56 protein-coding genes and 1 tRNA gene (2 of these 57 cut by a window edge) are annotated in these 56,181 nt (G+C 69.6%); 16 read left to right on the forward strand and 41 right to left on the reverse strand.

The genetic code is table 11. The annotated features are described in order from the left end of the window. Positions 1-841, reverse strand: the 5' portion of a protein-coding gene (locus HHX35_RS35200) for an asparaginase (protein WP_182902953.1). Its footprint begins 101 nt before the window's first position; the window shows 841 of its 942 coding nt (coding positions 1-841); it begins with the start codon at positions 839-841; its stop codon lies beyond the left edge, outside the window. Between the two features lie 45 nt (positions 842-886). Between HHX35_RS35200 and dtd the strand changes: the two genes are divergently transcribed. After that, positions 887-1,312: a D-aminoacyl-tRNA deacylase gene (gene dtd, locus HHX35_RS35205; protein ID WP_079316195.1), complete on the forward strand. Its 426-nt coding sequence runs from the start codon at positions 887-889 to the stop codon at positions 1,310-1,312. A 36-nt stretch (positions 1,313-1,348) separates the two neighbouring features. Beyond that, the gene (locus tag HHX35_RS35210; RefSeq protein ID WP_182902954.1) at positions 1,349-1,867 is read left to right on the forward strand and encodes a VanZ family protein; all 519 of its coding nucleotides are present in this window, start codon (positions 1,349-1,351) and stop codon (positions 1,865-1,867) included. Here HHX35_RS35210 and HHX35_RS35215 read toward each other — a convergent pair. The 9 genes from HHX35_RS35215 to HHX35_RS35255 all read right to left on the reverse strand — a co-directional run bounded on the left by HHX35_RS35215 (position 1,864) and on the right by HHX35_RS35255 (position 10,244). Next, positions 1,864-2,931, reverse strand: a complete 1,068-nt coding sequence (locus HHX35_RS35215; RefSeq protein ID WP_182902955.1) for a folate-binding protein YgfZ — start codon at positions 2,929-2,931, stop codon at positions 1,864-1,866. The genes HHX35_RS35210 and HHX35_RS35215 overlap by 4 nt on opposite strands. Before the next feature lie 84 nt (positions 2,932-3,015). Then, the gene (locus HHX35_RS35220; RefSeq protein WP_182902956.1) at positions 3,016-4,590 is read right to left on the reverse strand and encodes a fused response regulator/phosphatase; all 1,575 of its coding nucleotides are present in this window, start codon (positions 4,588-4,590) and stop codon (positions 3,016-3,018) included. Beyond that, complete coding sequence (locus tag HHX35_RS35225) at positions 4,583-6,301, reverse strand: ATP-binding protein (protein WP_182902957.1); 1,719 nt, start codon at positions 6,299-6,301, stop codon at positions 4,583-4,585. Before HHX35_RS35225 ends, HHX35_RS35220 begins: the two co-directional genes overlap by 8 nt. Beyond that, positions 6,301-7,302 carry an ATP-binding protein gene (locus HHX35_RS35230; protein ID WP_220506245.1) on the reverse strand — a complete coding sequence of 334 codons (1,002 nt, stop codon included), beginning with the start codon at positions 7,300-7,302 and terminating at the stop codon, positions 6,301-6,303. Before HHX35_RS35230 ends, HHX35_RS35225 begins: the two co-directional genes overlap by 1 nt. A 1-nt stretch (position 7,303) precedes the next feature. Continuing rightward, the gene (locus tag HHX35_RS35235; protein ID WP_182902958.1) at positions 7,304-7,705 is read right to left on the reverse strand and encodes an anti-sigma regulatory factor; all 402 of its coding nucleotides are present in this window, start codon (positions 7,703-7,705) and stop codon (positions 7,304-7,306) included. Then, complete coding sequence (locus tag HHX35_RS35240) at positions 7,702-8,067, reverse strand: STAS domain-containing protein (RefSeq protein WP_179155589.1); 366 nt, start codon at positions 8,065-8,067, stop codon at positions 7,702-7,704. The genes HHX35_RS35235 and HHX35_RS35240 overlap by 4 nt, the downstream gene beginning before the upstream one ends. Continuing rightward, positions 8,067-8,903 carry an STAS domain-containing protein gene (locus HHX35_RS35245; RefSeq protein WP_310739517.1) on the reverse strand — a complete coding sequence of 279 codons (837 nt, stop codon included), beginning with the start codon at positions 8,901-8,903 and terminating at the stop codon, positions 8,067-8,069. Before HHX35_RS35245 ends, HHX35_RS35240 begins: the two co-directional genes overlap by 1 nt. A gap of 84 nt (positions 8,904-8,987) precedes the next feature. After that, positions 8,988-9,401: a Fur family transcriptional regulator gene (locus HHX35_RS35250; protein WP_139580696.1), complete on the reverse strand. Its 414-nt coding sequence runs from the start codon at positions 9,399-9,401 to the stop codon at positions 8,988-8,990. Positions 9,402-9,752: 351 nt separating this feature from the next. After that, on the reverse strand, positions 9,753-10,244 hold the full coding sequence (locus tag HHX35_RS35255; protein ID WP_182902960.1) for an FABP family protein: 492 nt from the start codon (positions 10,242-10,244) through the stop codon (positions 9,753-9,755). Positions 10,245-10,362: 118 nt separating this feature from the next. Here HHX35_RS35255 and HHX35_RS35260 point away from each other — a divergent pair, with 118 nt between their 5' ends. Continuing rightward, positions 10,363-10,725, forward strand: coding sequence for a DsrE family protein (locus HHX35_RS35260; protein WP_182902961.1), 363 nt, complete (start codon positions 10,363-10,365; stop codon positions 10,723-10,725). Between the two features lie 40 nt (positions 10,726-10,765). On the opposite strand, the gene HHX35_RS35265 is transcribed toward HHX35_RS35260, so the two are convergent. The 4 genes from HHX35_RS35265 to HHX35_RS35280 all read right to left on the reverse strand — a co-directional run bounded on the left by HHX35_RS35265 (position 10,766) and on the right by HHX35_RS35280 (position 17,910). After that, positions 10,766-11,473, reverse strand: coding sequence for a type 1 glutamine amidotransferase (locus HHX35_RS35265; protein ID WP_139580699.1), 708 nt, complete (start codon positions 11,471-11,473; stop codon positions 10,766-10,768). Next, positions 11,463-12,737: a MurT ligase domain-containing protein gene (locus HHX35_RS35270; protein ID WP_182902962.1), complete on the reverse strand. Its 1,275-nt coding sequence runs from the start codon at positions 12,735-12,737 to the stop codon at positions 11,463-11,465. The genes HHX35_RS35265 and HHX35_RS35270 overlap by 11 nt, the downstream gene beginning before the upstream one ends. A 28-nt stretch (positions 12,738-12,765) precedes the next feature. Beyond that, a complete protein-coding gene (locus HHX35_RS35275) occupies positions 12,766-15,762 on the reverse strand; it encodes an ATP-binding protein (protein WP_310739518.1) in 2,997 nt (998 codons plus the stop codon). Between the two features lie 219 nt (positions 15,763-15,981). Then, positions 15,982-17,910, reverse strand: coding sequence for a hypothetical protein (locus HHX35_RS35280; RefSeq protein ID WP_182902964.1), 1,929 nt, complete (start codon positions 17,908-17,910; stop codon positions 15,982-15,984). A 145-nt stretch (positions 17,911-18,055) separates the two neighbouring features. Here HHX35_RS35280 and HHX35_RS35285 point away from each other — a divergent pair, with 145 nt between their 5' ends. The 3 genes from HHX35_RS35285 to HHX35_RS35295 all read left to right on the forward strand — a co-directional run bounded on the left by HHX35_RS35285 (position 18,056) and on the right by HHX35_RS35295 (position 20,300). Continuing rightward, positions 18,056-18,715 (forward strand): hypothetical protein, encoded by a 660-nt coding sequence (locus tag HHX35_RS35285; RefSeq protein ID WP_182902965.1) that lies wholly within the window; start codon positions 18,056-18,058, stop codon positions 18,713-18,715. Next, the gene (locus HHX35_RS35290) at positions 18,715-19,395 is read left to right on the forward strand and encodes a DUF4352 domain-containing protein (protein ID WP_182902966.1); all 681 of its coding nucleotides are present in this window, start codon (positions 18,715-18,717) and stop codon (positions 19,393-19,395) included. Before HHX35_RS35285 ends, HHX35_RS35290 begins: the two co-directional genes overlap by 1 nt. A gap of 386 nt (positions 19,396-19,781) precedes the next feature. After that, positions 19,782-20,300, forward strand: coding sequence for a hypothetical protein (locus tag HHX35_RS35295; protein ID WP_182902967.1), 519 nt, complete (start codon positions 19,782-19,784; stop codon positions 20,298-20,300). On the opposite strand, the gene HHX35_RS35300 is transcribed toward HHX35_RS35295, so the two are convergent. From HHX35_RS35300 to HHX35_RS35340, 9 genes are all read right to left on the reverse strand, one after another. Then, positions 20,254-21,594: a hypothetical protein gene (locus HHX35_RS35300; protein ID WP_182902968.1), complete on the reverse strand. Its 1,341-nt coding sequence runs from the start codon at positions 21,592-21,594 to the stop codon at positions 20,254-20,256. The two genes, HHX35_RS35295 and HHX35_RS35300, sit on opposite strands and share 47 nt — an antisense overlap. Before the next feature lie 880 nt (positions 21,595-22,474). Further along, the gene (locus tag HHX35_RS35305; RefSeq protein ID WP_139580708.1) at positions 22,475-22,777 is read right to left on the reverse strand and encodes a DUF1416 domain-containing protein; all 303 of its coding nucleotides are present in this window, start codon (positions 22,775-22,777) and stop codon (positions 22,475-22,477) included. After that, a complete protein-coding gene (locus tag HHX35_RS35310) occupies positions 22,777-23,616 on the reverse strand; it encodes a sulfurtransferase (protein ID WP_182902969.1) in 840 nt (279 codons plus the stop codon). Before HHX35_RS35310 ends, HHX35_RS35305 begins: the two co-directional genes overlap by 1 nt. Beyond that, complete coding sequence (locus HHX35_RS35315) at positions 23,613-24,023, reverse strand: DUF4395 domain-containing protein (protein ID WP_139580710.1); 411 nt, start codon at positions 24,021-24,023, stop codon at positions 23,613-23,615. Before HHX35_RS35315 ends, HHX35_RS35310 begins: the two co-directional genes overlap by 4 nt. 173 nt (positions 24,024-24,196) lie before the next feature. Then, on the reverse strand, positions 24,197-24,562 hold the full coding sequence (locus HHX35_RS35320; protein ID WP_205826427.1) for a thioredoxin family protein: 366 nt from the start codon (positions 24,560-24,562) through the stop codon (positions 24,197-24,199). A gap of 138 nt (positions 24,563-24,700) precedes the next feature. Continuing rightward, on the reverse strand, positions 24,701-25,669 hold the full coding sequence (locus tag HHX35_RS35325; RefSeq protein ID WP_182902970.1) for an anti-sigma factor: 969 nt from the start codon (positions 25,667-25,669) through the stop codon (positions 24,701-24,703). After that, a complete protein-coding gene (locus tag HHX35_RS35330; RefSeq protein WP_285785412.1) occupies positions 25,666-26,178 on the reverse strand; it encodes a sigma-70 family RNA polymerase sigma factor in 513 nt (170 codons plus the stop codon). The genes HHX35_RS35325 and HHX35_RS35330 overlap by 4 nt, the downstream gene beginning before the upstream one ends. A 61-nt stretch (positions 26,179-26,239) precedes the next feature. Beyond that, complete coding sequence (locus HHX35_RS35335) at positions 26,240-26,920, reverse strand: DUF2993 domain-containing protein (RefSeq protein WP_182902972.1); 681 nt, start codon at positions 26,918-26,920, stop codon at positions 26,240-26,242. A 202-nt stretch (positions 26,921-27,122) separates the two neighbouring features. Next, the gene (locus HHX35_RS35340; protein ID WP_182902973.1) at positions 27,123-27,371 is read right to left on the reverse strand and encodes a MoaD/ThiS family protein; all 249 of its coding nucleotides are present in this window, start codon (positions 27,369-27,371) and stop codon (positions 27,123-27,125) included. Between the two features lie 247 nt (positions 27,372-27,618). Between HHX35_RS35340 and HHX35_RS35345 the strand changes: the two genes are divergently transcribed. Beyond that, the gene (locus tag HHX35_RS35345) at positions 27,619-28,326 is read left to right on the forward strand and encodes a response regulator transcription factor (protein ID WP_142564892.1); all 708 of its coding nucleotides are present in this window, start codon (positions 27,619-27,621) and stop codon (positions 28,324-28,326) included. A gap of 41 nt (positions 28,327-28,367) precedes the next feature. Here the strand turns inward: HHX35_RS35345 and HHX35_RS35350 are convergent, their stop codons facing one another. Then, positions 28,368-30,155 carry a bifunctional UDP-sugar hydrolase/5'-nucleotidase gene (locus HHX35_RS35350; protein WP_182902974.1) on the reverse strand — a complete coding sequence of 596 codons (1,788 nt, stop codon included), beginning with the start codon at positions 30,153-30,155 and terminating at the stop codon, positions 28,368-28,370. A gap of 130 nt (positions 30,156-30,285) precedes the next feature. On the opposite strand from HHX35_RS35350, the gene mshD reads away from it, so the two are divergent. Continuing rightward, positions 30,286-31,176 carry a mycothiol synthase gene (mshD, locus tag HHX35_RS35355; protein WP_182902975.1) on the forward strand — a complete coding sequence of 297 codons (891 nt, stop codon included), beginning with the start codon at positions 30,286-30,288 and terminating at the stop codon, positions 31,174-31,176. Between the two features lie 55 nt (positions 31,177-31,231). On the opposite strand, the gene HHX35_RS35360 is transcribed toward mshD, so the two are convergent. The 3 genes from HHX35_RS35360 to dcd all read right to left on the reverse strand — a co-directional run bounded on the left by HHX35_RS35360 (position 31,232) and on the right by dcd (position 33,580). Beyond that, positions 31,232-32,230, reverse strand: a complete 999-nt coding sequence (locus HHX35_RS35360) for an inorganic phosphate transporter (protein ID WP_139580717.1) — start codon at positions 32,228-32,230, stop codon at positions 31,232-31,234. Next, a complete protein-coding gene (locus HHX35_RS35365) occupies positions 32,231-32,848 on the reverse strand; it encodes a DUF47 domain-containing protein (RefSeq protein WP_030510423.1) in 618 nt (205 codons plus the stop codon). A 156-nt stretch (positions 32,849-33,004) separates the two neighbouring features. After that, on the reverse strand, positions 33,005-33,580 hold the full coding sequence (dcd, locus tag HHX35_RS35370; RefSeq protein WP_139580718.1) for a dCTP deaminase: 576 nt from the start codon (positions 33,578-33,580) through the stop codon (positions 33,005-33,007). A gap of 118 nt (positions 33,581-33,698) precedes the next feature. Between dcd and HHX35_RS35375 the strand changes: the two genes are divergently transcribed. After that, a tRNA-Gly gene (locus tag HHX35_RS35375) sits at positions 33,699-33,772 on the forward strand. Positions 33,773-33,776: 4 nt separating this feature from the next. On the opposite strand, the gene HHX35_RS35380 is transcribed toward HHX35_RS35375, so the two are convergent. The 3 genes from HHX35_RS35380 to HHX35_RS35390 all read right to left on the reverse strand — a co-directional run bounded on the left by HHX35_RS35380 (position 33,777) and on the right by HHX35_RS35390 (position 35,356). After that, positions 33,777-34,202 (reverse strand): type II toxin-antitoxin system VapC family toxin, encoded by a 426-nt coding sequence (locus HHX35_RS35380; protein WP_182902976.1) that lies wholly within the window; start codon positions 34,200-34,202, stop codon positions 33,777-33,779. Further along, positions 34,199-34,444, reverse strand: coding sequence for a hypothetical protein (locus HHX35_RS35385; RefSeq protein WP_142620856.1), 246 nt, complete (start codon positions 34,442-34,444; stop codon positions 34,199-34,201). Before HHX35_RS35385 ends, HHX35_RS35380 begins: the two co-directional genes overlap by 4 nt. A gap of 273 nt (positions 34,445-34,717) precedes the next feature. After that, the gene (locus tag HHX35_RS35390) at positions 34,718-35,356 is read right to left on the reverse strand and encodes a hypothetical protein (protein ID WP_182902977.1); all 639 of its coding nucleotides are present in this window, start codon (positions 35,354-35,356) and stop codon (positions 34,718-34,720) included. 476 nt (positions 35,357-35,832) lie between these two features. Here HHX35_RS35390 and HHX35_RS35395 point away from each other — a divergent pair, with 476 nt between their 5' ends. Together HHX35_RS35395 and HHX35_RS35400 are read left to right on the forward strand one after the other, a co-directional pair. Next, positions 35,833-36,744, forward strand: coding sequence for a hypothetical protein (locus tag HHX35_RS35395; RefSeq protein ID WP_182902978.1), 912 nt, complete (start codon positions 35,833-35,835; stop codon positions 36,742-36,744). A 419-nt stretch (positions 36,745-37,163) separates the two neighbouring features. After that, positions 37,164-37,781: a GNAT family N-acetyltransferase gene (locus HHX35_RS35400; RefSeq protein ID WP_310739519.1), complete on the forward strand. Its 618-nt coding sequence runs from the start codon at positions 37,164-37,166 to the stop codon at positions 37,779-37,781. Between the two features lie 482 nt (positions 37,782-38,263). Here the strand turns inward: HHX35_RS35400 and HHX35_RS35405 are convergent, their stop codons facing one another. Beyond that, a complete protein-coding gene (locus HHX35_RS35405; RefSeq protein ID WP_182902980.1) occupies positions 38,264-38,644 on the reverse strand; it encodes a YccF domain-containing protein in 381 nt (126 codons plus the stop codon). Positions 38,645-38,836: 192 nt separating this feature from the next. Continuing rightward, a complete protein-coding gene (locus HHX35_RS35410) occupies positions 38,837-39,058 on the reverse strand; it encodes a hypothetical protein (RefSeq protein WP_182902981.1) in 222 nt (73 codons plus the stop codon). 156 nt (positions 39,059-39,214) lie between these two features. Here HHX35_RS35410 and HHX35_RS35415 point away from each other — a divergent pair, with 156 nt between their 5' ends. Then, positions 39,215-39,625, forward strand: a complete 411-nt coding sequence (locus HHX35_RS35415; RefSeq protein WP_182902982.1) for a VOC family protein — start codon at positions 39,215-39,217, stop codon at positions 39,623-39,625. Between the two features lie 700 nt (positions 39,626-40,325). Here HHX35_RS35415 and HHX35_RS35420 read toward each other — a convergent pair. From HHX35_RS35420 to HHX35_RS35430, 3 genes are all read right to left on the reverse strand, one after another. Then, on the reverse strand, positions 40,326-40,799 hold the full coding sequence (locus HHX35_RS35420; protein WP_182902983.1) for an N-acetyltransferase: 474 nt from the start codon (positions 40,797-40,799) through the stop codon (positions 40,326-40,328). A gap of 78 nt (positions 40,800-40,877) precedes the next feature. After that, a complete protein-coding gene (locus tag HHX35_RS35425; protein WP_182902984.1) occupies positions 40,878-41,081 on the reverse strand; it encodes a hypothetical protein in 204 nt (67 codons plus the stop codon). Between the two features lie 376 nt (positions 41,082-41,457). Next, complete coding sequence (locus tag HHX35_RS35430) at positions 41,458-42,108, reverse strand: response regulator transcription factor (protein ID WP_182902985.1); 651 nt, start codon at positions 42,106-42,108, stop codon at positions 41,458-41,460. Between the two features lie 160 nt (positions 42,109-42,268). Here HHX35_RS35430 and HHX35_RS35435 point away from each other — a divergent pair, with 160 nt between their 5' ends. Continuing rightward, positions 42,269-44,101 carry a C39 family peptidase gene (locus HHX35_RS35435; protein ID WP_182902986.1) on the forward strand — a complete coding sequence of 611 codons (1,833 nt, stop codon included), beginning with the start codon at positions 42,269-42,271 and terminating at the stop codon, positions 44,099-44,101. 107 nt (positions 44,102-44,208) lie between these two features. Here the strand turns inward: HHX35_RS35435 and HHX35_RS35440 are convergent, their stop codons facing one another. Continuing rightward, a complete protein-coding gene (locus HHX35_RS35440; RefSeq protein WP_182902987.1) occupies positions 44,209-45,411 on the reverse strand; it encodes a sensor histidine kinase in 1,203 nt (400 codons plus the stop codon). Positions 45,412-45,484: 73 nt separating this feature from the next. On the opposite strand from HHX35_RS35440, the gene HHX35_RS35445 reads away from it, so the two are divergent. Both HHX35_RS35445 and HHX35_RS35450 read left to right on the forward strand, forming a co-directional pair. Further along, positions 45,485-46,105, forward strand: a complete 621-nt coding sequence (locus HHX35_RS35445) for a hypothetical protein (RefSeq protein WP_182902988.1) — start codon at positions 45,485-45,487, stop codon at positions 46,103-46,105. Positions 46,106-46,335: 230 nt separating this feature from the next. Further along, positions 46,336-49,446: a BTAD domain-containing putative transcriptional regulator gene (locus HHX35_RS35450; RefSeq protein ID WP_182902989.1), complete on the forward strand. Its 3,111-nt coding sequence runs from the start codon at positions 46,336-46,338 to the stop codon at positions 49,444-49,446. A gap of 6 nt (positions 49,447-49,452) precedes the next feature. Here the strand turns inward: HHX35_RS35450 and HHX35_RS35455 are convergent, their stop codons facing one another. The 3 genes from HHX35_RS35455 to HHX35_RS35465 all read right to left on the reverse strand — a co-directional run bounded on the left by HHX35_RS35455 (position 49,453) and on the right by HHX35_RS35465 (position 51,996). Further along, positions 49,453-50,301 carry an ABC transporter permease gene (locus HHX35_RS35455; RefSeq protein WP_182902990.1) on the reverse strand — a complete coding sequence of 283 codons (849 nt, stop codon included), beginning with the start codon at positions 50,299-50,301 and terminating at the stop codon, positions 49,453-49,455. After that, positions 50,298-51,281, reverse strand: a complete 984-nt coding sequence (locus tag HHX35_RS35460; RefSeq protein ID WP_182902991.1) for an ATP-binding cassette domain-containing protein — start codon at positions 51,279-51,281, stop codon at positions 50,298-50,300. Before HHX35_RS35460 ends, HHX35_RS35455 begins: the two co-directional genes overlap by 4 nt. 124 nt (positions 51,282-51,405) lie before the next feature. Then, the gene (locus HHX35_RS35465) at positions 51,406-51,996 is read right to left on the reverse strand and encodes a DUF4291 domain-containing protein (protein ID WP_182902992.1); all 591 of its coding nucleotides are present in this window, start codon (positions 51,994-51,996) and stop codon (positions 51,406-51,408) included. A 123-nt stretch (positions 51,997-52,119) separates the two neighbouring features. Between HHX35_RS35465 and rph the strand changes: the two genes are divergently transcribed. Beyond that, positions 52,120-54,765: a rifamycin-inactivating phosphotransferase gene (gene rph, locus HHX35_RS35470; RefSeq protein ID WP_259405681.1), complete on the forward strand. Its 2,646-nt coding sequence runs from the start codon at positions 52,120-52,122 to the stop codon at positions 54,763-54,765. 210 nt (positions 54,766-54,975) lie between these two features. Here rph and HHX35_RS35475 read toward each other — a convergent pair whose 3' ends face one another. Beyond that, on the reverse strand, positions 54,976-55,395 hold the full coding sequence (locus tag HHX35_RS35475) for an NAD-dependent epimerase/dehydratase family protein (protein WP_182902993.1): 420 nt from the start codon (positions 55,393-55,395) through the stop codon (positions 54,976-54,978). Continuing rightward, on the reverse strand, positions 55,392-56,181 hold the 3' portion of the coding sequence (locus HHX35_RS35480) for an MFS transporter (RefSeq protein WP_182902994.1). Its footprint extends 491 nt past the window's final position; only the last 790 of its 1,281 coding nucleotides appear in the window; its start codon lies off the right edge, out of view; it ends in the stop codon at positions 55,392-55,394. Before HHX35_RS35480 ends, HHX35_RS35475 begins: the two co-directional genes overlap by 4 nt.

Raw genomic sequence — 56,181 nt, forward strand, 5'->3', positions numbered from 1 at the left:
GCAGGGCGGCGACGGTGACCGGCACGCGGGCGCGGCCGCCGCCGTCCACGATCTTCACCGCGCCGGCCCGGCCCTCGGCGTCGGCGAAGGCGTCGAACGCCTCCGCGCCCGACTTCACCAGCAGCCCGGGAACGGCCCGCATCAGCAGGTTCTCGGCTCGGGTCGTGCCGCTCGTCCACTCGGGGTAGGCGCGCATCGCGTCGGCGACGCGCCGCTCCGGCGTGCCGGCCGGGGCGGGTGTGAGGGCGCGGAAGGCGCGCGCCACCCCCGCCATCGAGACGAAGAACAGCGGCGCGCCGCAGCCGTCCACGCCGGTCGCCGCGACCCGCTCGCCGGTGAGCTCCTCCACCGTCGCGCGGATGGCCCGCTGCAGCGGGTGGCCGGGATGGCGGTAGTCGTCGACCGGCCAGCCGTTGACCGCGCAGGTCGCGAGCATCGCCGCGTGCTTGCCCGAGCAGTTCATCAGGATCCGGCGGGCGTCGCCGTGCTCCCGCAGAACCCGGCGGCGCGCCTCCTCGTCGAGGGGCAGGTCCTCCGGGCAGCGCAGGTCGGTCTCGTCCAGCCCCGCGCCCGCGAGGATCTTCCGTACGCCGTCGATGTGGAAGGGCTCACCGCTGTGGCTCGCGGCGGCGAGCGCGAGCAGTTCGTTCTCGAGCGGCAGGCCCGCACGCACCATCGCGAGCGCCTGCAGGGGCTTCATGGCCGAACGCGGCGACGCCAGGCTCGAGGTGTCCCCGCAGACCATGACGGGGGCGCCGTCCGCCCCGATCACATGCACGCGTGCGCGGTGCACCGACTCGACGAACCCCGACCGGACGACCTCGACGACCATCTCCGACATAACGGGCAGTCTATGAAGACCCCGGACGTGGCAGAATTCGGGGCCATGCGTGCGGTCGTTCAGCGGGTCAGCTCCGCGTCCGTTGTGGTGGAGGGTCAGGTCGTCGGCGCCATCGACGAACCCGGCCTGCTCGTGCTCGTGGGCGTCACCCACACCGACGGCCGGGCCGAGGCGGCCAGGCTCGCCGCCAAGCTGTGGGGACTGCGCATCCTGCACGGCGAGAAATCCTGCTCCGACATCGGCGCGCCGCTGCTGGTGATCAGCCAGTTCACGCTGTACGGCGACGCGCGCAGGGGCCGCAGGCCCACCTGGCAGGCCGCCGCGCCCGGCCCGGTGGCCGAGCCCCTCGTTGAGGCCGTGGTGGCCGAGCTCCGGGCGCTCGGCGCCCGGGTGGAGACCGGCGTCTTCGGCGCCGACATGAAGGTCACCCTCACCAACGACGGCCCGATCACCCTCGTCCTGGACGTCTGACGGACACGGTCTCCCCCGGCCTGCCATCATGATCGGATGCGGGAGGCGTGGAGCGCGTGGGGACACGTCGTCATCGCGACCGTCTGCGCCGTTCCCGTGGCCGCTCTCGCCGTCCTGCTCCTCACCCGCCGCCGCGCCCGCCGGGGACATCCCGCTCCCCTCCGTACCGCCGTCGCCGACGTCGTCATGGTGGCCGGGACCGCACCCTGGATCTGGATGATCCTCACGCCGGGAACGGAGGAGGGCCTGCACGTCGTCCCCCTGGTGGACCTGGCGGGGCAGGTCGCGCGGTCGTCACCGGGAGCGGCGGTCGTGCAGATCGGCGGCAACCTCCTGGTCTTCGCCGCGCTCGGCGCGATGCTCCCGGTCCGCTCCGCGCGCTTCGCCTCGCTTGCGGCGGTGGCCGCCGTCGCGGCCACCGCCTCGCTCGGCGTGGAACTCCTCCAGTACGGCCTGCGGCTCGGGCGGGTGAGCTCCGTGGACGACGTGCTCCTCAACGCGGCGGGCGCCGTGCTCGCGGCCCTCTGCACCCGCAGGTGGTGGGCCCGCTCCTAGCGGACGCGCCGGCGAAGGGCGGGATCGATCTTCACGTTGCGCCCGGCGTCCGGCGGCACCACGATCTCCTGGCTCGCCGCCACACCGCCGGCCAGCAGGTCGATGTCCACCGGCACCGTACGCTTCACGACCGCGAGGGCGATCGGGCCCAGCTCGTGATGACGGGCCGACGAGCCCACGAAGCCGATCTGCCCGGGCTCGGCGGAGCCCTCCACAGCGGCCTCCGGCTCGGCCTCGACCGGCGTGCCCACGCCGAGGGTCACCGGGGCGCCGTGCGGGGGCAGCTCGTCCACGCTGCCGTCGAGGTGCAGGAAGACCAGGCGGCGGGGTGGATGGCCGAGGTTGTGCACCCGGGCGACCGTCTCCTGCCCCCGGTAGCACCCCTTGCTCAGGTGCACGGCCACGCCGATCCAGCCGATCTCGTGGGGGATCGTCTTGTGGTCGGTCTCGAACCCGAGCCTGGGCACGTGCGCGGCGATACGCAGCGCCTCGTAGGCCCACAGACCGGCGGGACGCAGGCCCAGCGCGTCCGGGAGGCCGCCCAGCCGCTCGCGCGGCACGAGCAGGTCGCCGCCGATCGCGACGGCTCCTTCCACGGTCACGCCGGGCGCGCCGGCGCTCTCGTCCGGAGAGGGCGGGGTGAGGGAGACCACCGCGTAGTCCGAGGTGACGTCGGCGACCTCGACACGCAGCATGAACCGCATCTTCTCCAGGAAGGCGACCAGCTCGGCCGAGGTGCCCGGCTCCACGTGGGCCCACACGGCCTCGCCGTCGTCCACGAGCGTGAGGTGGTGCTCGACGCGGCCCTGCGGGTCGAGCAGCAGGGTTTGGGTGGGCGTGCCCGGCTGGAGCGTGTCGAGCTTCTGCGAGCTGAGGCTGTTGAGCCAGCTCAGCCGATCGGGCCCGGTGATCCGCACGACCTCGCGGTTGCTCCGGTCGACCAGCGCCCGCCCGCCCGCCAGCGCGCGCTGCTCAGCGTAGGGATCGCCGTAGTGGGCCGCGACCGTCTCGTCCGGCGCCTGCGCGGCCACCGCGCCGGGTGTGTCAAGCAAAGGGCTCCGCATGCGTTCAAGGCTATTCGGTCCCGCACGGCCGGCGTCGCGGCGGCAGGCTCACCTGTGGACAACGCTCGGCCTGTGGATGACGCCTCAGAACGGCACGCGACGGACGGCGACCAGCGCCACGTCGTCCTCGCGGGCGCCGAAGGTGGCGATCAGCCGGTCGCAGAAACCCTCCAGGTCGTCGCTCACGTCCTCGACCTGCTGCCGGGCGATCTCCAGGCTCTCGTCGAGCAGTTTGTCGCGGTCCTCGATCAACCCGTCGGTGAACATCAGAACGGTGGAGTCCTCGGGCAGCCGGACCCGGTCCACCCGATAATCCTCGTGGGCCACGCCGAGCAGCAGGTTGCCGAACCGGTGATAGGCCGCCCCCTTCCCGGCCAGCAGCGGCGGGATGTGCCCGGCGTTGACGATCTCGCTCTCCCCCGTCGCGGGATCGATCAGCATCAGGCAGACGGTCGCCGTCATGCCGGGGTGGTAGCGCCGCAGGACGGCGTTGAGCAGGCTCATCGACCCGGCGGGATCAACGGTGTCGATCACCGACGCCCGCAGCGCGTTGCGCAGCTCCGCCATCACGGTGGCGGCGTGCAGCGAGTGGCCCTGCACGTCGCCGAGCGCGACCAGGACCTGATCGCCGAGGGGCAGGACCTCGTAGAAGTCGCCGCCCACCTCCACGTTGTCCACCGCCGGCTGGTAGCGCACGCTGATCTGCAGGCCGGGAATCCGGGGGATCTCTGCGGGCAGCAGGCTGCGCTGCAACGTGAGCGCGATCGTGTGCTCCTCCGCGTAGGCGCGGGCCGCGTCGACCGCCAGCGCCAGCGCCTGAGCGAGCTGCCGCAGCAGGCTCAGCTCCTCGCCGTCGAGCGGCGAGCCCGCCTCCACCCCGAGGAACACCGGCGGCCGGCCCGTCTTCGTACGGCACAGCACGCCGGACACGCGCCCGACGACGTCGCTGTCGGGGACGACGCGGGCCCAGGTCGCGTTGTCGATCTCGAATGTCTGCACTCCGGGCGACTCCCCGATGGAGATGACGCTCAGCCGCTCCAGGGTGTCGGGATGGACCAACCTCGCCGCCGCACGCTCCCCCGGCCGGGCGGAGAACCTGCGTACTCTCCCGTCCGGCGGGATCGCCAGCACCCGCGAGTAACGCTCCAGCAGGCGGGAGCAGCCCTCGGCGGCCACCGACAGGAGGCGTTCGAAGTCCTCCGCCTGGTTCATCTCCAGTGTGATCTCGGCCAGCTCGCTCAGCCTGGCCGCCATCCGCTCGGCACGCTGCCGCGCCCGGTAGTAGCGCAGGGTCGCCCGCACCGTCGCGGCGAACTCGTCGGGCTGGATCGGCTCCGACAGGTACGCGTCGGCTCCGCGCTCCAGCCCCTCGGCGCGGTCGGCCGGGGTGACGGCGTTCCCGGACACCTGGATCACCGGAATCGAGGCGGTCTCCGGATTCGCCTTGATCTTCTCGCACACCTCGATGCCGTCAACGTCGGGCATCCGCACGTCGAGGATGACGAGGTCGGGCTTGAGCACGCCGACGACGGCCAGCGCCTCCTCGCCGCCGCCGGCCTCGACGACCCGGTGCCCGCCACGGCGCAACCAGCTCGCCAGGATGTAGCGCTTGGTGGGGATGTCGTCGACGACCAGCACCGTCGCCGCGGCGTCAATCATGCGCACCACCCCCGTCGCCCTCCGCGCTCCCGGCATGTCGTCCCGCCTTCTCGCGTACGGCCTCCCGGATCGCCTCCAGAAGCTGGTCCCTGCGCAGTCCGTGCTTCGACAGCGCCGGGTGAGACGCTCCCGGCTGCTCGGACACCACCGACACGACGACCGCGGGGACGCCGCACAGGACGTCGTCCTCGGCCATCTTGTGCAGCAGCGCCGTGCCGTCGAGGCGCGGCATGAGCAGGTCGACCAGGACCACCTCCGGGGGTCGCTCACGCATCAGGTGCAGGGCCTCGACGCCGTCGGCCGCCTCGTCCACCCCGGCCGCGAAACCGAAGAGCATCCGCCGGGCCACCGCACGGAAGCCCGCGTCGTCGTCGGCCACGAGCACCCGGCCCACCTCAGGACTGGCCATCCGGTGCGGCACCCGCAGCGTGGCCGTGGTGCCCTCGCCCGGCCTGCTCGCCAGCTCCAGCGTGCCGCCGAGCGCCTCCGCCAGCCTCCGTGCGTACGGCAGGCCGAGGCCGGTGCCCTTCGTCTTGAGCTGCAGCGACCCTGGCACCTGGAAGAACTCCTCGAAAACGCGCTCCAGGTGCTCGGCGGGAATGCCCACGCCGGTGTCGGCGACGGTGAAGACGACCTCGGCCATCGCGGGGTCCACTACGGCCGTCAGCCGCACCTCCCCATACTCGGTGAACTTCAGCGCGTTCGACAGCAGGTTGCGCAGGATGGTGGTCAGCATGGTCTCGTCGACGAACATCTCGCCGATCTCGTCCGACACGTCGACCGACAGCGTGACCCCGTCGGCCCGGCCGGCGGGCTGGAGCGTCATGCGCAGCCCCTCGGCCAGGGCGACCACGTCCACCATCGACGGGTGCGGGTCCAGCCGCCCGGACTCGGCCTTGGCCAGGTCGAGCAGCTCTCCCACGAGCGCCAGCAGGGTCTCCGCGGAGGTGCCGACGAGGGTGATCTGGTGCTGCTGCTCCTCGGTGAGCGGTTCCGCGCCCGAGCCGAGCAGCAACCGGACCAGCCCGATGATCGAGGTCAGCGGCAGCCGCAGCTCGTGGCTCACGTTGGCCCAGAACCGCTGCCTGGCCTCGGCCGCCTGCCGGAGCTGGGACGACTTCTCGTCGAGCTCGGCGTAGAGCGCCACGACGCCGCGGTTGGTCTCCTCCAGCTCGGTCGACAGCTGGTTGTAGAGCGCCAGGACGCCCTGGTTGGTCTCGGCCAGCTCCGCGTTGAGCCGGAGCACCTCCTCCAGGGTGCCGGCCAGCTCCCTGTTCTGCTCGCGCAGCACGTCCAGGGCCGCCGTGGGAGGCGACGAGAGACGGGCCAGCTCGGCGCGGATGCCGTCGAGCGGCCGCCGCCTGCGGTGCTCGGGCACCCGCTTCACCAGCGTGACGCGTCTGTCCTCGGCCGAGAGCGCGATCTCGTCGACCATGCGACCGGCCAGCTTCACACCCTCGCTCTCCCGCACGTCGGCGCCGTCGAGATAGTCCAGGGTGATGACCAGCCGATCCTCACGCAGGGCGAAGACGACGGCGCTCCCGGCGCCCCGCGCCAGCGCCTCACGGCCGATCTCGCTGAGCGCCGTCGCCACCCGGATCTGGTCCTGGGACTCCAGCCCGACGAGTTCGGCGATCTGGCGGCCCAGCTGCCGTACGGCGAAGACGTCCTGGTCCCTGCTGATCTCCGCGCGGGTGAGCACCTCGCCCATCACTGCCCCTGTTTGACGGTCACGACGCAGGCGTCGTCCCTGCGGCTGCCCGCGTCGCGCAGCAGCGTCGCGCCCACCACGGCCGGGGAATGGGCGAACAGTCCGGGGAAGGAGAGGGGGTCCCAGCGGTCGGTGAGACCGTCGGAGTGGAGCACCACCGTGGCGTGCGGCGGCAGCGCGTACTCGTACTGCTGGGCACGCCTGCCCTTGTGCCCGGCGATGCCGGGCAGCGAGATCATCCCCTGACGGCCTTCGGCGTGGGCGATCCAGCCCGAGATGTTGCCCAGCCCGGCGAACGTGACGCTCTCGCGGCCGACCCGCACCACCGCGACCGCCCCGCCCCGCGTGTGGCCCAGTCCCCGATGCAGGCGTTCGAGAGCGGCGGCCGGAAGGGCGTGCGGATCCTCCATGAAGATCCGTACGGCCTCGCGGGAGGCGTGCGCGGCGAGACCGCCGTGGCCGAGCCCGTCGCAGAGCAGCACGCTGATCGCGTCGCCGTCGTCGGCGAAGGCGAAGGAGTCGCCGCACACGCTCTCCTCGCCGATGGGGCGGCGCAGCCCGCTCACCCGCAGCGGCGGGCCGGGCAGACCGTCCGCGGTGAAGTGCAGGACCAGCACGGTGCCCCTGCCGGGCACCGAGTAGACGTCCCAGCCGGTGGCCATGCGGGCGATCGCGCCGAGACCGATGCCGAGCGTGCCCGAGGTGGAGTAGCCGTCCCGCAGGGCGCGGCCGAGGTCGGCGATTCCCGGGCCCTTGTCGACGGCCACGAGTTCGACCGCGCCAGGCCGCTCCACGTGGGGGCGCACGAGCACGCAGCCCTCCACCGCGTGCTTGACCAGATTCGAGACCGCCTCGGTCACCGCCACCGCGACCTGGCCGGTGCGGTTCTGGTCGAACCCGGCGGCCGTGGCCAGCGCGACCGCCGTCCTGCGCACCGCGCCGATCACACTCGGGTCGGCGGTGGACACCCAGACGTCCTCGTGCCGGTGCGTCATGGTCATGTCACCGGGCCCACTTGGTCACCGTCACGCGGGTGCCCTCGCCGGGAGCGGAGACGAGGTCGAACTCGTCCACGAGCCGCCGCGATCCGCTCAACCCGAGTCCCAGCCCCCCGCCGGTGCTCCAGCCCTCGGTCAGCGCCTGCTCGATGTCCGGGATGCCCGGCCCCTCGTCGCTGAAGACGAGCCGCAGGCCCGGCCGCCGCCCGCCCTCCAGCACCTCGATCAGCACCCGGCCTCCCCCGGCGTGCACGAGGGCGTTCCTGGCGAGTTCGCTGGCGGCGGTCACGATCTTCGTCTGGTCGACCAGGGAGAGCCCTATCTCGGCCGCGAGGCTTCTGACCTGCTGACGTACGACTACGACGTCACCGTTGGTGGCGATGGGCAGCTCCCGGGGCGCGCTCACCCCGCGGCGCCCCTGACATGCTCCAGCATCGCGACGCCCTTCTCCAGATTGAGAGCCGTGCGCACGCCGCCGAGCGACAGGCCCAGCTCGACCAGTGTGATCGCCACCGCGGGACGCATGCCGACCACCACGGTCTCCGCGTCGAGCATGCGGGTCATCGCGGCGATCGTGGAGAACATGCGGCCGATGAACGAGTCGACGATCTCGACGGCCGTGATGTCGATGATGACCCCTCGCGCACCCGAGGAGACCACCATGTCTGCCAGGTCCTCCTGCAGGGCCAGCACGCTCTGGTCGTCCAGGTCGATCTGGATCGAGACGATCAGGATGTCGCCGAGCTTGAGAATCGGCACACGTTCCATCAGGCCCGCTCCGCCCTGACCGCGACCCGCGCCCGCGCGCCGCCGGTGATCTCCACGCCGCTCCGCCCGAGGGCGTACGCGAGAGCGTCGGCCAGCGAGGCCTTGGTGACGATGTCGCCGAACTCGATGCCCAGCGTGACGATCGTGTGCGCGATCTGCGGGCGGATGCCGGAGATGACGCACTCCGCACCCATCAGGCGGGCGGCGACGACGGTCTTGAGCAGGTGCTGGGCGACCTGCGTGTCGACGGCGGGCACACCGGTGATGTCGATGACCGCGTGCTCCGAGCCCGTGTCGACCAGGGTCTGGAGCAGCTTCTCCATGACGACCTGGGTGCGGGCCGAGTCGAGCGTGCCGACGAGCGGCACGGCGACGATGCCCTCCCACAGCTTCACCACCGGCGTCGACAACTCGAGCAGCTGCTCGGCCTGGTCAAAGATGATCTTCTCGCGAGCGGCGGTGTAGCTCTCGAAGGTGTACAGGCCGAGGTCGTCGACGAGCCGGGAGAACCATACGAACCCGCGCAACGCGTCCGGGCCGCCGTCGGTCTCGGCCACCTCGTACAACGCCTCCTTGAGCGAGAACACGAGCCGCGCGGTGTCGGAGGGCGTGTGCCCCTGCCGGACGCGGGCGCGGGAGAGCTCGGCGAGCAGCCCGCGTACGTCGGCGAAGTCTCCGTCCTCGCTGCTGAGCGCGGTGCGCAACGCGTGATAGAGGTCACGGAGTTCGTCGGGAGACGCTCCGGACAACTGGGTCCACCGCTGGAGCAGCCGCTCCTCGCTGGACAGGAAAAGCTCAACTATGCGCCGCCTGGCGGCCTCCGCGGGAACGGTCACCCTCATCTCCTGACGAATCGGCGTAGTGCGCCACTCGTCACGCTACCGGCCCCGGGGCACGTCCCCCAAAACGCCCCACGATAGTCAAAGACGGCATTTGCGGCAATGACCGAAGACGGTGAGATGGCGGACGTCGGTGGCGAAGCCCAGTTCGGCGTCGAGGGCCGAGACGAGGCCGTCCACCATCTCCGGGGGCACCTCGGTGACCTCACCGCACCCCCGGCAGACGAGGTGGACGTGGTCGGCCTCGGAGGCGAGGTGATAGGTGGGAGCGCCGTGGCCGAGATGGGTGTGGGTGACCAGCCCGAGCTCCTCCAGGAGCTCAAGGGTCCGGTAGACGGTCGAGATGTTGACGCCCCTGGCCGTCTGCTGCACTCGGGAGCAGATGTCCTCGGGCGTGGCGTGCCCCAGCTCGGTGACCGCTTCCAGCACGAGCTGGCGCTGGGGGGTGATCCGGTAGCCGCGGGCCCGCAGCTCCTCGTGCCAAGTCTCGGCCATGCCCCAGAGTGTAAGTCGTCCCCGGGGGCGTCTCCCCGGCTGTCGCGGGAGAGGCTCGAAGTTCATCGCATTAATCGTTTGCCCGCGCGTGGGGCGCTCGCATAGCGTGAAGGCACGCAGAAGGGAGGTGGTCCGAATAATGGTTGATCATTCTTGGGCTAGCGAGGTGGCTGTCCGCTAGGACGCGTCCATCTGGACCTTCCGTCTGGATGTCGTACGACGTCCTGGCGAATCCTCGACAGACACCGGAACCCCGGGCGGCCGGCGGCCGCGGACGACCTCGTCCCGGCCATGGTCCAGCCGGCCCGCCTCTTCAGGAGGCGGAGCGCGCCCGGGGTTCTTTCTTTTCTTCTACTCGTCGAAGTCGCCGGCCCGCTTGAGCTCCGCCGAGGCGTGCGACTGCAGCGGGTGCCCCATCGCCGCCATGTCGTAGGCGTACATGAGGTTGCCGTTGACCAGGCCGTAGAGCCGGTGGCCCGCGTTGTAATCCTTGGCCGTCGTGGTTCGCGCGACCACGTCCGTACGCAGCTCGATCTTGTGGAAGACGACCTCCCCCACGTAGATCTCCACGATGCCGGTCGGGTGCGCGAGGCACACCTCGATCTGGCGCTCGGGCTGGATCCGCCAGAACCCCGTCTCGGTGGACAGCGGCCGGACCTTGTTGCCCTCGGCGTCGAGCAGCCACGTGCGGCTCTGATAGGTCAGGAACGGCTTCCCGTTGTGCCCGAAGACGATCTCCTGGCCGAAGTTGGCGCTCTCCATGGTGGGATAGCCGATCACCCCGGCCCCCTCCCAGCGGCCCAGGAGGAAGGCGATCGGCTCGAGGTCGGGATGTACGTCCATGGAGACGAGCTTAGAGGCGCGCGAGCGGCCCCTCGCACCACGCGCGGCATGCGCCGATTGCCCAACTTGTACGGCATGCGGAGGCGCGCCGGCGATCCCGGCGGACTAGGCTCGCAGCATGGCACGATCACTGGTCATCAAGGTCACGGCCGGGGCGGACGCCCCGGAGCGTTGCAACCAGGCGTTCACGGTAGCGGCGGCCGCGCTGGCGAGCGGTGTCCCGGTCTCGCTGTGGCTGACCGGCGAGTCCTCGTGGTTCGCGCTGCCGGGACGGGCCAAGGAGTTCGCCCTGGCCGAGGCCGCCCCGCTGGAGGACCTGCTCGACGCCGTACTCGCCGCGGGCAGGGTCACACTGTGCACCCAGTGCGCCGCCCGCCGGGGCATCACCGTGGACGACGTAATCGACGGCGTGCGCATCGCCGGGGCCTCCACGTTCGTCGAGGAGGTCCTGGGCGAGGGTGTGCAGGCGTTGATCTACTGACCGGCCAGCATCTGCTGACCGGCCAGCATCTACTGAGCAATCAGCTCGGCAGCACCGCGCGCAGCCGTTCGTCGCGCAGCGCCTGATACCAGCTGTCGTCGATCGGGGGCAGCGGTCCGGTCACCCAGCTCAGCAGCAGGTCGGCGAGCGCGGGGTTGCGGGCGAGCGCCGGCCCGTGCAGGTAGGTGCCGATGACACGGCCCGCGTAGCAGCCCTCCGTGCCGTCGCCGTTGCCGGTGCCGACGAGGGTCCGCGACAGCGGGCGCACGCCGGGGCCGAGCCTGGTCACGCCCATGTGGTTCTCGAAGCCCGTCAGCGTGGGCAGCCCCAGCGCGGGGTCCACCTCGGCGGCCAGCTCGCCGACCGCGCGCCGCTCGCCCCGCCCCGAGCTGATGTCCAGCAGCCCGATGCCGGGCACCGGCTGCCCTTCCTCGCCGCCGAACACCGTGCCCATGATCTGATAGCCGGCGCAGACCGCCAGCATGGCCGCGCCGCGCTGGATCGCGGCGTGCAGGCCGCCGTCGCGGCGCAGCCGCTCGGCCCCGAGGATCTGCGGCCGGTCCTCGCCGCCGCCGATCAGGTAGACGTCGCCCTGCTGCGGCACGGGGTCGGACGACCGTACGTGGACGGTCCTGGTCGCGATGCCCCGGGCCTGGGCCCGCTGCTCCAGCACCAGGACGTTGCCCTGGTCCCCGTACGTGCTGAGGAGGTCGGGATAGATCCAGACGATGGACAATTCAGACTGCACGGCCGAACTCCGCTCGGATCTGCTGGAACGCGGTGTAGTTGGCGATCACGTCGATCTTGCCGGGCGCGAGGAGGGCCACCGCCTGCTCGAACGAGTCGCAGAGCTGGAAGGGCACCCCCGCCACGGCCAGCCGCAGCGCGAGGTCGAGGCGGCGCTCACCGGTGACCAGGACGGGCCTGCCGCGCAGGATGCGGTAGTCGACGTCCCACAGCCAAGAGGTGTCGCGGCCGTCCGGCCCCTGCGCGTTCACCGACAGGATGATCGGCAGCGCCGGGTCGGCGACGTCGAACGCCTCCAGCCAGCCCGCCGGGTTCTTGGCCAGCAGCAGCCGCAGCGACCGGCCGTCCCGCTCGACGGTCGTGTAGCGCCCGGCGACGGAGGCGACCGTACGCAGCCTGGGCAGCGCCCGGGCGGGGTCGAGGCCGACGGTCTCGGCGACCGCCAGCGCCACGGCGGCGTTCGCGCGATTGGCCTGGCCGGGAAGCTGGAGGTCCAGGCGCCAGTGCTGACCCCGGGGGTCGGTCACGTACTCCCCGTCGAGCACCCAGCTGGGCTCGGGCCGGTGGAAGGTGCACTCTCGGCACGCCCAGTTGGTGTCGGCGATCTGCATCGGGGTGAGGCTCTGCCCGCCGTTGCCGAACCCGGCGCGGTCGAGCGGGCCGCCGCACTCGGGGCAGCACCAGGAGTCCTCCCGCCAGCGCTGCCCCGCCGCCACCCAGGTGACCCGCGCGGCGGTGGACGCACCCCAGGCGACCAGCGGGTCGTCGCAGTTGGCGATCACGTGCGCGGGCCTGCCGGCGAGGGCGCGGCGCCACTTCTGGGCCAGCAGCCAGATCTCGGCCGCCCGGTCCATCTGGTCGCGGCTCAGGTTCATGAGGCAGACGATGCCGGCGTTGGTCGTGTCGAGGACCTCGGGGAGGTACTTCTCGTCGACCTCCAGCACGCCGTACGGCGCGTCCTTGTTGGACGCGAGCGCCGACACATGCCCGGCGGGCATGTTGGCGCCGAAGGCGTTCGTCGCCACGTCGCCGAATTCCTGCAGCGCCGAGGTGATCAGACGCGTCGTCGTGGTCTTGCCGTTCGTCGCGCTGACCAGGACGAGCTTGCGGTCGGCCGCGAGCTTGCGCAGCAGGTCGGGCTCCAGCATGAGGCCGACCCTGCCGCCGATCACCGAGCCGTCGCCACGCCCGGTGGCCCTGGACAGCGTCGCGGCCGTGCGGCCCAGGGCGCTGGCGAGCTGCGCCCGCAACGGAAGCTGACTCATGCCGCGATCCTAGTCGGCCGCGCGGAGGTCACGATCCGAAGGACAGCTCCGCGGGGGTGTCGCCGTCGAACGGCAGGACGAACCGGCGGGGCCAGGACAGCACGGTCTCCAGCCAGCCCGCGCTCATCGTCTGGGCCACGTATTTGACCCGCTCGCGCGGCTCCACTCCGATGGCGACCGTCGTCACGTCGCGCTGGATGCCCTCGTGCTCGTCGTCGCCCAGGATGACCCGCCACGCCAGGGCGCGGTTGCGGTCCACCTCCATCGACAGCGGGTGGTGGCGCAGCGCCTTGGCACGGTGGCCGAGCAGCTCGGTGCGCACGCCGACCGCGACCCCGCCCTCGGCCGGCTCGGCGCCGTTGACCCCCTGATGCGGGTACGGCCGGCCGGCGGGGTCGGTGCCGAACAGCGGATACTCCATCGCCGGGGCCGGGCTGCGCAGGTTGGGCGCGGGATGCCCGAACGGGAACAGCCTGTCCACCTCGTGCAGCCAGCGGACCTGCGGGATCACCCAGGCCGCGCCCGGCCGCTCGCCCGCCCGCATCGGCGGCTCGCTCTCCCCACCGTCCGCCTGGCCCGCCGCCAGCAGCCCGGCGGCGACCTCGGCGGCCTTCTCCGTGAGCAGCGCGGGGTCGAACCACGTCCGCAGCGACCACGCGCGGCGCGCGACCGACCGCTCGACCAGCGTGGCCAGCAGGCACTCGCGCCGCTTGGCCGGCAGCTCCGCCCAGATGTCGGCGAGCACGCGCGGCACACCCGGCAGCGACCGGTTCGTCACGAACGCCAGGACGACCGTGTCGGTCCAGATCCGCAGCCACGCCCACTCCGGGGCCACGGCGAGCAGGTCGGCCTCGCGCAGCTCGACCAGCGTGCACGCCTTCCCCGTACGGCACTCGCGCCCGCAGGCGGCCGAGCGGCGCCCGCAGATCGGCGGCACCGGCCCGAGCGTCTCGCGCTCGCGGTCCTCGCCCAGCGGCACTCGGACGCGCAGCGGGCGGTCCATGCCGTCGGCGAACACGGCGGCGAAGCCCGGCTGGAGGGACACCACCTGGCGCGACTGGTCCTCGCTCAGGTTCATGGCCGCGCCGACGAGCGCGCGGTCGTCCTCGGCCGGGAGCCGGTGCACGACCTTGAGTGCGGTGTTCTTCACCACGTCGGAGACGAGCTTGGTGGGGATCTGTTCGGCCACGATGATGCCCTCGCCGTACGCCCTGATCTCGGCGAGCATCCCGGCCAGCAGCTCGACGGCGTGCGTGGATGCCCGCTGGGAGCCCCGGTCGCGCAGCAGCCGGTGGGCCTCCTCGATGACGATGACGTGCCGCAGGCCGCCGACGCCGTCCTCGGCCCGCGGTTCCGAGCGGGCGCGCATCCGCAGGTGCTCGACGATGCGGATGATGAGCGTGCCCATGAGGAACGCCTTGTCCTCGTCGTTGGCCACGTCCTCGATCGCGAGCACGACGTTGCGCTGGAGCAGGCCGCCGATGTCGGCCGGGTGGCCGCCCTCGAAGAACCGGCCCGCGCTGCCCACGCGAAGGCTGCGCAGGCGCAGGCTGATGAAGCCCTCGACGTCGGCCTGGACCTCGTTGCCGTACCCGATCTCCTGGATGACCTCGAGCGCGTGCTGCTGGAGCTGCTCCAGGGTCGGTACGGCCGGCTGCACGGCGGCCCCCGGGATACCGCCCCCGGTGACCACGTCCCAGCCGTTGGCCTCGTAGACGCGCTGCAACGCCAGCGACATGATCTGCGGGAACGGCTCCTCGGCGTCGAACGCCGCCATGAACAGCGCCCTGACCATGTCGATGTGGGCCTGCACGGGGTAGCCGGGCTCGGGCGCGAGCGGGTTGACGCTGATCGGCACGTTGTCGGGCGCCGAGGGGTTGATGACGGTCAGCGGCGCCAGGTGCTCGACCCGGCCGGCCATCGCGGCGTACTCCGACTTGGCCGGCTCGATCGCCAGCCACGGGATGCCCGCCTTGGTGAGCTGCTCAAGCAGGTGACGGACGGTCTGCGACTTGCCCGAGCCGGTGGCGCCGGTGACGAAGGCGTGGCGGTTCAGCGTGGCCAGCGGCACCCGGAACGTTCCGACGGCGCGGTCCTGCCCGTCGACGATCGCACCGAGGTCGACGGTCTCCGCCGAGCCCTCGACCTCGGCCTCGCTCGTCACGTCGAAGAAGCCCGCGTCGAGCACCCGGACACCCGGCACCTCACGGCGCGGCAGCCCGGCGAGCGCGGCGAGCGCCCCGGCCGTCGCCGCGAACGGCGCCGCCGCGCCGTCGGCCGAATCCTGCAGGTTGACGGTCAGCGCCTCGCTGAAGCCGTACACCGACTCGCAGGTGCCGTCGCCGGTCAGGGCGGGCAGCGACATCGCGCTACGCAGCCGGTAGGGGTGGTGGCTCATCTCCACCGAGCCGACCAGCACCGGAGCGATCTGGCGCAGCTCGTCGGGGCCGGCCGCGCCGGCGAGCACCCGGACGTTCCACAGCCCGGCCTCGCGGAAGGCGTCCAGCTCCTGCATCCTGCGCTCGGCCCGCTCGGCGTCGAAGCGCGACCGCTCCGAGGCGTCGCCGTACTGGCGCAGCACGTTGAGCTGGGTGCGCAGGTGGGCCACCTCGGCGTCGAGCAGGTCGGTCGGCTCGGCGACCACCACCCACGCGAACGGCCGGGACATGAGCGTGACCAGCGTCGACTCGAACAGCGTGGGCCGCTTGGGCTCGTCGGGCTCCGGCTCGCGCCTGCCGTAGAGCGGCGGAGCCTGACGGCCCGGACACGGCGTCCAGACGAGGTCGGCGAGGTCGGCCAGCCACTCGTCGCCGATCTCCACACCGCGCGCGCCGCCGGGGAACAGCAGCGGCTGCGGGCCGGTGACCGGCGGCTCCGGCGTGGACGCCGCCCGCTTGGGCGGCTTGGGCGGCGTGAGCGGTCCCGCGTTGGTGATGAGCTCCAGCGGCGCACCGGAACCCCGCGACAGCCAGCCGATGACGAACGGCCGGTTGCGCTGCGCGGCGGACAGGACCGCGGGGAGCACCGTGACGAAGTCCCACTCCGCTGACGAACTACGCGATGGGGCTGTGATCGCCTGAATCCGGTACCACGGCCCGCTCAGGGGAAACGGCTGCATCAGACCCCTCAGGTGACGACGAACAGGGGAGAGACTCCTTCAACGATCACGCCCGCACACCCCGGTTGACGATGCCCTTACCGACAGCGGACGGTGTCATGGGCGCGTACGACGTTTCGGGAGGGGTCATGGCCGCTTGCGCCAGTCGAGGCGTGGCGGCGGCGGGCCGAGGTTCGGGGGGACATCGGGCAGCACAGGCTCCTCCGGCTCCGGCTCCGGCTCGGGCTCCGGGGGCGCGAGGGCGGCCCTCCGGATCTCCTCGAACTCTCCCAGCGTCGTCTTGGGGAAGGTGAGTATCGCCGGATTCGCGTCCGCGAGGCGCACCTGGCGGCCCTCCGCCGTCGAGTAGGTGATGATCACGGAGGTCGTGGGGAGCTGCTGGAGCTGGTGCGGCTCGACCAGGAACTCCCGCGACCGCTGCAGGACGCCGTCGGCGACCGTGGGCGCGCGCCGTCCCCACTCGGTCGACTCGGTGATGTCCTCCCGCAGGTCGCCCTCGCTCATGTCCTCCCCCTCCGTACGGCTCTCGCCGACGGTGGAGGTGTAGAAGCCGCTCGGGCCGTTGACCGCCGAGCTGAACGTCTCGGTGAGCTGGGCGAGCTCCAGGCGGTGCTCGGTGCCGACGTGCTCGCTCGCCACCCGGGCGTCCTCGGCGTTGCCCAGGCGCATGAACGCGACCGCCGCGTGTCCCCGGCCGAGCCGCTCCCGCACGGTCGGGGTGAGGCTGCGATAGGTCAGCACGAGGCCGGTGCGCGAGGTCTCGCAGGCGTCCATGAGCCGGTCGAGCACGTCGCCGCGCAGCTTGTCCGCGCCCGCCACGATGATCGTGTGATACCAGGGCCGCTCACTGGCCGGCGACTGGCGCAGGATGTGCGTGAGCGCGGTCGCGACGTAGGTCCCGAGCACCCGGTTGCCGAAGACCCCCGCCTGCCGGTCCATGCTGACGACCCGCAGCCGCGCGGGCGGCAGCTGTACGGCCTGCGAGCCCAGCGTCTCCAGCTTGCGCAGCTGCGATTCCATCGCCCAGGCCCGCTCGATGACCACCCGGTCGGCCACGCCCCGGCCGAACAGCGTGCCGATGCGTTCGAGCTGCGACGCGGTGAGCAGGCCGCCCTTCATGTCGTCGCGCGGGTCGCCCACCTGTGCGAGCGCCCGCAGGGCGGCGGTGACCTGGCTGATCGTCGCGTTCTCGCCCAGGACCTCGAGCACGCGCTCCAGGATCGCGTTGTCGAAGCCGATGTCCCTGCTTGTCTCCTCGCTGACGCTCACCACGTGGGCGAGCACGTCGGCGAACGCCTCGGGCTTGAGCGTCGCGCCCAGGTCGAGCCGGGGCAGGTCCACCGGGAGCACCCAGACGAGCGGGTCGTCCCCGCCCCTGCGCGCCAGCTCGATCAGGTCCTTGGCGATCGCGCCCTCCGACAGGTCGAGCACGGTCAGGTGGCCGCCGCTGTAGAGCCGGGTCGCGCCGATCAGCGTGACCAGCGCCGACCAGCCGGTCAGCGTGCCCCCGGCCACGTCGACCCGGTCGATGTCGTCGGGCACGGCCACGGCATACCAGGTGATCTGCCTGTCGAAGCGGTTCTTCTTCTCGGCCCAGTCGCGGTATTTCGCGGCGTGTTCCTCCTGGGCCGTGACGATCTCCCGCTGTCGGCGCTCCTGCTCCCGCAGCGCCTTGCGGCGGCGCTCGTCGAGCCGCTCGTTGACCGTACGGTCGCCCTGCCGGATGGCGTAGGTGCAGATGGCGGCCACGCCGCCTGCGGCGACCAGGCCCAGCATCACGAACGACCAGGTGAGCAGGCCGGTCACGCCGAGGACGAGGATCCCCGCGGCCACCACGGCCATGAACGTACGGAAGATCCTGACGGGGCGGTTGAGCAGATCCTTCTGGAGCCGCTCCCGGTGGATCCACTCGGTGTCCACCGGAGGCTCGGTGACGTCCTCCCTGGCCGGTCGCTTGGGCGGCGGCCCGGGATCCGGGTACAGCAGCGCATACTGCCAGCCCAGGTAGATCCGATCCGCCTGCAACTGGGCATGCTCGGGGTGCGGGTCGCCCACAGGCCCTCCATGTCCGCCTCGGTCACAGCGTAGGAGCTGGAAGCCCTGTCAGGGCGGGCTTCTCGCCATTCGGACGCATTTCCGCGCGGGGGGTCGAACCATTGCGACCAATGGGGCAACTGTGGTCGTACTACCATCGCTTGCCATGACGTCATCCCCCAATGGCGCCCGTCGACGACGCCCGGTCCTCGTCCCGGTCGCTCTCGCGCTGGCCGTGGTGGTCATCGGCGTCACGGCCGCCTTCGGCGGTCTCAAGGACGCCCCGGACGCGCCCCCGCCGACGGTCTCGCCCGGGGACACCATCGACCAGGGGCAGTTCCACACCCAGTTCATCAAGGCGATCGACACCACCGAGAAGGGCGACTTCGACACCACGAAGCGCTATCTGGAGCTCGTCCTCAAGGTCACCAACATGGGCGAGAAGACCGCTTCGGTCGGCGTGATGCCCGAACCGGGCAAGGGCTTCTACCGGAGCACGTCCTTCGCCAGCTCCCTGCTGCGGACCCGTCCCGAGATCAAGACCAAGTACGGCCCCCAGGTCTCCGTGCTCAGCCTCGGCGTCGAGAGCCACCAGCTGCATCCCGGAATCACCACCACGGTCGTGGTGAAGTACGAGCTCGAGCCCACCGCGACCGCGCCCCCGGAGATCAGCCTCGATGTGGGCTCGTTCGTGTACGAGGAGCTCGGCCTGCGCGACCAGACCCATGACTGGTGGCTCGCCGGCGAGTACGAAGACAACGACGGCCCGTATGTGCCCGATGTCGCCGCGCAGATCACCCTTCCCGTTCGGAAGGAGAGCAGCTGATGGCGGTTACGCAGAGGGAGACGACCCGCACCGCAGGGCGCGCGACGCGTAAGAAGCTGCCACGGCGCGGTGTGGGGCGGCGGATCGCCACCGGAGCGGCCGGGATCGTGCTCGCGGCCGCGGCGGTCTACGCACAGCAGAACTTCACGATGTCCTACGAACAACGCACCTCGTTCCTGACTTACAAGGGCGGGATGGGCGAGACGGTGGAGACCAACCGCTTCACGGTAAAGGTCAACTCGGTGAGTGCGGCCCACGCCGTGGACACGGTCGACTTCTCCAACAAGGTGACCAAAGTCGAGACGAGCAACCTCTTCCTCCTGATCGACGTCTCCGCCACCACCGCCCGCGAGCCGGTACGGCTGAGCCCCTTCGCGCCTCCGATGCTGCTGACCGCGGACGGCCGCCGGTACAGGCCGACGGACAAGGTGAGCGACTCCCTGACGCTGTACAACAAGTGGCTGCAGCCGGGGTTCTGGTCGAGTGGCGTGCTCATCTACGAGATGCCGACGGATGCCGTGCCGGGAGCCCGCCTGGTCTTCAATCCGGACACGGGCGGGGCTCTCGTGGACAGCCTCTCCCCCGAGGCGGAGATCGACCTCGGGCTGTCCGGCAGCGCCGCCACACGCTTGATCTCGCAGGCGGAGGACTACCACTCACTGGTGAGCAAGAGCGGATGACCGAGACGCCCATGGACGGAATCCCCCCGAGGAACGGCCCGGACTCCCGGGACTGGTTCGCTCCCCCGGCCGAGCAGCCCTCTGACATCACCTACAGCGGCCCACTGCCCCGGCCCATGCCGACGGCGCCGCCCGCCGTGCCCATCCCCGGCACCCTGAAGCCGCCGACGGATTTGCGAGTGTGGCCTCCCCTGGAGCCCGAGGGGGAGGAGATATCGACACAGCCCTTCCCCGCCCTCCGGACGAACCGGAAACCTCCGCCGCCTCCTACGGCGCCCCCGCCGGTCGCTCCCCCTTCCGCTGAGCCTTCCAGCGAGCCCGCCGCTAAGCCGCCCATACGGGCCAGGCGAACCGGCCTCCTTGTCGGGGGAACCGTGCTCTCCGTCGTGCTCGTCGTCGCCGTCCCCTCCTGGTTCGGCTATCGCGCCTACGACATGTTGCAGCCGCATGACGTCGTCCACGTCGTCTCGGCGGGACAGGCGGGCGTATGGCAGCACGTGTCGTGGCGCGTGAGCGTAGAGAAGGTCAACGACCCCACTGGCAAGCCGGAGCGATCCGACCGCCAGTGGTTGAAGGTGCTGGCGACCAGGACCGCGCTCGACGCCGAGGGCGCCATTCGTCATGGAGCGCCGGCGGAGGTCAAGTTCACCGACCGAGCCGGGCGCACGTGGCAGGTGGAGAAGGTCAACGACGAGACGCCCCCCGACGTAAAGGAGAACAAGGTCGGCACGCCGTACCGGCTGGAGCTGATGGGCGTGGTCCCGCGTTCCGTGGCCGACGAAGTCGAGGTCGTCCTGCGGCCGAGCAGTTACCGGGACGTGCCCGGCCAGTCAGCCGAGGACTTCATGAAGGACGCCGTCAACTCGACGGAGAAGGACGATCAGGTTCTGAGGTTTCGCCGTTGAGGGGCATCCGGCCCTGCAACCGGGAACGGGTCGCCGCCAGATCGAAGGTGGCGGCGACCAGGCACATGGTCACCACTGTGACGACGAGGTCCTTCACGTAGCCGACCGGCTCGGTCGTCACCAACCAGAAGTACGGCGTGTCGCTCGCCAACAGGTAGTCTCCCGCCCTGCCCAGGTAGTCGCCGCCGATGTGGAGGCCGACGTAGCACAGGGCGAACAGCCCGAACAGCGGGGCGCCGCCGCGCACTGTCAGGCGCAGGGAGTTGAGCAGGGGTATCCACCGGGCGGTCCAGCCGGCGCTGAGCTTGGCCAGTGCCCGCCGCGTCCAGTCATGCGTGCGCTCCAGGTGGACCGCCGCCTGTTCCAGCCGGGTGCCCCTGATAGTGGTCTGGGTGTCCTCCGCGTACGCGCCGTAGACGAGGATGCCGACGGTCAGCCAGGCCAGCGGGACGGCGAGCGCGTCGATCACGTACGGCCAGATATCGCCGACCCACCCCCAGAACTCCTGCCAACCCGGAACTCTCGCTTCCGCATTAGCCGCGAAGTCGTGCCAGGCGGCGACCGCGGTCCGCCCGCCGATCCAGTCGGAGCGCGCCCCCACGGCGGCCGCCAGAGCGTTGAGTCCATAGAACGCGAACGCGAGCTCGGCGAATGTCGCCATGATCCCGGAGAAGCGTCCGTTGCCGGCCTCATGGCGGCGGCCGAAGTACAACTTGAGCAGGTAGGCGACGGCCATCGTCACCAGGGAGACCTTCGAATCGAGATTGACGAGCCCTAGCATCACCCCGCTCTTTTCGCCCTTCACCGCGTCGTCGAAGAGCTGAGTCGGCGCCCTGAGCAGATCCATGTTCATGAAGCCCCGAACGTCCTCAAGGACGAAGCCCCATGTCGTGTAAATGCCGGCGAAGACCAGCGCGGTCCGGTTGAGCGCGTTCAGCAGGCTCTCCTTGGCCTCGCCGCCCGCGCGCCTGGCCTGAGTCTCCAGAAGCGCCTCGCGGATGACGTACAGCATGCCCACGGTCGTGGCGAGCGACGTCATCACGACGAGCGTGAAGAGGAACATCACCACGACGAGGCGGGCCTGATACCACGAGCCGTGCGAGATGGTCGCGGCCAGCAGGAGCAGCGCCCAGCGCACGAGCCGTCCGGCGGAGAACCAGAGGATCAGTGGCAGGGCGCACTTCGCGAGGATCCGCAGAGCGTTCAGCGGCAGCGCGTAGGGCGACAGCGCCCAGGAGGCCCGCCGCGGCGCGGCATCCTGGCGAGGGGCGGCAAGTGCGGACGTTCCGGACACCTGCCGCATGCTATCGGAAGTCACTACGGCCCGACCTACGCATGCCTGAGGCATGAGCCAGGCGGATACCACAAAAGGAGGAAAGGCCGCCACATTTATGGCGACCCTTCCACTAATTGCGCAACTCAGAGGCCGAATGCCGCAGCCATGGCCTGATCGACACGCCGCGTGTTGGCCCAGGCCTCACAACCGGCATTAAGCATGGCACGGAGGAAGCTGTCCGGATATGAGGCATACTGGTGAGTAGGTTGCCAAGGGTCCTGTTGCAGCAGGGAACGGAAGTCCCTCACATCGGCGGTCGAAACACCCCCACTGCACGTAGACGACCAGAAGCTTGAGTTGTATGTAGCGTAATCAGCATGGGCCGGCTGGGCGCCCAGGGCTACGGCACCGACTATCCCCAGCGCCGCCAATCCCAGCCTCTTGGATTTCCGCACGTATCCGCCCTCTCTACTCGGCTGATCTTGCATGTCGATCATGACTCATACAACTCAAATATGTCAAGATTTGCAGATCATGAAACATCGCCACATTGGACATCATCTCGTCCTATAACACAAGTCCGCCCTAATCGCTAACTTAGAATTCCAATCGGTCATCATGACCGATCTTACGGAAGACCTTAATTCACCATTTTCCTGTGTCCAGAACCGGTGATGTCGCGAATGAGGCCGGTAACGTCGTTCAGTCGACCAGGACTTAGGCGGCATATGGGAAGCCAGGGCCGCACGGGAGCAATCGACCGTTCACGTAGGCAGCGCAGGCGGCACCCGCCGCAGGTGTCAAGGTCTTTGTGCTCGGCGAGGTTCTCCTGTGAAAAGACCGAGGGCCGGTGCTCTCCCTGACGGGAGGCACCGGCCCTCGGGTGCGAGAAGGCGAATCAGACGGTGACCGAGAGCTGGGCGACCTCGCCGAGCTTGGCCTCGACGGGTACGTCCTTGGTGACGCCGCCGCCGGCGATGATGCGGACGGTCCACTGGCCGGGCGCGGCGAAGAAGCGGAAGACGCCCTCGTCGGAGACGACGACCTCGCCGGTGAACTCGCCGCTGTGGTCCAGCAGACGGGCGTACGCCGTGCCGGCGCCGGTGACGACGCCCTGGATCACGGCCTGGTTGGACAGGTCGATGCCGGCCGGCAGCGCGACGGTCTGCTCAGGAGCAGCGCAACCCTGTGTGGTGGTCATCAGCGGGCCTCCCCCAGCTCGATCGGCACGCCCACGAGCGAGCCGTACTCGGTCCACGAACCGTCGTAGTTCTTGACGTTGGGCTGGTCGAGCAGCTCGTGCAGCACGAACCAGGTGTGCGCGGAGCGCTCGCCGATGCGGCAGTAGGCGATGGTGTCCTTGGAGAGGTCCACGCCGGCGCCCGAGTAGAGCTCGCGGAGCTCGTCGTCGGAGCGGAAGGTGCCGTCGTCGTTGGCCGCCTTCGACCACGGGATGTTGCGGGCGGTGGGCACGTGGCCGCCACGCTGCGCCTGCTCCTGCGGCAGGTGGGCCGGGGCGAGCAGCTTGCCGGTGAACTCGTCGGGCGAGCGGACGTCGACCAGGTTCTGCTTGCCGATCGCGGCGACGACGTCGTCACGGAAGGCGCGGATGTCGTTGTCGGGCTCCGTGGCCGCGTACTGGGTGGCCGGGCGCTCGACGACGTCCTTCACCAGCTCGCGGGACTCCAGCTCCCACTTCTTGCGCCCGCCGTCGAGCAGCTTGACGTTCGCGTGGCCGTAGACCTTGAAGTACCAGTAGGCGTAGGCGGCGAACCAGTTGTTGTTGCCGCCGTACAGGACGACGGTGTCGTCGTTGGCGATGCCGCGCGACGACAGCAGCGCCTCGAAGCCGGCCTTGTCGACGAAGTCGCGGCGGACCGGGTCCTGCAGGTCGGTCCTCCAGTCGATCTTCACGGCACCGCGAATGTGACCCTTGTCGTAGGCGCTGGTGTCCTCGTCGACCTCGACGAGCACGACACCTGGCGTGTCGAGGTTGGCCTCGACCCAGTCGGCGTCCACCAGAACGGCGGAGCGGCTCATTGGATTCTCCCAGGTTGTAGACGGCGTATGAGCAGGTACGTTTCGCAGCCCAGGCAGAAGCCGAACGCTGCGTTGAGGAAGGCGGCCAGCAGTGCCGCTGCTGTCGCACCCAAGGCCAGTGCGGTGATCCCCGCCGCGAATCCGATCAGCCCCACCATCGCGAACCCCAGCCCGACGGCCTGCGCGAACCGCGGCGGCGCCGCGTCCTCCGTCTCGGCCGGCGGCCCCAGCCGCGGCCGCACGAACCGGCGGAAGACCAGCCCGTACGGCGACGCGTCAGCGGCGCCGAGCGCGAAGACGATCGCCTGCGCGGCGAGCAACCAGGGATTCTGCGTGACCAGTACGACCGCGAGGACCACACTGGTCACGGCCGCGCCGAAACGCGGGCCACGAGGGTCGATCTGCATCGTGGGGATGCTCCTGAAGGATTCTTGGAACGCGGCGCGAAGCCGCAGGAATCACCCTCAGGCCATGCGACAGAGCGAGGTCGCGACGCGGCAGAAGTCCACCGCGCGCCGCTTCGTGAGCAGCTCTGTCGTGGGAGTCATGACCACGACAGTACCTTCCGTCTCGGCATCTGTCACACCTTGTCCGATGGCTGAGACGGCCCGTGAGACGCGCCGTCCACGGCCGCGCCGAGCGCGACGATGACGTCGGCCTTGCGCGGCTGGCCGGACGCCCTCTTCACCACGTTGCCCGCCCCGTCGAGGACGAGCACGGTCGGGGTGCGCAGGACGTCGAAGCGCCTGACCAGATCGAGGCGCGACTCCGCGTCGATCTCCACGTGCCGGACGCCGGGCACCATGCCGGCCACCTCGCCCAGGATCCGGCGGGTCGCCCGGCAGGGCTGGCAGAACGCGGTCGAGAACTGCACCAGCGTGGCGCGCTCGCCGAGGTCGGCGCCGAGATCACCACTCGTCACCGGGGCGTGTTCCACGACCCGCATCCTTCCGTCGCGCCGTCTCAGGACCAGCCCGAGGACCACGCCCAGGACGAGCGTGGCCATGAGGGTCGCGATCCCTGCCATCACCGTCTGCAACCGTACGCCCGGTGCGGCTGATTCCCCCGCCGGGTCACGGCGAGGTCACAGCCTGGCGGTCACCAGGACGCGGCCGCCCGAGTCGGCGAGCTCGATCCGGTCGATCTGGCCGGGCCGCAGCGCCGTCGAGCCTTCGAGGACCATCTTCTGACCGCGGTACTCGCCTCTGCCCACGGTCCAGCTGCCGAGGGTCGAGACCGTGCCGTCCTTGGCGACCGCGCGCAACGTGCAGACCGTGCCCGCCGGGGCGCCCGCGACCCTGGCCACGACCTGCGTCCCGCCGTCGTGCGGCACAAGCCGTACGACGATGCGTACGTCGCCGCTGCTCCCGCGCGCCTCCGACGGCACGGGCGACGCGGTGACGGTCGCTTCGGCGCGCGACGGCTCGACCTTTCTCGCCACCGCCCCCTTTGACGACGCGGCCGAGGGCGCGGGCGACGCCGGGGCGACGAGCAGCTCCGGCGGCGCCTGCGTGCCCGCCGCGTCGGCCTGGCCCTGCTGATCCTGCGCGGCCTGGGGTGGGGCCGCCTTACCTTGGGCCGCGCGGCTCGCCTGGTCCGGGGCCGCGGCGACCGACCCCACTGTCATGCTCTCCGAGCCCTTCTGCGCCACCGACACCCACGCCGTGCCTCCCACGGCCGCGACGACGACGGACGCGGCGAGCGCCAGCAGCACGCGGGATCGGCGCCCACGCCGGGCGGACGCCACGACCGGGGGCGCGACCGCCCCGTCCGCACCCGCGGCCGTATCCGCGTTCGCCTTCGCATTCGCATTCGCATTCGCGAGAACATCCGCGAAGACGCCGTCGAGCACGGCCCGCGGCGGAGCGGCGGCGCGCTCGATGTCCTCGGCCGACACGCGCGCCAGCAGCGGCGGCAGCCCGGACAGCTCGGACAGCTCCGCCCGGCAGGCCGCGCAGGTCTCCAGGTGGGCCTCGACCTCGGCGGTCTCCTCGCCGTCGAGCGCCCCCAGCACGTACGCGCCGAGCGAGATCCGCACCTCCTCGCAGGTCATGGTGCCAGCCCCCGTTCCTCCAGGGCGAGCTTCAGCGCCCGGAGGGCGTAGTAGGTCCGCGACTTCACCGTTCCCTGCGGGATGCCGAGGATCTCCGACGCCTCCTTCACCGATCTCCCCCGGTAGTACGTCTCCAGGAGCACCTCGCGGTGCTCCGCCCTGAGGGAGGCCAGCGCCTCCGCCACTCCCCACGACTCGACGGCCCGTTCCAGCTCGTCGTCGGCGGGCAGCACGGCGAGCGCCTCGTCCCCCGTCTCCTGCGGCCTTGACTTGCGGGCGCGGTGCTGGTCGACGACGAGATTGCGGGCGACGGTGAACAGCCACGCGCGAACCGGGCGTCCCTGGAGCCCGGAGGGATGCCGCCAGGCCCGAAGCAGCGTCTCCTGCACCACGTCCTCCGCCCTGCCCGGATCACCGGTCAACCGCAGCACGTAGCCGTACAGCGGCCCTCCGTGATCCTCCCAAAGTGCGCGTATGAGCTCCTCGTCGGCGGTTCCGGCTGGACTCACACCCTCATCACGTACGCCGGGGCGCGATGGTTCGGCGGTGTGACGATCGTCACGCGAGCCCTCATCGGAGGGGGACATCGGACGCGGTGCCCTGGACCGCGAGCCCTTCGCTCGTCGACTTCACACGGGTGATCCTGAGGTTGAGCGGCAGGTTCTTCACCGGCACGGTGAACGAGATGAGCCGCTCCGGGTTCGGCACGGGGATGGCCCCGGCGATCTTCACGTTCGCGGGCGTGAGCCGTATCCCGCCCTGGACCACCTGGATCTTCATGTCGGCGGTGACCGGCACCTGGTTCCCGAGCACGGGCACGTTGCCCGAAACGCGGAGCTTGTCGTCGCCGGCGCCCTCGACCTTGATGCCGCGCGGCGCGTGGGCCGACAGGGTCTGCCGGGAGATGACCACGGTCCCGGTCACTCGGTCGGCCCTGATCTCGGTGGCCGCGGCGTTCTGGATCAGGTCGGCGAGCGGGGCGGTGACGCCGTACAGCGTGGCGTCGATGCGTTCGAGCTGGACGCCCTCCCGCTCCACCTTCCCGATGCCGATGCTGATCTCCTCGTATCGGCCCGAGATGGCCTGGGTGAGGAACGGTATGCCCTTGACCTGCACCGAGGGGGTCTCCGCCAGGTCGTACTTGGCCTCGATCTGGCGGGCGATCTCACGCTGCACCCCGACCACGGCGACCCGGTCGAGCACGACGAGCAGGATGGCCAGCAGGGCCACGGCCACGACCAACTTGCGCATCCGACCCCTCCGAAGGCGCCTTTGTGATCAGAGTAGTGCCTTGACCGGCAAGATTTGCCCGAAACGAGCGGTGTCCAGAGTGGTGCATCGCAAGGCGGAGGAGGAGCTCGTAGCCGGAGGCTACGGGCGACGACGACAACGCAGCGAGGTGCCGCTCTGGGCGACGCGAGGGGCAAAGATTGACGGGAGGGGCACTTGCGGCTCATCCCCCGGCGAAGGGGGGTAAAACCTCGACCACGGCACCTTCGGGTAGGTCGATCGTCGCCGGATCGCGCGTACCCGCGGGTGCGCCGTCGACGAGGAAGGAGCACCGGCGCAGCACGCGCTCGACGGCCGGATTCCGCGAGATCCCCGCGAGCAGGTCTCCCAGCGTCTCGGCGTCGAACGGCGCCTCCGGCACGCCGGCGGCCTCCTTGGCCGCCGCCCAGTAGCGGATCGTTCCCCTGGCCATGACGCGCCGCTCCCCTCACTCTCACGTCACCTCACGGAAGCTCTCCGTCACCGTCACGTTACGGCGCTAAACCACGTGACGTGTTGTTCACACGGGTGACGCACATTGGACGCAAACTTCCTGTGGGCTACCCTACGAATTAATGGACTCGGGCGATGTGGCCCCCGGGTCCTTACGTGTTTGTACGGCTGTCGCGGTTTCCAGTGCTGCAAACGGCGCCGAGCCGACATGGTGCGAGGAGGCTCATGTGAGCAATCTGCTCCTGCTGACCAACGCTCTGGAGCCGTCGGCGGAGACACTCCCGGCACTCGGACTGCTGCTGCACTCGGTGCGGGTCGCGCCCGCCGAGGCCTCCGCGCTGATCGACACGCCCCCGGCGGACGCCATCCTGGTGGACGCGCGCCGTGAGCTCGTGCAGGCCAAGAGCCTGTGCCGGCTGCTGCGCACGACCGGCGTCACCTGCCCGCTGATGGCGATCGTGACCGAGGGCGGCCTCGCGGCGATGACGGCGGAGTGGGGTGTGGACGACGTGATCCTCGACACCGCGGGGCCGGCGGAGGTCGAGGCCCGGCTGCGGATGGCGGTCGGGCGGCTGTCGCTGGCCGCCGCCGACGAGGTCCCCGACGAGATCCGCAGCGGCGACCTGTCGATCGACGAGGCGACCTACACGGCCCGGCTGCGCGGGCGCGCGCTGGACCTCACCTTCAAGGAGTTCGAGCTGCTGAAATACCTCGCCCAGCACCCGGGCCGGGTCTTCACCCGCGCCCAGCTGCTGCAGGAGGTCTGGGGCTACGACTACTTCGGCGGCACCCGCACCGTGGACGTGCACGTACGGCGCCTGCGGGCCAAGCTGGGCGCCGAGTACGAGGCGCTCATCGGAACGGTCCGCAACGTGGGCTACCGCTTCGTCCCCGACCGCGGCGAACAGAACGAGGCCGAACCCGCCAGACGCTGATGGCCCACCCCTGACGGGGCGGGCCATCGCTTTTCAGTCGATCACCGGACGAGGTTGATCCGGCCGGTGGCCGGCGGAGCGATCGGCGAGTGCGCGCCCATGTAGGCGACGAACGCGTCGATGTCCAGCGGGCCGCTCCACAGGTCGGTGCCCTTGGTGAAGACGCTGAAGCCGTCGCCGCCGCCGACGAGGAAGTTGTTGGCGGCCACCCGGATCTGCTGGGTGTCGGTCACCGCGGTGCCATTGATCTTGATGTCGGAGACCCGCGAGCCCTCCGGCTTCGTCGTGTCGAAGGTGTAGGTCAGCGACGAGGACGGCTGGAGGATCCGCTGGGTGATCCCGCCCGTCGCCGGGTCGACCTTCCAGATCTGCTGCTCGAGCAGCGCCTTGAGCTGGGCCCCGGTGAGCGTGACGACCTGCATGAGGTTGTTGAACGGCTGCACCTGGAAGGCCTCGCCGTACGTCACGACGCCGTCGCCCTCGGAGCCGCTCTGCGCGTAGGTCAGGTCGGTGCGGACGCCGCCCGGGTTCATCAGCGCGATCTCCGCGTTGCCGCCGTCCTTGGTCGCCTCGAGCTGCGCGTCGGCGATCAGGTCGCCGAGCGCGGTCTCGCCGACGTTGCCGCCACGCCCGATGTTGGCCGTGATCTTGCCGATCGGCTTGTTGGCGACGGTCGAGACCCGCTCCTGCCAGGTCTTGATGTACGCCTCGGTGTCGGCGTCCGGGGTGACGGTGCGGGTCACCACGTTGTTCTTGGCGACGACGCTGGAGCGGATGACGTCCTTGGTCCTGCGGTCGACCCGGAAGTCGATCTGCGTGATGGCGCGGCCGAACGACGAGCCCTGCGTGTAGACGCGGTCCTGACCGGCCGGGTCCTTCACCTTGCAGACGTACGCCTGGTGGCTGTGGCCGCTGATGACCAGGTCGATCTGCGGGTCGAGGCCCGTGGCGATCCGCGTGCCGTTGCCGGGGATGACGGGGCACGAGCTGGGGTCCTGGTTCGGGGTGATGTTGTCGCCCTCGTGGACCAGCACGACCTGCGCCTTGACCCCGTGCTTGGCGAGGTACTTCGACACCTTGTTGGCCGCCGCGACCTCCTCGGTGAACTGCAGGCCCTTGATGCCGGCGGCGGTGACGATGTTCGGAGTGGTCTGGGTCACCAGGCCGATGAAGCCGATCTTCACCCCGTTGATCTTCTTCACGTAGAAGGGCGGCAGGGCGTAGTCGCCGCTGCCCTCCTTGAGCACGTTCGCCCCGAGATAGTCGAAGTTCGTGCCCTTCCACTCACCCGCCGGGGAGCAGCCGTCGACCGGGTGGCAGCCGCCGTTCATGATGCGGTTGAGCTCGTCGATGCCCTCGTCGAACTCGTGGTTGCCGGCCGAGGAGGCGACCAGGCCGAGCTTGTCGAGCAGGGCGGCGGTCGGCTCGTCGTGGTAGGCGGCGGACAGCAGCGGCGACGCGCCGATGAGGTCGCCCGCGGCCACCAGGAGGGTGTCGGCGTCGCGCAGCTGCTTGAGGTGGGCGGCCAGGTAGGACGCGCCGCCCGCGATCGAGTACTTCGCGCCGGCGATGCCGGTCAGCGAGCCGTCGGTGTCGGTGTTCGCGCCGTTCGGGTCGAGGATCCGGGAGCTGGACCCGGTCGGGGGCTCCAGGTTGCCGTGGAGGTCGTTGATGGTCAGCAACCGGACGGGAACGGAGGGACCGGGCTTCTTGTCGTGCTTGCCGGATTGGGGAGCGGGAGATGCGGCGGCCGTGCCCATCGTGAGGGCCGCGACGCCCACCACGGCGGCGCCGGCGACGGCCAGTCGCGTCAGGGATGCTCGGGTCATGACCCCCGACAGTAGAGCGGGGATCTAAGCAGGAAATGGCGCAAAGATAACGATTCAGGGAGGGAACCCATGGCGTCTATTGCCGAAGCCCGGTAGGGGAATCGCCAAGCCTTCACCTATCGTGCCAGACATGGACGTACGCGTGGAGATCACGGAACGGCTCGATGACGAGCAGGTGGCGGCGGTGCTCGCCCTGGTGGAGGCGGCCGCCGAGGCCGACGGTGTCGCTCCGCTCAACGAGCATGTGATGCTCCAGGTGCGGCACGGCGGCGACCACGGCGCCAGGGCCGTGCTGCTGTATGAGGACGGAAAGGTCGCGGGCTTCGCCCACCTGGATCCGGCGGACCCGGAAGAGGGGCCGAGCGGCGAACTCGTGGTGCATCCCGCCTTCCGCAGGCGCGGTCTGGGCCGGCGACTGCTGCGCGACGCGCTGGAGGCGAGCGGGGGCAGGCTGCGCCTGTGGGCGCACGGCGACCTGCCCGGCGCCGCCCGTCTCGCCGCGAGCGCGGGCCTGGCCCGGGTGCGCTCCCTGTGGCAGATGCGCCGCCCGCTGTCCGAGCCCCTGCCCGCCGCCGCCCTCCCCGAGGGCGTACGGCTGCGCACGTTCGAGCCGGGACGCGACGAGAAGGCGTGGCTGGCGCTCAACGCGCTGGCCTTCGCCACCCACCCCGAGCAGGGCTCCTGGACTCCGGCCGACCTCGAACTGCGGGAGCGGGAGTCGTGGTTCGACCCCGCCGGATTCTTCCTCGCCGTACGGGGAGACGCGCTGACGGGCTTCCACTGGACCAAGGTGCACGGCGGCGACGAGCCGATCGGGGAGGTCTACGTGGTGGGGGTCGCGCCCGGCGAGCGCGGCACGGGCCTCGGCCGGGCGCTGACGCTCGCCGGGCTCGCGCACCTGCGCGCGCTCGGCCTCGCCCAGGTCATGCTCTACGTGGACGAGGAGAACACCGCGGCGGTCCGGTTGTACGAGTCGCTCGGGTTCACGCGGTGGAGCACCGATGTGATGTACCGGCGCTGAACGCCGACGGGCCGGTCCCCTTCGGGGGCCGGCCCGCTTCGTGTAGAGGCGTCCTCTATCCGAGGACGAGGTTGAGGATGAAGTAGCCGATCGCGGCGACGATGGCCGCGGCGGGGATCGTCAGGACCCACGCGGTCACGATGTTGCCGGCGATGCCCCACCGCACGGCAGACAGCCGCCGCGTGGCGCCCACACCCATGATCGCGGAGGTCATGGTGTGCGTGGTCGAGATCGGGGCGCCGAACCCGATGGCGGCGGCGTAGAGGACCGAGGACGCCGCCGTCTCGGCCGCGAAACCGCGCGGCGGGTCCAGGTGGATGATCCGCCTGCCCATCGTCCGCATAATGCGCCAGCCGCCGGAGTACGTGCCGAGAGAGATCGCCGTGGCCGAGGCCGTGATGACCCACTCGGGAATGCCGCCTTGCGGTGAGGCGTATCCGCCGACGACGAGCGCCAGGAAGATCACGCCCATCGTCTTCTGCGCGTCCTGCAGCCCGTGGCCGAGCGCGATGGCGGCCGCCGACACGGGCTGCACGTACCGGAACCCCCGGCTGGTGCGGTGCGGGTTGGACTTGCGGAAGATCCAGAGAAGAATGGTCATGATGATGCCGCCCAGGATGAACCCGATGACAGGCGACAAAATCATGGGGATGACGACCTTCTCCACCACCCCCGACCAGTGCACGGTCGCGCTGGCGGCGATGGCGGAGCCGCACAGCCCGCCGATCAGGGCGTGACTGCTCGACGACGGCAGGCCGAAGTACCAGGTGATGAGGTTCCAGACGATCGCACCGATGAGTGCGCCGCCCACGATGAGCAGCCCGTGGGTGCCGTCAGGAGCGTCGATGATCCCCTTGCCCACGGTGTGGGCCACCGCGGTGCCGAGATGGGCGCCGATGAAGTTCATCACCGCGGCGAGGAGGAGCGCGATCCGCGGCGTCAGCGCGCGGGTGGAGACAGAGGTGGCGATGGCGTTCGCCGCGTCGTGGAAACCGTTCGTGTAGTCGAACGCCAGCGCGATGACGATCACGCCGATGACAAGCGCGAGCTCCACTTAGCTTTCCTTGACCGCGATCGTCTCGATCGTGTTCGCGACGTGCTCGAAGGCATCGGCGGCGAGCTCGAGTTGCTCGATGACCTCTCGCATCTTCATGACGGTCAGGGCGTCGTACTCGCCGCTGAACAGCTTCGCCAGCAGCCTGCGGTAGACCTGGTCGGCCTGGTTCTCGAGCCGGTTGATCTCGATCCAGTACTCGTTGAGGTGCTGCATCGAACGCAGACGCGGCATCGCGTCCGCCGTCAGCTCGGCGGCCCGTTCGAGGACCTCTACCTGGCGTACGACCTCCTTGGGGAGGTGGTCGATCTGGTAGAGGACAATCAGGTCGGCCGCGGCCTCCATGTAGTCCATCACGTCGTCGAGATTCGACGCGAGGCGGTAGATGTCCTCGCGGTCGAAGGGCGTGATGAAGCTCTCGTTGAGGCGGTTCATGATCGCGTGAGTGCGCTCGTCGCCCGCGTGTTCGCAGGCGCGCATCTTCTCGGCCAGACCCTCCCGGTCCGAACCGTCGCTGATGATCTCGACCAGCAGACGCGATGCGGTGACGAGGTTGTTCGCCGAGTCGGCGAACAAGTCGTAGTAGCTGTCCTCACGGGGCGTGAGACGCAGGCGCACGTCGTTTCTCCAGATGTGCGGGGACGGTCCGCAGAGAAGAGTACGGGTTACCAGTGGAAATGCGAAGTTCAGGCCATGCAAGCCCGCTTGTAACCTACTCTTCCCCTTCCCGCTGCCCGGAACGTCCCCCGTAACACACTTGTTGCCTGAGTCGCTTCAGATCTTGGTGCGGTGGAAGTTCAGGAACGACCTGCTCGGGGTCGGGCCCCGCTGCCCCTGGTAGCGCGAGCCGTACCGGTCCGAGCCGTACGGGAACTCCGCGGGCGAGCTGAGCCGGAACATGCAGAGCTGACCGATCTTCATGCCCGGCCACAGCTTGATCGGCAGCGTGGCGACGTTGGACAGTTCGAGCGTGACATGCCCCTCGAAGCCGGGGTCGATGAAGCCCGCCGTCGAGTGCGTCAGCAGGCCCAGCCGGCCCAGGCTCGACTTGCCCTCCAGTCGCGAGGCGATGTCGTCGGGCAGACTGATCACCTCGTACGTGCTGGCCAGCACGAACTCCCCTGGGTGCAGGATGAACGGCTCGTCGCCGTCCGGCTCCACCTGCCGGGTGAGGTCCGGCTGCTCCGTCGCGGGGTCGATGTGCGGATAGCGGTGGTTCTCGAACACCCGGAAGTAGCGGTCCAGCCGCACATCGATACTGGACGGCTGGATCATCGCCGGGTCGTACGGGTCGAGCTTCACCCTGCCCGACTCGATCTCGGCACGGAGGTCACGATCGGAAAGCAGCACGGATGCAAGGCTAGTGGGCCCTCTGACCGGGGGGATCGGGGATCTTCGCGTCGGGACTGCAGGAGCACGCCCCGAATCCGCTACAGTAGGGGCAGCGACGGGCTCCACAGCCGGTCACGCGGGTGTAGTTCAATGGCAGAACATCAGCTTCCCAAGCTGACAGCGCGGGTTCGATTCCCGTCACCCGCTCCAAGATCTAAGCGAGCACCTCCGGCAGCAGCCTGAACGCGGCCACATGCCGGGGCCGGATCAGGCCGAAATCGCGCCGGTCAATCGTCGCAATTTGTGTGATTCCCAGACGCTCGGCGATTGCGACCACGGACACATCGGCAGGGTCGAGACGAGCATCTTTGTAAAGCCGGACGAGTTCGGCCATACGTCGTACGTCAGCGGCAAGCAGATCGACCAGTTCGAACTCCTCCGTGACGAGATCAAGGAACTGCGCGTGTACGACCGGTCCCATGTGCCTGTTGATCGTCCAACCAGCCTCGATCAGGATGGTCGAAGGAAGAAGCAACGGCCCTTCCAACTGCTCCAGGAGACGCACACATGAGGCATGGTGCTTGTCATCGCGATCGACAACGGCGATCAGTGGCCCTGTGTCCAGGAGCGTAGCGGTCACACCGACCGATTGAATCGCTCCGCCAGCAGATCTTCGACCCGTTCCGACAGATCGCCCTCTCCGGATGCGCCGATTCCCGCGATCGACAGTCGGCGACGCCGTACCGGTTCCGACGGACCTTCGTTCGCGGCCTCAGCGAGTTCCGGGTCTGTCTTGACCAACCGCAGCAGCCGACCCGCCTGATCCGGCGACAGCCGGTCAACCAGGTGATGAAGCTCCTCATGCGCATGCCCGGCGCTCATGCCCCGAGTCTACGCCTGCGATATCGCTGGCGGCAGGGACGCGGCGCGGCGTGCCCGTTGCGTGCCCGTTCGGTCGGCGACCAGAGGGAACTGCCGGGAACTCACGGTGACTCGACCGCCATACGTCCAGGTCAACGTTCTTCCAGGTCAGAAAGCAAGATCTTGAAAGGCTTCCCAAGCTGACAGCGCGGGTTCGATTCCCGTCACCCGCTCCACATACGAAGGCCCAGGTCAACGTACGGCCTTGCACATGACCGTGCCTCATACGTCTCCTCACTTCGACCGGTGAGAATGCCTTTGTCGAGCGCTCAGGCCAAGGTCACCGATGGCAGCCGCAGTGTGGAGGCCCGTGCCCGCGCATTGCCATACTGGAGTTCCCTCCACCAAGGCGGCGTGTAAGCCAAGCCGGTGCTCGGGACAGGTCGGCCATACTCCCCAGATGTGTTCCATGATGTCGTTCTGAACCGCGTCTGCGATCTCCACAAGCGCGACGCCGGCGTCTCTACCGCTGCTCAGCCAGATGGGAGGGCCGCCATAACCTCCGCAGCACCCCACCCGCGCGCAGCCGCTGTCATCCCAGTCCGGAAGCGTGATCTCCAGCACCGCATCGATACCTGAGGCGCGGACATCGCCTTGCACGACCTTCACTGCTGTCTCCAGCGTGGCCCACAGGCGATCGAAGCCAGTCGCCGTAAGCAGTTCCCGCCCGAGCTGAGCCACTTCCTCGGAGGTCAACTCCGCTGTCGGGCGTTCCAGGATCTCTCTCACCGGAGGGCGGCCTACATCGAGTTCCTCCATCAGGCACGCAAGCTCGACCACCGACTCCGCACCAAGGTCGCCCTCACGCAGCCCCCGGTAGATCTGGGCAGCAAACCGCCCGGCGTCGTTTACGTCCTGGTAGATGGAGTACACGTCAGAAATTGTCTCCCTGCTCGACTTGAATGACCAACGCGAGCCCAGGGAGGTAAGCGGCCAGACCACAGCCTTGATCACGTGCCAGATGCATGCCAGGACAGGTGGAGATCTGCGGTCGCTGATGGGTACTCACAGTCGCTCGGCCAGCCCTGACCTGCACCCCTGTTTTCCCAGCTCAGCACGGCAAGATCAGTAGCCTATTCCCAAGCTGACAGCGCGGGTTCGATTCCCGTCACCCGCTCCACACACGAAAGTCCAGGTCATCCCTGAAGGGACGGGGCTGGTCAAGTAGCCGCTCCGCCTGTCTTTGTGTCGGTTGAACCAGCGAGACAACCCTTGCAGGTCACCCAGGACTGAGCGTGCCGCCTGGGGACGATCCATGCCGCTGGAATTCTTCGCAACGTGATGGTGACCCCACCGAGACAACCGCAACGGACGATCGAGTCGTGATTGGATTGAAGACGGTCCTGGCAATGTCACTGGTCGTCTCACTGCCAAAGGTCGAAACCGTGCCATCGGTCACGCCGGTCGTCCGGGCCGGCCACTCGCTCGCTTCCGTCAGGAGTGCCGTCGAGCAGCAGTTCGCGAACCGGAGCGGCGTGCACGTATCCACGAAAGCGCGGGACAGGTCATTCTGGGTCGGTCTTACGGAAATCACCACCACCAAGGGTGTCTACCGGTTCGCACGCTCGGGGATATCCCGCTCCGACATCACGGAGGTCAGCAAGCTCACTTTCGGTACGAGCAGCATGCGCCTGATCACCATCGGCAGGGACAATTACGTGCAGGTCAGCGCGACCGCGTCCATTCCACCAGGAAAGAAGTGGGTTCACTCGCGGGATGCGCGTCTTCCGCGGACGAACGCGCTCGTCGAGGGTCTCAACCCAGGGTTCCTCCAACTGGTCGCCCCGGGTGCCGATTCCGGCACCTCCGGCGGAAGGGTGGACGGCGTGCCGACCATCCTGTACGCCGGTGTTGTCACAGTGCCGGAGCTTCGGCCGAGTAAAGCGGGCATCCTGTTCGGACTCAAGAAAGGGTCAGAGCCCGGAGGGCGAATCAGGTGGAGGCTATGGGTCGGCCCCGACAATCTGCCGCGGCGCTTCACCGCCTCCTTAACCTGGGACGCCCTTGAGGCGGAGAACGTGCGCACGATGAACTGGACCAGCTTCTACAGGCACTGGGGAGACCGCGTCGAGATCGAAGCTCCACCCAGGCGCCTGTGGGTCGAGGAGAACAGGCATCCGCCCTGTCAACGGCCGGGTGCGTGTCGCCCTCAGGGCGCGAGAGCACTGAGAGACATCGTGATCAGCGCGAACGCCGACGAGGCGGCGGCGTCAAGCCGAGCGCAGCAGCCTCAGCCGCGTGCCCGTTGCGTGCCCGTCTGAACGTCGCCAGCCCCGCGGATCCGGCATGGGTTGCGCGGGATGATGTGATCCTCGTCGGCCGCCGTCATCAGCACGGCCCGAAGCAGCCGGTAAGCCCTGGCCTCCACCGACACGAGACACCGTTACCGAGCAGGTCGGCCCGCCACCGCCGAATTATCGCGATCAAGGGCGGCGCTCCGCGCCGCCGGCGCGGCCCTGCGCTCGGCCGCCCGCTGCGCGTGCGGCCTGGGGGCCGTTCTCGCGGGCGCCCGTGCTCGGGCCGCGCTGAACGTCGAGAGAAGGCCTGACCCGAAGCCAATGGAATGTCAAGGGCAGCGCGAGAGGGGGCTGGATCTCGATGCACGCAGAAAGTACGTCGGCCGAACCAGATCTATCGCGCCAGGACAGACGCCTGTCACGATCGCGATCGCGTCTCGTCCGTGGTTGAGAACAGCAGGATCGAAGAAGCCGAGCAAACAGCAGGACCAGCGAAAGACCTGGGGCGCTCCCCACGCGTTACTTTGCGTCGGATCAGCAGTTTCGATCAAGATGAGTTTCTCGAACGGGTCCATGCCAGCGTCGACCTGCACCAGCCGAGGATGTCCCTGCCCGCGACACCGGAGGCGTTCCAAACGTTCCTTGGCCGATTCGATGAGGGACAATCCGCCGAAGGCTTACTGGTCTGTCTGCGCGACACGGGTGCCATCGCGGGCAACGTCAACATCAACAGCATCATTCGCGGACGCTTCCAAAGCGGCTCGCTGGGCTACGCGGCCTTCGCGCCCTACGCTAGTCAGGGAAACATGTCAGAAGGTCTTGGCCTGGTGCTGCGTCATGCGTTTGAGGAGCTACGGTTGCACCGGCTGGAAGCGCAGATCCGGCCCGATAACCAGGCGTCCATCAAACTGGTCCAACGCCACGGCTTCCGCTACGAGGGTTACTCACCGGATCTGCTTTTCATTGACGGCGCCTGGCGAGGTCACGAACGATGGGCCATCACCAACGACATGATCGGCATCGTTCCCAGCGCCCCGCATCCAACACTGCCCAACCGTTGAGACCTCTCGCCGGCCGGTTCAGAGGCTGAAACGATGTCAGTGTTGGGTTTGCTGGAGGGCGCCGTCGTAGGTACCGGCCTTACGATCGCTCCATCCTGGTTGCCCGCCGTAGATGGCTGAGTGCGATCGACGGGCCAGGCTTCGTGCCTCAGGCCCCCTGCCCAACGGAGCGCCGCGGGCACTTCGGGTTGCAGTACGGGACCGTCCAGGACAGTTGAAGACGGACCGAGAAGGCCCGCTGACCCTGCATTGCTGTTCTGAACGATGATCGGCCGAGCTTTTAATCCGGAAGGCCAGGAGGACCTCGCCTGCCCGGGGACTCGAAACTGATCTCCACGATGTCCTAATAGCCGTCAAAGTGGGCGCCCGGATCCCGATACCGTGAGTCCGTCAGCGACAATTTCGGCTATTCGGCAGGTCGGTCGTTCCCGGGCACGGGACGCGCTTGATCCCCGAGAAAACCCACTTGTCGTCACGGGTCACTATCCGCGGCTTACGGGAACGACGTCCTTGCCCAGCGGCATCAGAGAGATCGGGATCATTTTGAGGTTCGCGATCCCCAGCGGGATGCCGATGATCGAGATGAACAGCGGAATCGCGGTGGCGATGTGCCCGATCGCCAACCAGATCCCGGCGACGAGCAGCCAAATGACGTTGCCGAGCACCGACCACGCGCCGGCGGACGGCTTGTCGGCGACGGTCCGGCCGAACGGCCACAGCGCGTAGCCCGCGATCCGGAACGACGCGATGCCGAACGGGATGGTGACGATGAGGACGCAGCAGATGATCCCCGCCACGACGTACCCTAATGCGAGCCACAGGCCGGCGAAGATCAGCCAGATGACATTAAGGACAGTCTTCATAGTGCTCACTGTCCCACCCGGCCAACTCAACGGCCACCGCGACCGGATGCCGCACCATCACGTGGACCAGCCCGCCGAACAGGCGGGACAGCCAGATCACGAGGTGACGATGGCGGGGTCAGCATGACGGCCGGGCGGAAGACCACGGCGGTGTCTGGGTGGTGGAGACGTCCCAGCGGCCCCGCTCGTGAGTCAAGCCGCCGAGTCGGCGGCCTGGGCGTGTTCGGCGTATGTGCGCTCGCAGTCGGCCGGGTACCGCGCGGCGGCGTTGAAGATCTCCCGCGCGATGTCCAGGTCGTCCGCGGGGACCGATCCGGCCCCGGTGGTCGAGACCGTCACGTCCGCCTCGTCGGACTCCAGGACCAGGTACGGCCGCCCGGACTCCAGCACCCGAGCCCGCGCCCTAGTGATCAAGGCGACGGCGCTCCGCGCCGCCGCACGCAGCGCTCGCCGTACCAAGCCTCACCCGCCGGCCAGGAACGCGCTGCGGCCGCCCCACCGCTGCGTCCACAGAGAGGACAGCTGGGGCACAGCCCCTAGGCGTCCTTGATCTTGTGACAGGATCGCGGGATGCTGCGACTCACCGATTTCATCATCGACTGCCCGGACACGATGAAGCTGGCGGCCTTCTACTCCGAGGTGACGGGTCGCCCGATCAAGGAAGGCAGCCACGAGAACTGGGCCGGCATCAAGTTCGGTGAGATCGAGCTGGCCTTCATCCGGGTGGACGACTACCGCGCTCCGCAGTGGCCCGACAGCGAGCACCCCAAGCAGTTCCACCTCGACTTCGAAGTGGACGAGATCGAGTCCGAGCAGCGCCGCGTCCTCGACCTCGGTGCGTCGCTGCAGCAGGACTTCATCGGCCCCAACGGCTACGGCTGGCGGGTTTACACCGACCCGATCGGCCACCCCTTCTGCCTGTGCCGCAACAAGGGCGTCATCTGGACCGACCAGGGCCCGATCTGGCCAAATCGCGAATAGGGCCTGTCTCGAAGCCACCTGCCCTACTGCGCGACGACTTTGAGACAAGCCCTAGCGAGGGGCGATCGCGGTCCGGGACTTCGTTCCTCAACCCCGGCCCATCGAGCTCAACCCGGACGGAAACGTCCGCTCTTGAGGTTTCTCGACTATCGCTTGCTGAGCGCCTTGCGGAGCTGAGCCGCCTGCTGCGCTCGGACCTCGAAGGACACCTCGATCTTGTCCGGGTCTGGGAGGGTGAATCCGTCATCGGGGGAACGCGGGATCACATGAACGTGGAGATGAGAAAGCGTCTGGCCTGGGATGTTGTCGTTCTGCAGAACCATGCTCCCAGGTGCTCCGAACGCTTCCCGCGGTCACTTGGCCGACCACATCGAACAGCTCAGCCAAAAGATCGCGAGGGGCAGTGTGGAGACTCGTCACATGAGCAGTCGGAAGCACGAGACAGTGACCAAGGTTCTTTGCTCGCTGCCAAGGGACGGGCAGGACGAAGACGTTGGCGGTGCGGTAGGCGACGAGCTCCCCGTCTACGTCACCGGCGCCAATGAGACAAAAGGGGCATGGGCTCACCGGACCTGCTCCGAAGACGGCGGCTCGGGAGAACTCTCAACCATCGCGGGAGCCGGCGTGAGGAGAACCCGTATAAGAGACCGGCGGCGAGCAGCGAACGACTGGTGATCGTGCCGTCTTGTCAACTCTGGTCTCAGGAGAAGCTCGCCAGATCCAATACCCCGACCGTCTGACCCCCGCTCTCCTCACCTGTGAGCTGGAACCCGAGCTTCCGATAGAAGCCCTCGGGCCCGCCCTCTCCCGGCTCCCACGTGACATACATCTGCGTGCCGCCACGACGCCTCACTTCGGCGGCCACCGATTCGACGGCGAAGCGACCGACTCCGCGCCCCTGCGCGTCAGGCACCACATTGAGCCGCCACAAGCCGGACCGGAAGTCAACGCCCTTTCCGTCCCAGTCGATATCCAGGAAGGCCATGAGGAAGCCCACGGGACGGTCGCCGTCGAAGATGAGGCGTGGCCAAGCCACCTCCCGATGCACGTAAGCCTCGGCCAGCGACTTCACCACAGGCGAGACGTAGCGTTCTTGGTCGGGGCGGACCTTTACAGCAATAGCCGTCTCGACGTTGGCAGGCGTAATAGGCACAAGGCGGAATTCCTCAGTCACAGGAGAACCCTAAGGGCTATTCACATAGTGCCCCGCGAATGCGATCCCGATCTTCGCGGCGTGCAGGGCCAACCTGCCCTACAGCGGCCTCGGACGGCGGACGCGGCCGAGAGGGCGTACGGCGAGGGTCAAGGCGCCGCAGTGGATCGGGGGGACCACCTCCGACGTGTCGCGCAGTAGCGCGTACACGATGCCGAGGAGCAGCGCGGCGAGAGGGGAGAGCAGGGACCGCCGCACAGCCGCCTCGCCCACGCTCCACCGGATGACCAGGGAGGCGAGCACGTACCGCCGCCGGGACGGCGGCGAATGCGATCGCTCCCGGCAGATCGAACTCCGCGAGACGCCACAGCACGCATGCGACGACTTTGAGGAGTGGCTGCTCGCCCTGCCCCGGCTGAGCTACCGGCCGCGCCACCACCGCGGACGCAAAGGTGAACGGCGAGGGTGTGCGAGGCCGACTACGCGGCGTTGTCCGATGCCGCCCGGCGTTTCTGTGCCCGGTCCTCGCGACCGGGCACAGGAGTACGGTCAAGGCCGTCATCGCCGGTTTGCCGGCCGACTCCCATGTGGTGCCTTCGCACCACCTCCTTTGAGGGGTGCGTCGCATGATGGCTCCGGTCCGGGAGGCGGCGGCGCGGCGAGACCGGGGCGGGGCCTCCTAAAGATCGTCACCGAAACGCTGGAGCGCCGACCGGGTCAGGTCGGCCTTGTTGCCCGCGTGCAGCTTCGCGCGGATGCGCTCGACGTGGGAGTCGACGGTGGCCTTGCTGATCCCCATCCGACGGGCGATCTGACTGTGGGTCTGCCCACGCGCGATCCAGCGCAGGGTCTCCTCCTCGCGGGGTGACAGCGGAACCGGCGCCTGCCCCCGCGCGGCTTCCCCCGCCTCCTCGGGAGCCTCGGCAAGCGCGGCGAGGTCGGCGAGCAGCGCGTCAGCCAGGTGGGGAGACAACGCGAACCCGCCGGCGGCGACGGTCGTCACGGCGGCCAACATCAGCGGGCCGCTCGCGTCCTTCGTGACGTATCCCCTGGCCCCCGCACGGATGCAGGCCAGCACGTCCCCGGGACGGCGCGAGGCCGACATGACCAGGACCGGCACCACCGGGCTCAGGGTGGCCACGGCCTCGATGGCCGGCCCCTCCTCCACCAGGTACAGGTCGTGGACCACCACATCGAACCGGTCGAGCGGCGGCAGCAGACCGGTGTCGGCCACGGACGCCGCGACCTGGACGCCCTCGGCGCCCGCGAGCATATGTTCCACCCCGTGTCGTGCCACCGGGTGATCGTCGACGATCCCAACGCGAATCATGCATTGATATTGGGGCTTATCGCCTGACCTGTCGATGGTTTGTACGCATAACCCCGCTTGTCAAGAGTGCATCTCTCCTCGGCGTTTTTGGGAAATTCCGCGCCGCCCTCTCGAACAGGACGCTTGAGCCATCCCACCCGACGTCCTGACGGAGGAAATCATGACCAGGCGACCCACCAACCGGATTCTCGCGGCCGGCGCGCTTGCGAGCATCGCCGTGCTGACGCCGTCCCTGCCGGCGATGGCGGACCAGACCCCCGCACCCACGTCCGCCTCACCGGACACCACCTCGCCCGGCGCCCTGTCCACCCGCCTCGCCGGCCGCCAGTACGAGGTGCTGGTCGACGGCGTCGTGAAGGCCCGATTCCCGGTCACCGACCTCGCCAACACGGTGGAGGCCGCCCTGAGCCCGGACGGGGCGCGGGCCACGGTCATCCCCGACTTCGACAGCCACCGCGGCAGCGGCCTGTCGGTGCTCGACGTCGCCACGGGCTCCACCCGGCAGCTGCTGTCCGCCCCGGTCACCTCGGCCGTGTTCGGGCCGGGGGACAGGCTCGCCTCGGCCGAGGATCAGACCACGTCCGGCGCAATCCGCGTGGGCACGGCCACGGACGCCGGGCCCGTGGTGGCCACCGTTCCCGGCCGAGACGTGCGCGTCCTCGGCTGGACCGCGGACGGGGCCTCGCTGTTCGTCGTCACCCGGCCGGAGAAGGCGGACGTCTTCTACGCCGAGTCGCTCATGCGGCTCGACCTCGCCACGGGGCAGGTGTCACCGGTGCTGAAGAGCGACATCGCCGCACACAAGATCTACTCGCGCTTCCGCCTGCCGCTGGTGAACGGCGAGCAGCGGGTGAGCTATGTGTCCACGGACGCGAAGGACATGTGCGCGGGCACCAGCGAGCTGGACCTCGCCAGCACGACGGGCGAGCGGCTGCGGCGGTTCGGCACCGACCGCACCCTGCACTACCGCGACGGGCTGTGGAGCGAGGACGGCGCAACGGTGACGTACGAGGCGCAGTCCTGCCCCGACCCGAAGGCCGGCAAGAAGGCGTCGGAGGCCCGCTCGGCGGCGGTGAACGGCATCTGGACGGCCGACGTCGCCGGCGGCGGGCGCACCCGGCTGGTGGACGGCATCTCCGCCGCGTACCAGATGAGGAGCCTGCGCGGTGGCAGGCTGGCCCTCGGCTCTCCCAGGGACGGGGTCCGCATGGTCGACGCGTCCGCCTCGACGTCGCCGGGCCCGCTGTCGGCCGCCACGCTGAACTCGGCGTTCGCCGAGGGAGCCGCCAAGGTCACGCTCGCCGACAGGGCCAAGGTCATGCCGGCCGCCAAGACCGGCACGACGAAGGGAGCGGCGGCCCCCGCGACCGCGCTCAGCGCGAACGCCGTCCACATGCCGCTGTCGAGCGTGTACATCCACCAGCTCTGGGACACCGAGGACGCCTTCAACGGCAACTGGGCCTGCGCGCCGACCTCGGCCGTGATGGCGTTGGCCGGATACCAGCTCAAGAACCAGTTCCCCGTCAACGTGAGCGTCCCGTATGCCCACACCTCGCCCTACGGCGGTTACATCACCCGGGAGTTCACCTCGCCTGACGGGAAGACGAGGTTCAACTACACGGCACCCGACGCCAACGGCAACTGGTGGCCTGGCGCCTACGGCTGGGTGGTGGGCGACGACGGCTACGGATACCTGAGCTATCTGCTGACGTTCCTGCAGCGGAACGGGGCGTACCCGCACCAGCCGGCGGCGGGGGTGAACCTCCAGGCCTGGGTCCGCGGCGAGATCGACAAGGGCTACTTCGTGATCGCGGGCGGCACCTACCAGTTGGGCGGCAGCGGCCACTACGCCGTGATCGTCGGCTACGACGACAACGGCAACTTCCTGGTCAACGACCCATACGGCAAGTACGCCTCCGGCAACTACGACCCCGGGCACCCGTACACGTACAGCTGGAGCTTCATGAGCCCCTCGGTCCTCGTCGCCACCTGACCGCCACGAGGCGTCGCGCCGCGGGCCGGAATTCGGTCCGCGGCGCGCCTGTCATGACGACTCCCGCATGTCTCCCCGGACGGCGAGTGCGACCACATGCTGTGGTGTCACTTCTGAACGGCGGTTGCGGCCCGCGGGGCGGGGACCTGCACGGGGACGACCAGTTCGACGTACGTCCCCGCCTGGGGGGCGCTCTCCACGGCCACCGCGCCGCCGACCTCCTCCAGGCGCTGCCGGACCGACCGGGCAAGCCCGGTGCCGCCGCGCCGCTCGTCCGGCTGGAACCCCACTCCGTCGTCGGCCACGCTCACCAGCAGGGCGCCGTCCTCGAACCCCGCGCTGACGACCGCCGCGCTGACCCCGGAGTGCTTGCGCACGTTGGTCAGCAGTTCGCGCACCGCGCCGGCGACCGCGGCCACGACCTCCGGCGCCACCTGCCGGCAGAGATCTCGCCTGCCGCGCAGCCGGGCGTCGGTCAGGTCGACGTGCAGGCCTCGCCGGGTGTGTTCGGACACCACCTGGTGCAGCGCGCCCACGATGTCGTCCGTCTGCTCGGCCGCGCCGCCTTCCACCACGGTCCGCAGCCATCGGGTCTCGGCGCGAAGCTGCTCGCCGAGCCGCGTCGAGTCGAGTTCCCCACTGCTGACCAGGATCTCCATCGTCTGGAGCACCCGATCGTGCAGCATACGGCTGTACCGGTTCGCCTCTCTGTCACGGGCCAGTTCCTCCGCCCTGGCCAGCGCGACCGCCCAGCCCTCGTCCGCGACCCGGCCCGAACGCCTCAGCTCCCGCGCGAGCAGCCAGGCCATCGCGCTGTTGACGAAGTAGCTGAGAGTGTTGGGCACCTCGTTGAACCCGGACCCCCCGATGAACGCGAACTGGGCGACGAGATAGGCCGCCGCGAGAGCGCCGGTGGCCGCCAGCATGGGGATCGGCCGGACAAGGGCGACACCGACGCCCACCGCGGCCAGCAGCGAGAAGGGGTACATGTAGTAAGCCCACGTGTGGTTGCCCTCCGGCGCGAGCAGTGGCCCGCCGGCCAGCAGGCCCGCGCAGCAGAACGCGACATCGAGCAGCACGGCGGGAACGGGCATCGCCCTCCTGCGTATGAACCACATGGTTATCGCGGCGGCCTCGGCCACCAGCAGCAGCGCCAACCCGACCGCCCCCCAGGGCAGCCTGTAGTGGCCGAACGCCGTCAGCAGCGCAGGAGGGAGCTGGACCAGACCGCCCACGCGGAACAGCACGAACGCCGTCAGCAGGACACGTTCCGCGCGCGCCGAGTTGTCGGCGGCCTCACCCGCCCTCATCGGCATCCCTCTCTTGAACCTAGGTTCTTCACCTGACATGACCCACCGGAGATCGACGTTCATCGTGAGGGACATGGACACCTGCCGATCGGCGGCCCGCGCCGCCACCGTCTGCCTCAGCGCGCTCGCGACGTCCGCCGTCCTGATGACCGCTCCCCTGCCGCCCGCTCAGGCCCTGGGCCCCGGCCAGGCCTGCGTGTTCCTCCAGCCCGACGGGGCGCCTGTCCCCCTGCTCGGCAACGTGGGCCACATCGGATGGGGCTTCGCCGTCGCCGGCACCGACCAGTGGATCTACGGCTCGACCGAGAACCCCAACGGGGATTACCAGATCTACGCGCCCGCCTTCAACGGCGCGTGGAAGGCCCAGGGGGACTTCGCGAGAATGCTGAACGACTTCACCACCCAGCCGCACTTCCCCGCGACGGCGAAGCAACCCGTTCCCGCCCATCGATACACGACGTACAAGTGCGTGAAGACTGCCGGCAGCGCGGTCGGCGCGGCGACCACGGCCGCGAACGGGAACGCCACAGCGGGCTATACCGGCATCGGCAACAATTGCCTCGACGCCTCGATCAGGGTGCTGAACGCGTACGGCGTGCCGGGCCTGCCGCCGGCCGTCTTCTACCCCTATCCCAACAACTGGGTCAACGCGCTCGGCGCAGGGTGGTCGACCGGACGGCTCGCCGCCCCCTGAGCCTCGCCGGGCCCCGTCGGCCACACCACGAGATTCGTCAAGGGCCGTACGGAGGGACTCGCCCGGCACGGTCTCCTCCAGCGGTCGGGAGCTCGGCGACAGGTCCTTGCGCCGCCATTATGACCCGATCCGTACCAGAACGCGGCGCGGTTGGGACACGCCCAGGCAGATCGCCTTCACCTCGAAGGTGAGAAACGGGTGGAATGCTCGTCGCAGCCTAGACTTGCGCCATGCCGATCGACCTGAGCCTGCTCGACGGTGTGCGGTGGCGAGGGCAGCCGGTGGTCGGCGAGAGGGCTCAGGCGCTGCTCGCCGCCCTCGCGCTCGCCTGCCGGACCGTGAACGCGGACCAGCTCGTCGCGGAAGTGTGGGGGGACAGCGAACCGGCCAATCCGGCGAAGGCGCTGCAGGTCCTGGTGTCCAGGACCAGGTCGGTCGTGGGGTCGGAGGCGCTGGTCACCGATGGGGGCGGCTACCGGCTCGAGCTTCCGCCCGACCGGGTCGACGCCGGCCGGCTGCACGGTCTGTCGGGCCGCGCACGGGCGCTGCTCGCCGAGGATCCGGCCGCGGCGGCCGCGGCGGCGGAGGAGGCGCTCGCGCTGGGCATCGGGACGTTGCCGCCCGAGGGCGGCGGCCCGCTGGCCGAGGTGCGCCGACGTGCGGAACGCGACCTGGCGTCCGCGCGGGTCGTGCTCGCCCGGGCCCGTAGCCGGAGTGGTGACCACGGCCTCGCCCTGCCCGAGCTCGTGGAGGCCGTGCGGATCCACCCCGAGGACGAAGGGCTGCTCGCCGACCTCCTGCACAGCGAGGCGGCGGTGCGCGGAACGGGCGCCGCGCTGGACCGCTTCGAGCGCTACCGCTCGGACCTGCGCGACCGGATCGGCGCCGACGTCGGCCCGGAGCTGCGACGCATCCATCGTGAGCTGCTTGCGCTCGACAGCCCCGTACGCGCCGGCGTGCGGTTCGACACGACCCCGCTGCTCGGCCGGGACGACGACCTCCGGCGGGTGCGGGCGCTGCTCGCCACCTCACGGGTGGTCTCGATCCTCGGTCCTGGCGGGCTCGGCAAGACCCGGCTCGCCCATGCCGTCGCCCGCGAGGCCCCACAGCCGGTGGTGCACTTCGTCGAGCTGGTCGGCGTGACCGCACCCGAGGACCTGGTCGGCGAGGTCGGGTCCGCGCTCGGCGTCCGCGACTCGGTGACAGGGCGCCGCACGCTCACGCCGCAGCAGCGCGCCGACATCAGGGCACGGATCGCCCAGCAGCTCGATCTGGCCCCGACGCTGCTGGTGCTCGACAACTGCGAGCATCTGGTGGAGGCGGTCGCCGACCTGGTCGCCTATATGACCGCGACCACACGGGAGCTGCGCGTCCTCACCACGACCCGCTCGCCGCTGGCGATCGCCGCCGAACGCGTCTATCCGCTGCCCCAGCTGGGAACCGGTGACGCCGTCGAGCTGTTCCGCGACCGCGCGACCGCGGCCCGGCCCGGTGTGCACCTCGACGAGGGTGACGTACGCGCCGTCGTTACCCGCTTGGACGGCCTGCCGCTCGCGATCGAACTGGCCGCCGCCAAGGTGAGGGTGATGTCACCGGCCGAGATCGCCCGGCGGCTGGAGGACAGGTTCGCGCTGCTGCGCGGCGGCGATCGGAGCGCCCCCTTCCGGCACCAGACGCTGCTGGCGGTGATCGACTGGTCCTGGAACCTTCTCGGCGAGCGGGAGCGCCGGGCCCTCCGCCGCCTCTCGGCCTTCCCGGACGGCTTCACCCTGGAGGCGGCGGAGGAGGTGCTCGGCGACGGCGCTCTCGGCGACGTCGAGGAGCTCGTGGAGCAGTCCCTGCTCACCGTCGTGGAGACAGCCGACGGCGTCCGGTATCGCATGCTCGAGACGGTGCGCGAGTTCGGCCGTATGCGGCTGGAAGCGGCCGGTGAGACCGCCGACGCGCGGGCGGCCGTACGGGCCTGGGCCGTCGGCCACGCCCACCGGCACGGCGGCCAGCTGTACTCGCCGGAGCAGGTCGACGCGGTGGACCGGCTGCGTTCTGAGGAGACGAACCTCGCCGACATCCTGCGCGAGGCCCTCGCCGACCCCGACCCGGAGACGGTCGTGGTGCTGTTCTCCGCTCTGGGCGCCTACTGGACGATCTGCGGGGACCACACGCGCACCGTCGTCCTCACTCCGGCCGTCGCCGCCGCCCTGAGCGACTGGGCGCCTCCGCCCCGGCTCCTCGACCGGACCCGGCTGGCCCTGAGCATCGCGCTGTTCACCACCAGCGTCATCTCCCTCGAAGAGACCGGGACACTGACGCGGCTGCTGTCCGGGCTGGGCGCCGACTCGGCGAACCCGGCCGTACGGGCGCTGGTGACCGCGCTGCTCATCATGGTGTCGGAACGCGAGAGCGGCCTGGAAGAGCTGGCCGCCGATCCCGACCCACTGACTCGCCGGATCGCGCTGCACTGGCTGAGCCACGGCCTGGAGAACATCGGCGACCCGGTCGGCGCCATCGAAGCGGCCCGGGCCGCCCTCGAACTCGTCGGCGACGACGGCGGTCCGTGGCACCGGGCGGTGCTGCACACCCAGCTCGCCGGCCTCTACGCGCACCTCGATGACTCCGCGTCGGCCTCCCGGCATGCCACCGAGGCGCTCCCCGTGCTCGAACGCCTCGGGGCGGTGGAAGACGCCGTCCAGATCCGCGCCACCCTCGCCATGGCGGCGCTCGCCGAGGGCCGTCGCGACGAGGCCGCGAGGATGCTCGACGACCTGGAGACGCTCGCCTCCCAGGGGACCTACGGCGAGGTCCTGGCGGTCGCCGCCGGCAGAGCCCAGTTGGCCCTCGTCGACGGCGACATCGCCGAGGGACTGCGGCGGCACCGCGAGACGGCCGAGGTGCTCCGGAACCTGCGCATGCCGGGCGCGCCGGGCGGTTCCACGATGTGGGCCATCGTCGGCGAGGTCGTCGCGGTCTCGGCGTTCGCGGAGTACGGCGGGGGCGACGACGGCGCGGACCTCTTCGAGTCGCTGCGGGCCAAGGTTCTGATCGCGTTCGATTCGGACAGCGCCTTCAGGGACTACCCGCTGGTGGGGATGGTGCTCGCCGCGATGGGCATCTGGGGCCTGCGCAAGGGGGCGCTGCCCGCCGAGGAGGCGATCCGGCTGCTCGTGCTCGCCAACCGGTTCGCCTACAACCGGTTCGTCCCGACGATGCGGTGGTCGGTGCTGTCCGCGCACGCCGAACGGATCGCCCCCGGCGTCATGTCCCGTATCGAGGCCGAATACGGCGAACGACGCGGCCCCGACCTGCTGGCCGAGGCCCGTAACGTCCTGGAGCGGGTGCTCTGACACCCGCTACATCTTGCGGGAGTACGAGCGGACCGCCAGTGGAGCGAAGATCACGACGACGACCACGCAGCCGATGACCGCCCAGCCGACCTCGGCCGTCACGGCCCCGTCGTTGAACAGGTCGCGCACCGCGGAGACGACGTGTGACACCGGGTTGACCTTCACGAACGCCTCCAGCCAGCCGGGTAGCGTCTCGGCGGGGACGAAGGCGTTGGACAGGAAGGTGAGCGGGAACATGATCATCATCGAGATCCCCTGGACGCTCTGCGCCGTACGCGCCATCGTGCCCAGCCAGGTGAAGATCCACGCCAGCGACCAGCCCGCGAACACGGTGAGTGCGACGCCGCCGATGCAGCCGAGCACGCCGCCGCCGGGGCGGTAACCGATGACCAGGCCGGTGACGAGCGTCAGCACCGACGCGATGCCATAACGGATCAGATCGGCGATCATCGGGCCGGCCAGGGGAGCGATCCTCGCGATCGGGAGGGACTTGAAGCGGTCGAAGACCCCCTTGTCCATGTCCTCGCGCAACTGCACGCCTGTCGCCATGCATACGGTCAGGGCCGTCTGGGCGAGGATGCCGGGGATCAGCACCGGGAGGTAGTTCGACACGCTGCCGGAGATCGCGCCTCCGAAGATGAACGCGAACATGGCCGTGAACAGCAAGGGCTGGATGAGGACGTCGAAGAACTGCTCTGGCTTGCGGCGCATCTTCTTCAGGGCTCGCCATGCCATCGCCAGGATCTGGACCCAGGTTGCCTGCAGCGAGCTGCGGGACGTGGTGCGGGCGACCACGGCGGACGGGTCGACGCGCTGGGAGCCGCGGGAGGCCGGGGTTAGGGTGCTCGTGGTCATCGGGCCGCCTCCATCTGGGGCTTCATCTGGGATTCGTCGTCGGCGCCGTGGCCGGTCAGCGCCAGGAAGACCTCGTCCAGCGTCGGCTTGGCGACGCTCACCGAGGAGATGCCGAGGCCTGCCTCTCGCAGGCCGATCAGGACGTCCGCGGCCCGGTCGGGGTCGGGAAGGGGGATGTTCATTCGTCCTGATTCCGGGGTCAGGACCGGCTCCTCACCCAGCAGCCGGCGTACGACGTCCGCGGCCAGGGCGGTGTCGGAGCCGTCCGCGAGTCTGAGCTGCAGGGTCGAGTCGCCGACCTGGGTCTTCAGGGCGTCGGGGATGTCCTCGGCGACCTTCCGGCCTCGGTCGATCACGGCGATGCGATCGGCCAGTTGGTCGGCCTCGTCCAGGTATTGGGTGGTCAGGAGGATCGTGGAGCCGTCGGTGACCAGCTCGCGGATGGTGTCCCACATCTGGCCTCGGGTTCTCGGGTCGAGGCCGGTCGTGGGCTCGTCCAGGAAGATCAGGGGTGGGCGGGTGATCAGGCTCGACGCCAGGTCCAGGCGGCGGCGCATGCCGCCGCTGAACTGGGACAGGGGACGCTCGGCCGCCTCCTGGAGGTCGAAGCGTTCGAGCAGGTCACCGGCGATGCTCTTGGCTCGGGTGCTCGTCAGGCCCTGCAGGCGGGCGAACAGCCAGAGGTTCTCCCGGGCGGTCAGGTCCTCGTCCACCGAGGCGTACTGGCCGGTGACGCCTACCAGCTGCCGGATGCGGTGGGGTTCCCGCCGGACGTCGACGCCGAAGATCTCCGCATGGCCGCCGTCGATCGGGAGCAGGGTCGCGAGCATCCGGAGCATCGTGGTCTTACCCGCTCCGTTCGGGCCCAGGACCCCGAAGATCTCGCCTTGCCGTACGTGAAGGTCGATGCCGTCCACGGCCCGGAAGTCCCCGAAGTTCTTGACCAGACTGTCGGCCCGGACGGCACTGAGGTCCGCCATGACGCGTCTCCTCTCTCCGCCGGGTACCTCCCGGCGTCCGAGAAGAGCTTCCGCGTGGCCGGCTTCATCGCGGCTTCACGCCGGTTTCACCTCTGACCTGGCGGTTTCACCGGCTCCGGTGTCGTCACGGGATCGTGGCACCGATGGCCTGGGCGAGCTCTGCGGATAGGGGATACGGGCGTTCCACGGGAAGCATGCCCGTGGGGTCCCGGCCATCACGGAGCGCCTGCCGGATGTCGCGGACCTGGCCGGTCAGGTCGGTGATCGACAGGACCCACTGATCGAGGTATCGGGCGACGGCTTCGCCGGACAGGCCCACCTGGATCGACCGGTACGGCAGTGGATTGTGGTGCGGGTCCCGTTCGGGATCCCACTGGATCCGAACCGGACTTCCGTGGAGGCGTCTCTTCCACGCCTCGTGGTCTTCGCCGTCGCCCGGATGGCTGAGGCAGGAGCGCTCAAGCGCCCATTCGAATCCCTCTCGCGTGATGCCGACGGCCAGGACCCTGGTCTGACCAGGCTTGGTGGCCCAGCCGCAGCGATACATCATCCACAGGAAGGACGGTTTGATCCAGGTCATTCGTTCACGCTTGAAGGGTGAGACGAATCGTTGCGCGGCGACGGCAGGGGCCGCGATGGCCGGGTCGTAGGCCTGGTAGACGGTGATGGCTTCGTCGGTGAACGCGGCACGGATCTGCCGGTACGGGACGTTCATTCCGCAGAGCATCGCGAACCGCAGGCCGGCCGGACAACCGGATAAACCAGGACCCCTCCAGTTTCACTTTATAGCAGATCCGCGCGCCTCATGAGGCGTCGGAAAGTGCCGCATACTTGCCCGTTGCGAACCGACCCGACGAACGATGGAGCAAGCGAATTGCGCTACGTGATGGGTTTCGAGCACATCGACTCGACGAATCTCGCAGACGTCGGCGGAAAGGGGGTCCACCTGGGCGAGCTCTCGCGAATCGACGGCATCCGCGTGCCGGACGGCTTCTGCGTCACGACGGACGCCTTCCAGCGGGTCGTGGCCGACGTGCCGTCGATCGACGCCCAGCTTGACCTGTTGTCGCGGGTGGAACCGGACGACCGCGCGGCGATCCGCACCCTGAGCGCGGATATCCGCCGCGCCGTCGAAGGCGTCGCGCTGCCCGACGATCTCGTGGCGGCGATCGGCGAATCGCTGGCCCGGCTCGGGGAGCACGCCTCCTACGCGGTGCGTTCCAGCGCGACCGCCGAGGACCTGCCGACCGCGTCCTTCGCCGGCCAGCAGGACTCGTACCTGAACATCGTGGGCCTGGCGGAGATCCTTCGGCACGTCCGGAGGTGCTGGGCCTCGCTGTTCACCGAGCGGGCGGTGACCTACCGGCGCCGTAACGGCTTCGACCACCGGAAGGTGCGGATGGCCGTGGTCGTACAGCGGATGGTGTTCCCCGACGCGGCCGGGATCCTGTTCACCGCGGACCCCGTGACCTCGAACCGGAAGATCGCCACCGTGGAGGCCGGTTGGGGGCTCGGCGAGGCGCTTGTCTCCGGTCTGGTCTCCGGTGACGTCTACACGGTGCGCGACGACCAGGTCATCACCAGAGCGGTCGCCACCAAGGCGCGGTTCGTCCAGGCCTCACCGGGAGGAGGCACCCAGGACGCCCCCGTCGAGCAGCGGCGGCAGACGCAGCCGGCCCTGACGGACGCGCAGGTCGTGCGCCTGGTGCGGCTGGGCCGGCGAATCGAAGCACACTTCGGCCGGCCCCAGGACATCGAATGGTGCCTGGCAGGCGACGACTTCCACATCGTCCAGAGCCGGGCGATCACCACCCTGTTCCCCGTCCCGCCGACCGATGACCAGGAGAACCACGTCTACATCTCCGTCGGTCACCAGCAGATGATGACCGACGCGATGAAGCCGCTGGGACTCTCCTTCTGGCAGCTGACGACCCCACGACCGATGCACGAGGCGGGCGGACGGTTGTTCGTGGACGTAGCCCCCATCCTGGCGACACCCGGGGGTCGCGCGAGCTTCCTCGGGATGCTGGGAAAGGCCGACCCGCTGATACTGGACGCGCTACAGACCGTCCTCGACCGCGGTTTTGTCCGATCGCTTCCGGACGAAGGGAGAAGATCTGGCGCCGCACCCGCCGGTGACCCACCCGCCCCGATCGAGACCGATCCGGCCGTCGTCACCCAGCTGATCCGGCAGAGTGAGGCGTCCGTCGCCACCCTGCGGCGCGAGATCCAGGGGCTGTCCGGGCCGGCGCTGCTCGACTTCATCCTGGCCGACATCGCGGAGCTGAAGCGCATCCTGTTCGATCCGCGGAGCTCGCAGGTGATCATGGCCGGGATGGAGGCGGCCTGGTGGCTCAACGACCACCTCGGAACTTGGCTGGGCGAGAAGAACGCGGCCGACGCGCTCACGCAATCCGTCCCCCACAACGTCACGTCGGAGATGGGGCTCGCGCTCCTCGACGTGGCGGACACGATCCGACCCCACGCGGAGGTCGTGGCGTTCTTGCAGCGGGTCGTGGACGAAGGCCGGGAGGGCGACGACTTCCTCGACGAGCTGGCCGGGCTGGCCGGCGGACGGGAAGCGTGTGACGCCATCCGGGGCTACCTCGACCAGTACGGCATGCGCTGCGCGGGCGAGATCGACATCACCAGAACGCGCTGGAGCGAGCAGCCCGCCATGCTCGTGCCCACCATCCTCGGCAACATCAAGAACTTCGAGCCGGGCGCCGGCAAGCGACGCTTCGAGCAAGGACTCCAGGAGTCTCGACGGAAAGAGCAGGAACTGCTGACGCGCTTGCGCGCCCTGCCCGACGGGGAGCAGAGGGCCGAGGAGACCAAGCGGATGATCGACCGCGTCCGCACCTTCGCCGGATACCGGGAGTACCCCAAGTACGGCATGGTCAGCCGCTACTTCGTCTACAAGCAGGCGTTGCTGCGGGAAGCCGATCGCCTCGTGCGGTCCGGCATCCTGCGCGAGAAGGAAGACATCTTCTTCCTCCGGCTCGAGGAGTTGCGGGAAGTCGTGCGCACCGACGACGTGGACGCCGAACTCATCCGGGAAAGGCGGGAGGCGTTCCGGTCGTACGAGGCGCTCACACCGCCCCGGGTCCTCACGTCGGACGGCGAGGCCATCACCGGCCGGTATCGGCGTGACGACGCCCCACCCGGCGCACTGACAGGCCTCCCTGTCTCGGCCGGGACCGTCGAGGGCCGTGCCCGTGTCGTCCTGGACATGGCTCAGGCCGACCTTGAGGCGGGCGACATCCTGGTCACCGCCTACACCGACCCCAGCTGGACCCCCCTGTTCGTCTCCGTCGCCGGACTGGTGACGGAGGTAGGCGGCCTTATGACGCACGGCGCGGTGATCGCGCGGGAGTACGGCCTGCCGGCCGTCGTGGGTGTGGAGCAGGCCACCCGGCTGATCCGGGACAGGCAGCGGATCCGCGTCCATGGAACCGACGGGTACGTCGAGATCCTCGCCTGAACCGTCGCGTCGGCCCCGAAACTCCAGCATCGGAACCTGAATCCACGGCCCGATTCCGGCCGATCAGAGGCCTGTTTCCAGGCTGTGGCGGGGCCGCCGCGCGCGGATCGCGGGGAGTCCACAGAATTCTGTGCTCCCCTCCCCCTGCTGGTCGCACTGTCTCGGCGATGACGGCCGCCGTGACGAAAAACCCGCCCTCGGCGATATGTGTCACCGCATCAAGCCGAACTCCTCGCTCGTTTGTCGCGACGGTGTCGTCCCCGCCGCTGGGGGGCGACTGATACGCGTAGCGGCTATCTCACGAACTCCCGCGCACCGCGCATCGCCTGTACAGCCGCCTCGGCGTCCGCCTTTCCCGGCGGTTGCGATCGCCACGTGGGCGGCGCCGACGGCCGTCGTCACCCAGTCCGATTGACGGAAGGCCGCGTTGACGACCACGTCAGGGCTGAAGGCGCCGATCAGGTCGACTACGGCAGCACGGTCACGAACATCGAGCCGCAGCCAGTCGACTCCCGCTGCCGTTCCCGGGCGAGTCAGACAGGTCGCGGCCACGACATGGCCCTCCGCCGCGGACTGCCGCACGAGTTCGTTGCCGAGAAAGCCGCTGCCGCCCACGATGAGGACCCTCATGGGCTATGACCGTAATTCAGCGTGGCCGCCTCGGGAGTGCTGTTCTCGCCGGGCGCCGTGACGTCGCTCTGGAAGCGTGTCATCCCGCGCAGGAGAAGAGTGGCCAGCGGCACGGCGAATCCGGCCGCCGCGCCGATCGCCAGAAGCACCGGGCGGCCGATCGCAGCGCCGGCCGGACCGGTGAGCGTCAGGCCGAGAGGCGTCATGACCGAGGCGGCCAGCCAGTCCACGGAGGTGACCCGGGCGAGCCGCTCCGGAGGGATCTCCCTCTGGAGGTTCACCACCCACTGCACGGCGAAGATCTCCAGCCCCAGGCCCGCCGTGACGTAGCACGCGTACACGAATCCCGGCGACACCGGCCACGCGAGCGCGAACGGCACGACGCCGTAGAGAGCGAGCCCGGTGATGGCGGCCAGCCCCGGCCGGCCGGGCTTCCATCTCATGCTGACGAGCCCGCCCGCCAGGCCGCCGACCGACAGAAGGGCGAGGGCGGTTCCGTACACGGCGTCGCCGCCGAAGGTCTCGCGGGAGACGAGTGGCAGCAGGACCTGCGCCGGCGCGATCGTGAGCATCTGCTGGAGCGCGACGGCGACGATGACCCCCAGGACCCACCGCCGCCGGACGACCTCCGAGAGGCCGTCGGCGATCTCCCGTACGGCCGACGCCCGCCGCCCCGGCGTGACGACGGGTTCGCGCAACGGCAGGAGAAGGGCGAGACCGAGCAGATAGGCCGTCAGCACGGCGAGGAATCCGATCCTGGCGGACCACGCCGTCACCACGTACGCG

This window comes from Microbispora sp. H10830 (assembly GCF_014161375.1).
GTDB classification, from domain to species: domain Bacteria; phylum Actinomycetota; class Actinomycetes; order Streptosporangiales; family Streptosporangiaceae; genus Microbispora; species Microbispora catharanthi.

Coding starts and splice junctions, on each gene's coding strand:
- dtd (WP_079316195.1), top strand. CDS start 887: ATGCGTGCGGTCGTTCAGCGGGTCAGCTCCGCGTCCGTTGTGGTGGAG.
- HHX35_RS35210 (WP_182902954.1), top strand. CDS start 1,349: ATGCGGGAGGCGTGGAGCGCGTGGGGACACGTCGTCATCGCGACCGTC.
- HHX35_RS35215 (WP_182902955.1), bottom strand. CDS start 2,931: ATGCGGAGCCCTTTGCTTGACACACCCGGCGCGGTGGCCGCGCAGGCG.
- HHX35_RS35220 (WP_182902956.1), bottom strand. CDS start 4,590: ATGATTGACGCCGCGGCGACGGTGCTGGTCGTCGACGACATCCCCACC.
- HHX35_RS35225 (WP_182902957.1), bottom strand. CDS start 6,301: ATGGGCGAGGTGCTCACCCGCGCGGAGATCAGCAGGGACCAGGACGTC.
- HHX35_RS35230 (WP_220506245.1), bottom strand. CDS start 7,302: ATGACCATGACGCACCGGCACGAGGACGTCTGGGTGTCCACCGCCGAC.
- HHX35_RS35240 (WP_179155589.1), bottom strand. CDS start 8,067: ATGGAACGTGTGCCGATTCTCAAGCTCGGCGACATCCTGATCGTCTCG.
- HHX35_RS35250 (WP_139580696.1), bottom strand. CDS start 9,401: ATGGCCGAGACTTGGCACGAGGAGCTGCGGGCCCGCGGCTACCGGATC.
- HHX35_RS35255 (WP_182902960.1), bottom strand. CDS start 10,244: ATGGACGTACATCCCGACCTCGAGCCGATCGCCTTCCTCCTGGGCCGC.
- HHX35_RS35260 (WP_182902961.1), top strand. CDS start 10,363: ATGGCACGATCACTGGTCATCAAGGTCACGGCCGGGGCGGACGCCCCG.
- HHX35_RS35270 (WP_182902962.1), bottom strand. CDS start 12,737: ATGAGTCAGCTTCCGTTGCGGGCGCAGCTCGCCAGCGCCCTGGGCCGC.
- HHX35_RS35285 (WP_182902965.1), top strand. CDS start 18,056: ATGACGTCATCCCCCAATGGCGCCCGTCGACGACGCCCGGTCCTCGTC.
- HHX35_RS35290 (WP_182902966.1), top strand. CDS start 18,715: ATGGCGGTTACGCAGAGGGAGACGACCCGCACCGCAGGGCGCGCGACG.
- HHX35_RS35305 (WP_139580708.1), bottom strand. CDS start 22,777: ATGACCACCACACAGGGTTGCGCTGCTCCTGAGCAGACCGTCGCGCTG.
- HHX35_RS35310 (WP_182902969.1), bottom strand. CDS start 23,616: ATGAGCCGCTCCGCCGTTCTGGTGGACGCCGACTGGGTCGAGGCCAAC.
- HHX35_RS35315 (WP_139580710.1), bottom strand. CDS start 24,023: ATGCAGATCGACCCTCGTGGCCCGCGTTTCGGCGCGGCCGTGACCAGT.
- HHX35_RS35320 (WP_205826427.1), bottom strand. CDS start 24,562: ATGCGGGTCGTGGAACACGCCCCGGTGACGAGTGGTGATCTCGGCGCC.
- HHX35_RS35325 (WP_182902970.1), bottom strand. CDS start 25,669: ATGACCTGCGAGGAGGTGCGGATCTCGCTCGGCGCGTACGTGCTGGGG.
- HHX35_RS35335 (WP_182902972.1), bottom strand. CDS start 26,920: ATGCGCAAGTTGGTCGTGGCCGTGGCCCTGCTGGCCATCCTGCTCGTC.
- HHX35_RS35340 (WP_182902973.1), bottom strand. CDS start 27,371: ATGGCCAGGGGAACGATCCGCTACTGGGCGGCGGCCAAGGAGGCCGCC.
- HHX35_RS35350 (WP_182902974.1), bottom strand. CDS start 30,155: ATGACCCGAGCATCCCTGACGCGACTGGCCGTCGCCGGCGCCGCCGTG.
- mshD (WP_182902975.1), top strand. CDS start 30,286: ATGGACGTACGCGTGGAGATCACGGAACGGCTCGATGACGAGCAGGTG.
- HHX35_RS35385 (WP_142620856.1), bottom strand. CDS start 34,444: ATGAGCGCCGGGCATGCGCATGAGGAGCTTCATCACCTGGTTGACCGG.
- HHX35_RS35395 (WP_182902978.1), top strand. CDS start 35,833: ATGTCACTGGTCGTCTCACTGCCAAAGGTCGAAACCGTGCCATCGGTC.
- HHX35_RS35405 (WP_182902980.1), bottom strand. CDS start 38,644: ATGAAGACTGTCCTTAATGTCATCTGGCTGATCTTCGCCGGCCTGTGG.
- HHX35_RS35415 (WP_182902982.1), top strand. CDS start 39,215: ATGCTGCGACTCACCGATTTCATCATCGACTGCCCGGACACGATGAAG.
- HHX35_RS35430 (WP_182902985.1), bottom strand. CDS start 42,108: ATGATTCGCGTTGGGATCGTCGACGATCACCCGGTGGCACGACACGGG.
- HHX35_RS35435 (WP_182902986.1), top strand. CDS start 42,269: ATGACCAGGCGACCCACCAACCGGATTCTCGCGGCCGGCGCGCTTGCG.
- HHX35_RS35440 (WP_182902987.1), bottom strand. CDS start 45,411: ATGAGGGCGGGTGAGGCCGCCGACAACTCGGCGCGCGCGGAACGTGTC.
- HHX35_RS35445 (WP_182902988.1), top strand. CDS start 45,485: ATGGACACCTGCCGATCGGCGGCCCGCGCCGCCACCGTCTGCCTCAGC.
- HHX35_RS35450 (WP_182902989.1), top strand. CDS start 46,336: ATGCCGATCGACCTGAGCCTGCTCGACGGTGTGCGGTGGCGAGGGCAG.
- HHX35_RS35455 (WP_182902990.1), bottom strand. CDS start 50,301: ATGACCACGAGCACCCTAACCCCGGCCTCCCGCGGCTCCCAGCGCGTC.
- HHX35_RS35460 (WP_182902991.1), bottom strand. CDS start 51,281: ATGGCGGACCTCAGTGCCGTCCGGGCCGACAGTCTGGTCAAGAACTTC.
- HHX35_RS35465 (WP_182902992.1), bottom strand. CDS start 51,996: ATGAACGTCCCGTACCGGCAGATCCGTGCCGCGTTCACCGACGAAGCC.
- HHX35_RS35475 (WP_182902993.1), bottom strand. CDS start 55,395: ATGAGGGTCCTCATCGTGGGCGGCAGCGGCTTTCTCGGCAACGAACTC.